Below are 57,671 nucleotides of genomic sequence, written 5' to 3' on the forward strand. Positions count from 1 at the left end.
TGTATGTGCGAATATGAGAAAGCTCATCCATATATGTTTTGGTGTAATAAAAAACCAAGAAGCGTTTAAGCTCCAAGTAAGTTAAGTACGACCTTGAAGCTTAAAATGAGAGATGGTATCTACAGATAAAATAAAGCCTAGCGTTTACAGGTAAGCTGAACAGATGTTTCGTAGACGTGCAGCTTGCTGACGTGATGAGCGCAGCTCATAATTATTTAAATCTGAAGTCCCAAAAATAAACACCTACAAAAAAAGCTCACATACTGTGAGCTTTTTAAAACTTACATAGCGCTAATTTTAACTTACTGCTGCTTTTGCGGCGGGAAGTTGCTTAAAATATTAGCGACTGTTTCTTTAATTGATGCTTCGCGTTGCTCAGGCGATTGTTTTTTCTTTAAACGACCTTCTTTTGCGCCGCGCCATACAAGTTGGTTTGATTCGCGGTCAATAATATCAATTACTAACGTACCCACTTCGTATTCGCGGGCGCTAATGTCGCGTTGAAAACCCGTACCCCAGTATCCCCAACGTGCGCCGTAGCCTACGTTAAAGCTGTCTACTTCTAGCTCTTTATCTACCGATGCATGGTAGTTAACTAGTACGTCAGCTTGGGTTGGGTCTACTAAGCTCATACCTAATGTTTGGCTAAGCTCTTTATTAACGGCAGTACGTACACGTTTTTCCATTAAGCCGTTAATTTGGTAGTTTGTGGTGTCTTTGGTTAGGCTCGCGTTTTCTACCCAAGCAAATGTTTTAAAATTACTAAAGTTGGCTGATTTGTCGTAATCCCAGTCTGGGGTTTGCGTACAGGCTGTAAGTAATGTCAGCGCTGCAACAATAAGTATATTTTTCATTACCTTTGCTCCAATAAAATGCGTTAATTTAAAATAACACACATCGTTTAAATGTGTATTAGTTTAACGTCCTATATTTTAGTTTAGTTGGTTTGCCTTAACGGCCAATTAATTGTGTTCAACTTCAATCCAGTCTTTTTCGTCTACCCAGTTTTGGGCGCCATCTTTTACTGAACGAATAGGTACAATGTAATCACAGCTTACCTGCGGCTTAACCGAGGCAAAAATTGGCACAAAGCCAAAGCTTAGTGCCGTTTCTATGATTGCTTTTTGGTTTTGGGGGTCAATGTCTGCCGCTTCATCAATATAAATAGGTATACGGTAAAGGTTTTGTTCCTGATCGCTTAATAAGTAACGAATAAACAACATGCCACATAATAACTTAATAGTAATACGGGTCCCGTTTGAGCCAGCTGAATCGATTTTTTCAAAGTGTTCTGTTTCGCCAGCGCGGTTAACCACTTCAAAACGAATATCAAATAAGTCAGTTAATGTAAGGCCCGCTTTGTCGGAGGCAAGTTTTATTAGGTGATCTTTTGCTTCGTTTACCGCGCTTTCGCTGTAAGGTTCTTGGCTTAATAAATCAAGGGTGTCGCCTTGTTCAAACTGATGCGACGTGCTGATAATGGTATCAATACTATCAACCAGCATTTTGCGCGGTATTACGTTAATTTTAAACGCTTGAAGGTTAGAAATACGGTGCTGGCTTATGCCTTTATTAAAGCTGTTCATTTCGCGGCGAAGGCGGTCTAGGTCTTCACGCAAGCCTTTAATTGTGGCGGCTACTTCGGTTAGGGCTACGCGGCCCTGGCGCTCAACGGCATCGCGTTCGTTATCAAGGTTATGAAACGCGCTAATCAACTTTTGGTATTTAGTAAATTCGTCGTTTTCGTTATCGAACTTAGTAATACCCGCGTTATATACATGCAAATAGGTATTACGTACGTTTATGTCAAAGTTGCGCAGCTCTTGGCAGTCTTTATTAAAGTGATGTACTAAGTCGCTTAAGTTATCAAAATCGACTTTTATATCAATCATATACGGGGTTACTTTACCGCTGTATAAATCAAGCGTGTGGTCAATTCGCTCGCTTTTAACTTGGCGTAGGCGCTCGGTTTGGCGATTAATTTGCTCTTGCTTAGATTTAATTAACGAGCGCCTGTCTGCAATTGAGCCACTATTTTTTTGAATGTCTTGTAGGTAGTCGTCAACTTGTTCGCGCTCTGCTAATAACTGCTCTTTTAGCATGGATTGCGCTTCTACCGATTGCTGCATTACCTCAAATTGCTCTAAGCGTTTAAGGGCGCTCTCTGCGCTCATTAGCTCATCGTAAAGTGCATCTTTTTCTTTTTGTTTATCGGCCACGTTAGCGGCTACTTCGCGCTGTTGTTTAAACTCTTTTAACGAGCGTTCCAGCGCGTCTAGCTGAGCGCTAAGCTGGGCTTTGTTTTCGCCGCTTTGCATTTGCACTGGCGAAAGTTTTTTAAGTTTAATGCTTGCCCCTGGAAGCGTTAGTACACCGCCTTTAACGTTTTCGCTTAATAGCGATAAAAATTCCCCAAAGGCGTTTTCATCATCAATGGTTATATCGCCATTGCTGGTGGTGGCAAACGAGAGTATATCGGGGTTTAATACGCGTGATATTTCTTCGACCTCTTTAAGTGATAGGTCTTCGCGCATTCGAGTAAACAAATTAAACTCAAGGTTTTTAAGCTGCAGTTTTAAGCTTTTAATTTGCTTTTGAGTTTCGCTAATGCGGTAATCAAGCGTGTGTAGGCTTTGCCCTTGTGCGCTGGTAATAGAGTGCGAAAGCGACTCGTAGTCTTGCTTAAGTTGGCCAAGGGTGGTTTTAAGGGTGGCTTTATTTACCAGTTCAAATTCGCTTTTAAGAGCGCTGTAATCTAAAAACCATTGCTCTATTTGGGTTTGCCTGCGCTCTATATCGCGCGATTGCTGTACGTATAAGCTTTGCTTTTGCTCAAACTCGTGTTTTTCGTGCTCTATGTCTTCAAGGGCAATGGCTAGTTCGCTTAGTTGCTCTTCTTGGTAGGTATCAAAGTCTATTAATGCTTGATCAATTTTAGGCGCGTAGGCTGCTAACTTACCTTTAAGCACGGTTTGGTTCTCAAGCATTGATTCAAGCGCTGTTATTGGCTCTTGCATTGATTCAAGCGCTTTTAATTCGCGTTTAGCCCGATTTACTTTATCAAACGAGCGACGCCATACCTCGTAAAAGTCCACTTTAGAGTTAGACATATGGCGTTCAAACACACGTAGCATAAAGCGTTTAACATCGCTTGCACCCAATTTGTGTAAGTTAAGAATACGCCTAAAAATTTCTTTATAAATGGCGGAGTCTTGCACGTTATTAAGCGGGATCATTTTTAAATTAATGTCGCCGTCAAAAGGGGTTGCGCCGCCGGTAAGCAGGGCGTTTAGCTCTTGTGCTTTAAGCTCTATAGGGTTGTAACCTTGCGTTTTTAAATGATTAAACAGCTTGGTAAACTTAATAATGGTATTACCTTGCGTGTACTGCGCTAAATCAAGTTTGCCCTGATAACAAAAGTACTGATGCGCGTAACCGGCTATTTTACCAAGGCCTGCTACACCAATAACCACCGAGCCATGGGGGAGGTTGGCTTCGAGCAAAATGTACGACTGATCCGATGAAAAATAAAATTTACGGGTTTCATCTAAATCGTGCCCGTCCCATTCGGTTAGGCGCAAATCGTTTATTAGCGGAAATTGTAGGGCGTTAATAACCGAGCTTTTACCGGTATTGTTTGGTGCACAAATAGAGCTGCTTTTATCAAGCGGAATAACACACTTTGCATAGCCTGCGGTATTAAGTAGGGCGAGTTTACTTAGTCCGTATAAGTTTTTCATTGCTCGTCCTCTGTAATGTAGGTTTCTTCGTTTACTTCCATAAGTGCATCTATATAGCGGTGTATAGGCGCTTGTAGCATAAAGCCGCCTTCTACTTCGCGGGCAAGGCCTAAACGTACCATGCGCAGGTATACGTCTTTACGTAAATCTGAGCCAGAAAATATCTCAAGTTGATCAAACAAGTGTTTATTAATTTGCACTAAGGTTTGCATCAGTTCTAAATCGTTTACTTCATCAAATAGGGCACGCATTGGGTCTTTACCCGTATTGGCAAAATGCTCAATTAAAATGTAAATAGTCAGTGCTATAGCACGGGATATTTTCCCCATGTTTGGCGTGCTTTCGTCGCTGGCAAAGTAGTAAAAGCCGCGGCTATCGTGTTTTAAATCGTGGCCAAGGGCGCTAAATAAGGCGCTATAAGATTCTATGTGCTGGTCAAGCTCTTGCCACATTACGTTGTCTTGTTCGCAAATATGGTAACCCGCACCTAATTTTTTATTAATGGCTTGTAGGTGCGTAAGCTCGTCTAAGTTTATATGTGTCATGTGTTACTCGTCTGCCTGTGTATCTGGCTGAGGCGCAGAATTAAATGGGTATAACGAAAAATGCTGGCCGGCAATTTTTACGCGTGTTTTTTCATCGCTTTGGCTAATGTGAATTTCACTGTCGCTGACTAGTTTTTGATATAAAAATAGCATTTCGTCGGCGTCTAATTCTGGGTAGCTTTCATCTAAAAATTGCAGTAATGGCTGGGGCTTTTTACGTTTTTTATTAAAGCGTTTTGCAAAGCTTGTTTTAACATCGTGGTAATCAGGAATGTTTGGCGTAACAAATGCCGGCACGTCTTGTTGCTCTGGGAGCTGGTATTCTTCGTGTTCAAATTCTACCAAGCTTGCCATATAGGCAACTATATGACGCTGCTGGCCAAGCGAATAACGCTGCGCATCGCTTACAAAATTTGGTTGTACCGCGCTTAGCATGTTGTCTACGCCATTTTTACGCACAAGGCCAAGCACTTTTGCTGCCTGGCGGGTAATTAGGTTATTACGGCGTAGCTCTTCGCGCAGTGGCATAAGCATATCGGCACTTTTGCGTAAGCTTTCTCGGCCAACTAAATGCATTTCGAGTATACGAGTACGCAATTGCTCAAGCATACGTTTGTCGCTGTAGGCTTTGCCTGAGCGTTCAATGTGCTCTATTTGCTTACTTATTTGTTGCTCAATAAGTGTAAAACAGGCATGAAAGTCACCGCGAATATCGACCATTTCAAGCATCGGCTCTATGTATTCATCAAAGGCTTCTATTACCGCTTTGTAGCGCTTTTGCAAAGATTGCACCGCGTGATCAGATTTAGCTTGCTCAACAATGTTTAAAATAGCGTTTTCGTTGTGCGCGTAAAGCTTCATTATTTTACGTACCCGATCATCCATAATGCGGCTGTAGCGGCGTAAATCGTCAAAGTCTTCTATTTCGCCGGCATTATCTAATCGGTTTCCTAGGCGTGCTAAATCATCAACCAAAACGCTAATTTCTTGTGCTAAACCTAGGTGTTCTTCTTGTAATAAAAAGGTCGCAAAATCGGCAATGGCGCGGTTTATTTCAAGCTGGGATGATTTAGCCAATGGAATAAGTATATCTTGATTGAGCAAACGATTTGTTTCTTTGTATATGCGCTCGTTTGTCCACGTGGGCTGTTTTTGCTTAATGGCGTTTTGCACGTCTTTGAGGCTAAAGTCGGCCATTTTAAAACGTTTAAATAATAGCTCTAAAACACCCCAGTGTTCGCTAAGGGTATTAAGCAGCTTTTTAGCTGGGATCATAATGCGGTGATACATCCTAGTAATGAGTTAACTACACTTAAAGCAGAGCGTAGTTTTTATATTTTTATAATAAAAAGTACTCGTTATTAACTGGCTTAATTTACACATTTTTTTAGCTGGCGTACAGGCGAGTTACATTAAGCGCTGTAAAAGTAGCCAGCAATGTAAACCCGGGCTAAATTATTCGCGTTATATTAACTAAAACACCTTGACAGCTAGACGTCTAAACGATAACTTTCAAAGCCCCGCTACACAGTGGGGTTTTGTTTTATTAGCCACAGGTTAATACAACATTCAGAAGAGGTGCGATACTTAGGTATTTAATGGTAGGTGACGAACGCCCATAACCATTAAAGAGGGAAGTACTCGCCGAGGAAAACAAGGTTACGTCAACCGTGTTTTTCGGTTTATGGGGCTGAATCCCCAAAACTGTCACCAACTTAGGTGGAGAGCTTCTGGCAGTGGACACATCTTATTTGCATTCCTTTGCCAAGTTCTTCTTGTTTTTTAGCGGTTTGGATACCGCGAAAGGAGACGAAATGACTACCCAATCAGTGCCACAAACAGTATCAGGCGCAAAATCAGATTACATCGTTGCCAAATTTGGCGGAACCAGTGTTGCAAACTTTGAAGCGATGAGTCGCTGCAGCGAAATTATTGTTGCAGATAAAAGCGTACGTATTGTAGCTGTGAGCGCCAGTGCCGGCGTAACTAACCACTTAGTTGCACTGTGCAAACCCGACCTTAGTAAAGAGCAGCGCCAAGCACACATAGATGGCGTATTGGCTATTCAACAGGCTATTTTAGATGAGCTGTCGCTTGATGCCGATTTAGCGGTGGGTTTTAACGAGACGTTAAAAGCGTTTCAAACGTTAGCCCTTGAAACACTCACCACTGATCAACAACACGATGAGCTGCTTAGCTTTGGCGAACGTTTATCGTCTTATTTATTTGCTCAAGTGCTGCGCTTAAAAGGCTTAAATGCAGATAGGTTTGATGTACGCAAAGTGCTTAAAACCGACAGCCAATTTGGTAAAGCAACGCCCGATGTTGCGGCCACTGCACAAGCGGCTAAAAATCTGTTAATTCCGTTATTAGATGAGCAAGTAATAGTTACACAAGGGTTTATTGGTAGTGATGAATTTGGCCAAACCACAACGCTTGGCCGTGGTGGCTCTGACTACAGCGCTGCGTTATTAGCAGAGGCTATTAACGCTAAAAGTGTACACATTTGGACCGATGTAGTGGGTATTTTTAGCACCGACCCACGTTTATGCGCTAAGGCAACGCCAATTGCTCGTTTAAGCTTTGATGAAGCCGCAGAAATGGCGACATTTGGCGCAAAAGTATTGCACCCTGCAACTATTTTACCAGCAAGCCGTAGCCATATTAATGTATTTGTAGGCTCTAGCCGCGAGCCAGAGCGCGGAGGAACGTGGATTGAGCGTGAAAAATCGCAGCAGCCAGGTATTCGTGCCGTTACGCAGCGTAAAAACCAAATATTGCTAACCCTTAAAAGCCCAGAAATGTTATTAGCAAGTGGCTTTTTGGCCCGTGTATTTACCATTTTGAGTGAATTTAATATATCGGTAGACTTAGTTACTACCTCAGAAATTAGTGTTGCCATTACGCTCGATAACGCGCCTAATGCCTCGCGACCTGAGCTTGAGCAAGCGTGTTTAGATAAATTGGCCGAATTTTGTCATGTATCGGTTGAAAACAACTTAACCTTAGTGGCGCTTATAGGCTCTGAAATACAGCTACGCCAGCACGAAATGAACCTAATGAACGTATTAAAAGAGTTTAATATTCGATTAATTTGTCATGGTGCAAGCAAGCACAACTTATGCTTTTTAGTAGAGCAAAGCGAGTCAGATACCGTGGTACAAGCAATACACAGCCGCTTATTAGAAAGCGCTGCTTAAGCTTTTAAAGCCAAGTTATTAAGTATCCAAGTTATTAAGTATAAAGCACCGCCAGTCGGTGCTTTTTTTATGCGCCACGCTTATATCAAACTCCTCATTGGCAACCGTTATGGTGTTACTCGATGCTGTAAGGTTTAACAAAGAAAATTCATCAAATACATTTGGGCTAAGCAATTGCGCTATTGGGCGGCTAGTTGCTTTAGCGAGTGCCTCTTTTAAGGTCCAAATTCTAAAAAAGCTCTGAGCTTGCTCTTTTATAGCCAAAGGGGCGGTAATTAAGGCAATTTCAGCCTTATGATAAAAATGCTTAGCGAGTTTTTCGAATGGGCGTTTTAAGTTTATTTTTTCAATATCAAAGCCAAACTCCGCCTTAGTAACATTAAGTGCAACGCCAACTAAGCCATGCGAGTGCGAAATACAGGTATTTATAACGGTGTGGTTTATATGGAGCTGCAGTTTTGAGCATTTTTCATTAAAGTGGGTGCTCATTTTATTAAGCGGTATGTGTGCGTATTGGGGCTGAGTATGCTTTGCAAGTTGCTTTAGTAATATGCGCGATGCTACATATTCTTGCTTTGCTTGCATGCGTTTACGGCGATTTATAACGCTTAGCTCAAATGGGCTTAGGTATTGGGTTAAATCAAGGTGTTCTACATTTAGTGTGTTGGCATTAAACACTAAAATAGTATTGTTGCTAGGGGATAAATCGCTATAAAAAGAGGGAGCAATACTTAGGGTGTTTTTAAAAAAGTGGTTAGTCATACGCGCTTAAAATAAGTGAGTGCTGTAATTATGAGCGGTTAACAGCGCTTATTTATGCCAAAAGCAATTTTATTACTCAGTTGGCATTAAATATGGTTTAATTCACAATAATCAAAGAATAACAGAATTTGTAGATGTATGGCACAAGTGCGTGATGGATTTCAAAGCCGTTTTGGTTTTGTTTTAGCCGCTGCAGGCGCAGCAGTGGGTTTAGGTAATATTTGGGGTTTTCCTACGCAGGCGGCCAACCATGGTGGCGGTGCATTTTTATTGGTTTACTTTGTAGTTATATTTTTACTTGCGCTACCTGCGCTTTATACCGAACTTTATTTAGGCCACCAAGCGCAAGCAAACCCAGTAAAAGCATTGGGTAATGCGTGGCAAAATACCAACAAAAAAGTAGGGGCTGCCGCAGGATATATTGGCCTTGCGGGCGCTGTGGTTATGCTTAGCTTTTATTCTATTGTAGCTGGGTGGATGCTCTCTTACGCGATAGAGCCTATTACTACATTTTTTGGTTTTACCGCAGCAAGCGAATTTTTGCACAGCGACTCTATGGTGCGTAATTTTATATTTACGCCGCTTATGCTTATTTTAACCGCCAGTATTATTTTAAAAGGGGTTAAATCTGGGATTGAAACCTGGTCACGCCGTTTAATGCCATTGTTATTGGTGCTACTAATAGGCTTAATTTTTTATATAGCCAGTTTAGAAGGCGCCAGCGAAGGGTTTGCTGCTTATTTAATTCCTAATTTTAGCCAAGTGCTTGACCCAAATTTAATTATTGCTGCAATGGGGCAGGCGTTTTTTTCGCTCTCATTAGGGGTTGGCTGCATGATGATTTATGGCTCGTACCTGCAGCCAGATGCAAATCTGCCAAAACTAACTGCAAGCGTTGCACTACTTGATACCAGTGTGGCATTTTTAGCAGGTTTACTGATAGTGCCTGCAATTTATGTAGCGCAGCATAACGGGGTAGAGGTGTTTAGCGGCGGAAAACTTATAGGTGAAGGGCAGCTTATATTTGCTATTTTGCCAGAGCTTTTTAGTACCATGGGCGAAATTGGTTTACTAATTGGGTTACTGTTTTTTGTACTTATGTCGATTGCATCGGTTACATCTACTATCTCTACCACAGAAATACCAGTAGCGTTTTTAGTAGAAAACCACCGCGTAGACCGTACTAAAGCAACGTGGGCCGTTAGCCTAGTGGTGTTAATATGCGCTAGTGCAATAATATTAAATTTTGAGTGGTTATTTGGTTTAGTAATCATGCTATTTACTCAGTACCAACTTCCACTTATGGGGCTATTTTATTTTATAACCGCAGGTTGGATGTGGAAACGCGGTAATAAGCTTCATAAAGCCAGCACCGGCACGCATTACTGGTTTGCTCAATACATTCGTTTTGTGTGCCCAGTATTAATGACTCTTGTTTTTGCAAACGTTGCGTTTGGCTAAAGTATTTTAAGCTTTACCCGTTATGTAAATAGCAAAACGGGTAAAGCTAAATTAATGGGCCGCGGCTTTATAAAACCTCATTGGTTAAAGGTCTTTGTTCATTAATTTCCATAGCGTTTTGTATGGTGGTATTGGCAATTTCGCTAAGGGCTTCTTGAGTAAAAAAGCCTTGGTGGCCAGTTATTAATACGTTTTTAAAACTAACTAAGCGCGAGAATATATCGTCTTGGTTTATCTCGTCGCTATGGTTTTTAAAAAATAGCTCCGACTCCTGCTCGTACACATCAAGCCCTAAATACCCTAGCTTTTTAGTTTTAAGCGCATTTATACACGCTTTGCTATTAAGTAGCGCACCGCGCGAAGTGTTAATTAGCATTACCCCAGGTTTCATTTTATTAAATGCATCGTCGTTTATTAAATGGTGTGTTTGCTCATTCAGTGGGCAGTGCAGTGAAACTATATCGCTTTGAGTAAGCAGCGAATCTAAATCGGTAATGGTGTAATTGCCAGGTGTTGCATAAGGGTCGCACACTAAAACATGCGCGCCAAAGCCATTTAAAATATTACAAAGGGCAAGGCCAATTTTGCCACAGCCTATAATTCCAACTGTTTTGCCGTGTAAGTTAAAGCCTAATAAACCGTTTAAATCAAAGTTGTCTTCGCGTACGCGGTTATAGGCTTTATGTGTTTTACGGCTAAGGGTAAGCATAAGTGCAACACAGTGCTCAGCTACGGCTTCTGGGCTGTATGCGGGTACTCGTAATACCTTAATGTTGTGTGCTTTGGCGGCCACTAAATCAACATTATTAAACCCTGCGCAGCGAAGTAAAATAGTATTAATTCCTTGCTCAGCAAGGTGCTCAATAACGAGGGCGTTAACTGTGTCGTTTACAAATACACACACAGCATCAAACCCTTTAGCAAGCAGTGCTGTTTGCTCGTTCAGTGCTTGCTCAAAGTAACAAATCTCTATTTGTGGGTGTTTGTTAATACTGCGCTCAAAAAAAGGCTGCTCGTATTTTTGCGTACTAAAAAAAGCAATGTTCATGTTATTTACTCCAAAGCCTAGCTGTTATACCAATGCGCATAATCAAGTGATCTATTTTGAGGATGTAAAAACGCGTTGATAGCAAGGCAAAAAATTCGCTATTTAGTTGTTCTCGGCAATTGCTCCTGCATTGCTCTACCTTCTGCATCCATGCAGTCGTAAATGAGAGTTTTTTAACACAGATAGCGACACGTTTAGCCCCTAAAAATGATTAAGTATTATTGCTGATTGGTATTATACGTAACCTTAAACTAGTTTAATAAAGCATGCTTGAGTAACCACCCGTTTATTGATTTAGAATAATTAAGCGCCTTTTAATGCATTAAAGTTGGGTATTATTTTTGCGTTATTTAAGTTATTAGCGTTTAGTGCGCTAGGTAAGTTTGCCTCAATGACCTGTTTAAGCGTTTCGGGCTTGGTGCGCGGCGCATAACGTGCAACGAGCTGACCTTGTGGGTTAATTAAAAACTTGGTGAAGTTCCACTTTACTGCGCGGTTTTGCGAAATACCACGGGTATGCGACTTTAAATAATTAAACAGCGGATGCGCCTCTGGCCCATTTACCATTACCTTACCAAACACTTTGAACGACACGTCAAATTGCCCTTGATAAAAGTCTTTAATCGCGAGGTTATCAAGCGGCTCGTTTTGGCCAAATTGATGACACGGAAACGCTAAAATAGTGAAACCGCTATTTTTATATTCCTGATAGAGCTTTTCTAGCGAACTTAATTGCACCGAAAAATTACATTTACTTGCTGTATTAACAATAAGTACTGTTTTGCCTTTTAGCTGGCTAAGCGCATAGCTTTCGCTGTTGTACAAAGGGGCACTAAATTGATAAATACTATCCATGGTTACCTACTTATTTCCTTACGTTGGAAATTTATAAAGACTTAATTCGCTTTTTAAGCAGCCGATTGACATAATCGGGCATAGTTTCTAAGTTAGCAGGAAAATAAGGCACTTTTATGTCAATCAATGTTGCATTTATAGGTTTAGGGGTAATGGGTTACCCAATGGCAGGGCATTTAGCAAAAGCGGGCTTTAATGTGTGTGTATATAACCGCACTCAAGCAAAGGCGCAAAGCTGGGTAGATGAGTATGCAGGAAGCTTTGCTACCACGCCGCGAGAAGCTGCTAATAATGCTGATATTGTATTTATGTGTGTAGGTAATGATGATGACTTACGTGCGGTTGTTTACGGCGAAAATGGTGTTTTAGCGGGGATGGCCGTTAATAGCATTTTGGTTGACCATACTACTACATCGGCCGAAGTAGCCCGTGAAGTAGCAGAAAAAGCAGCCCTGCAAAATATAGATTTTATAGACGCGCCCGTATCTGGCGGACAAGCAGGTGCTGAAAACGGCGTGCTTACAGTCATGGCTGGCGGTAACGAAGCTATTTTCACTAAAGTGCAACCCGTAATGGCAGCATATAGCCGTTTTAGCCAGTTATTAGGCGATGTGGGCGCAGGGCAGTTATGTAAAATGGTTAATCAAATTTGTATTGCCGGCGTAGTGCAAGGCTTAGCCGAGGGCTTACATTTTGCCAAACAAGCAGGGCTTGATGGTGAAAAAGTAATTGAAACCATTTCAAAAGGGGCTGCGGGTTCGTGGCAAATGGAAAACCGCTACAAAACAATGTGGGCAGGTGAGTACGAGTTTGGTTTTGCCGTAGATTGGATGCGCAAAGATTTAGGCATCGCGCTTGATGAAGCTAAAAACAACGGCGCTACGTTACCGATGACCGCAACGGTCGATCAATATTACGCCGACGTACAAGCGCTTGGTGGCGGCCGATACGATACATCAAGCTTACTAGCACGCATTGAAGCACTGCACAAAAAATAACGTTTTGACTATGCCTAGTTAAATGCGAAGCTTGCTGGCGTGATGGGCAAAGCCCATAATAATTTAAACAAAAACGCGACGCTTTAGTAATTAAAGCGTCGCGTTTTTATATGCGCTATACAAATAAACTAAAAGAAAATTACATGCTTTGCGCGTAGTTATATAAAGCTTTTAAAATGGTTAGGTTTTTTTCGCTGTCGTCGTGCTCATGGGCCAAGTTTTCAAGGGTGATCATAAAGTCTTGTGCGCTAATTGAGGGTTGATCTTCTCCGTGCATTAACTTGTTTTGGCAATACTGACGCCATTGGTCAAGCTCTTGCTGGTTTAGCGTTTCTGGCCAGTTTCGTGCACGATATCTAAACAGTAATGTATTGAATTTTTTATCTTCAAAATCTAAATTTAAGCCCGCTAGCTCGTCTGGTTTAGCATCGCGAATAATCGCAAATTTAGCTTTGTCGGCGTGGCTTGTAAAGCCATCGTAAAGTAAGTAATCAACGTTAGTGGTCGCGCTGTAATCACCTTTTTCGTTAAACACTTCAGTTACTTTATCGCGAAGCTCGGTATTGGCTTTTAAAATAGCTAAATTAGCGAGGCATTGCTCGCGGTTAATGCCTAAACGGGCTGCATTTTCAGGTAATAACGTTTTAGCAGGCGCTAAAATAGGGCACTTGTTTAAATGCACCAGTTTTAAACCAACAGGTAAATCACCCTCGGCTAAATCAACACGTTTGGTGTATAAACGTTTACGTAGTTCTTCTACGTTTAAATCAAGCAATACTTGCGGGTTTTGGGTTAAATCAAAACATATAACGGCGTTTTTATTTACCGGATGAAAGCTCATAGGCGCCACCCACGTAGTACAGCCCTGCGTTGCAGGAATGCGTGACGAGGTATGTACCAGCGGCGTCATGTTAAATACATCAACTAACTCACCAAGCGCTTTTTTATTACGCAGCCCAAAAAAGAAGTTATAAAGCTTTGGTTGTTTTTCTTTTATAAGTTTAGCCAATGCAATAGTGGCAGTTACATCGCTTAGCGCATCGTGCGCAGCGGCGTGTTCAATGCCATTAGCTACCGTTAAATGTTCAAGCTTAAAGCTCGGGCTGCCGTCTTCTTTTAACGGCCATTCAATGCCCTCAGGGCGCAGCGCATAACATGCACGTACTAAATCAATAATATCCCAGCGGCTGTTATTGTTTTTATATTCGCGCTCGTACGGGTCGTAAAAGTTACGGTAAAAGCTATAACGGCTTACTTCGTCATCAAAGCGAATACTGTTATAACCAGCAACACAGGTGTTTGGCGCACTAAATTCAGCGTGAATTTTGGCTATAAACTCAGCCTCAACCAAACCTTTTTGCATCGCCACTTGTGGCGTAATACCGGTAATTAAACATGCCTCAGGGTGAGGCAAGTAATCCGCTTGCGGCTTACAATATTCAATAAGCGGCTCGCCAATTATATTTAAATCAAGATCGGTACGAATTCCCGCAAACTGGCTCGGCTTATCTTTTTGAGGGCTCGCCCCCCAGGTCTCATAATCGTGCCAGTAGATTGTTGCTTGATTTTGCTCTTGATATGCCATGCTAAAAACCCTGAGAAGTTAACTTAAAAACGCCTAAATGCACGCCAAGTTACTAAAATAATGAATTATTTAGATTATGGCATATGGGCGAGGGAGTTTATAGGTTTGCGATTGATAAGGGAGTTAAATTAGGTGGTGTTTACTAATTATAATTAAAGCACTTGCTATGAATTGCTTACTAGTTTGGCATTAGACTAAAGTCTATAAGTTAATTTTCTTCACTTATTGGTTTTGTTTTAATCGTTTGTCGGTTTTGTGTTAATTCTCTAAAGTTGAATTGTCGGCAACAAGCACGACTAACTCAACAGGAATATAATCATGAAAAGCTCACTTATCAAAACCATCGCTCTTGGCTCTTTATTAACTTGCTCAGCTGCTGTAATGGCTGATACAAGTGACTACAAATTAATGGTTATCGAACAAGCGACTGCACCGCAGCCAATTGAGCAGTCATTTAATAGTTGCGCACTGAATGTTAAGTCAAAAAACTATGCAGAGGCTGAAGCAATTTGTACAAAAGCAATTGCACTTTTAAAAGATGCAGACGGCCCTAAATTTAAAGTACGCCAACTTACGTCATTCGCGTTAAGTAACCGAGGTGTTGCGCGCTTAAAATCAAATAATGACACCGCAGCCATTGCTGATTTGTACGAGGCAGCGCAAATGTCTAACAGTACAATGGTATCGCATAATTTAACACTTGCTAAAGAAGAGCTTGCGCTATAAAAAAGCACTAAACATGCTTTAATTAAGCCAGTGTATAAAAAGCCCATGTTAGGTTTATTCTTAACATGGGCTTTTTGCGTTGCACGGTTAAAAAGTGCAAATCATAAAAGTGGAAACTACCTATTAGGCTTTAAATTTAAGAGAGCTAGATTATGGATGTCACGAGTACGTTGAGTATATTTGAAATTAGCGCGATTTTTTTATCTATAACCGCATTACTTGCTTATATAAATCATCGGTTTATTGGCCTGCCAACCACCATTGGAGTGATGGTTATTTCGCTTTTAGTGTCTATTGCGGCCATATTTTTGGGCTTTTTAGGGTTTGATGAACTTATTGATTACGAAGTAAGCCTACTTGATCAACTCAATTTTACTCATGTATTGCTCGATGGCATGCTCTCAATGCTGCTTTTTGCTGGGGCGCTGCACGTTAATGTACGTGACTTAAGACGTTATAAATTACCCATAGGTATTTTAGCGTGTGTGGGTACGTTAATTTCAACAGTGATTATTGCTACAGCGTTATATGTAGTAGTGCCTTTATTGGGATTTAATTTATCGTTTATATGGTGTTTATTATTTGGTGCGTTGATTTCGCCAACCGATCCGATAGCGGTAATGGGTATTTTACGCTCTGCTGGCGCGCCTAAAAGTATTGAAACCGTAATAGCGGGGGAGTCGCTATTTAATGATGGTATAGGCGTGGTGGTATTTGCGCTTTTATTAGGAATTTTAACCAGTGGTGATATGCCAACTACATACTCAGTGGCTCATACACTCGCTGTTGAAGCGGGGGGCGGTATAATATTTGGTTTAATATTGGGTGGTGCTTTAAATTATTTATTAAAGGCAATAGATAGCTACCAAGAAGAAGTATTACTTACGCTAGCGGGTGTTATAGGCGGTTATGCATTGGCGAGTCACTGGCACTTATCGGGGCCACTTGCGATGGTTATGGTGGGATTAATGGTGGGTAATCATGGCCGTAATTTAGCCATGAGTGATAAAACACGCCACTATGTTGATTTGTTTTGGGAGCTAATTGATGAAATTTTAAATGCCATTTTATTTGTGCTAATTGGCCTTGAAGTGGTAATGATTGTGTACTCAGCTAATTTGCTGGTGGCGGGCGTTTTAACCATTTTAATTGCGCTATGCGCACGTCTTATTGTGGTTGGCCTAACAACAACTATTTTTAATAAACAGCTCGAGCTGCCCAGCGGTGCATGGAAAGTGTTAACCTGGGGAGGGTTACGTGGCGGTATTTCGGTGGCCCTGGTGTTGCAGCTACCTGATGGATCGCAGCGTAATATATTATTGGCTTTAACTTATGCGGTGGTGGTTTTTTCAATTTTAGTGCAGGGCTTGAGCGTAGGAAAAGTCGCCAAAAGCATAAAAACAAAATAAATTTTAAAGACTGATTTTTGTACAGCTCATAGGCTTGTTTGCGTAGCTACAGCATAAGATTCGTTTTAAAACCTTTTTCAAAACAAGCAGTAATTACGCTGGTTTACACGCTGTTAAACATTTAAATTTGTACGTATATTAGACTAAAGTCTATAGGTTAATTTTCTTCACTTATTGAGTTTGTTTTTCTCGTTTGTCGGCGCTGAGCTATTACTCTAAAGTTCAGTTGTCGGCAACAAGCGCGACTAACTTAATTAGGAAAGACAAACCATGAAACGTACACTTTTAAAAACCATCGCTCTTGGCTCATTACTAACTTGCTCAGCAGCTGTAATGGCTGATTCAAGTGACTACAAACTAATGGTTATCAAAACCGCTACTGCACCATTGCCACTTGAAGAGTCATTCAATAGCTGTGCACTTAACGTTAAATCTAAAAATTACGCTCAAGCTGAAGAAATTTGTACTAAAGCCATTGCACTATTAAAAGATGCACAAGGCCCTAAATTTAAAGTACGCCAGCTTACATCGTACGCTTTAAGCAACCGTGGCGTTGCACGTTTAAAAGCGCATAACGATACAGCAGCATTAGCTGATTTATACGAAGCAGTACAAATCTCTGAAAACACATTAGTGTCTCATAACTTAACTCGCGCTAAAGAAGAGCTTGCCTTATAAAGCAATTTAATTAGCGAGAGTCACAAAAAAGTCCCTACCGATTTATATTTGGTAGGGGCTTTTTTGTGCGTGTAATAAAATTTTTTTATAAAACTCACATGTAAATTTAAAAGCGAGAAAGCCCGTTTTAGAGAGCTTTATTTTTGGAACTATTACTTTTACCTGTTTTTTATACGAGGTTTCTGTAAAATTAATGAGTTAACATTTGTTATTGATTTATAACACCTGTTATTGACGTAATCATTCAACTAAATATAAGCAGGTTATATGATTTTCTATATTGTTGGGTTGAGTACATTGGTTATTATTTTGTGTTTAGCTATTTATGTTATTTATAGCAATATACGCAAAAATCGAGTAAGAAAAACTAAGGAATACAATGTGCTGTTTGATAAAGACACCATTGTAGATGAGCTTATTACTCAACTTACGGATAAAAACCAAGCCCAAGCAGATAAACATAAAAAAATAAAAGGCAAAGAAGAGATCCTTGCAACATTTATAGAATTGCATCGCTCAGGTAGTTTTTGTGCGCATTTAAGCGAGCAAGAAATTATTTACTTTGTTAAGAAAAAACTAAACATGGAGAGTAATGAAAATGGATAGCGATAAAAAAGCGGTTCCAGAAGAAAAGTCACAATCATTTATAGGTCGTTTTGGCCGCCGAAATGTCATTTTAGTAACATCAATAGTGGTTGTGTTGGCTGTTATAGCAACGCTTACTTCACAAGTTATTTCTTGGAACGAAGCTGACGAGCGTTTAGTTCATCAATCGGCGTTTACAGGAAAGTTAACGGTTATTAACCAAGCTGGCCCATACTTAAAAGCATTTGGCACTACATCTGCTTATAAAAAGGTTATATCGATTAACTTTACGGGTGACGAAAACGCGACTGCGAGTGCAATTGTACCTCTTATTCCAATACGCTTTTTGGATACAACAACCGGTGGTGCACGTGGTGTATCGCGCTTTAGGTTGCCAGGCAATGTACCAGCCACTGAAAAAGGTGAATTACGTGGATTACTAAAAATACACGAAGAGTTTGGTTCGCAAGATACGCTTATATCTAATTTACTTATGCGTGCTACTACAGAAAACGTTAAAGCGTCGGCGCGTATGATGTCGGTTGAGCAGCATTATTCTGGTGGAAACGGGCAACTTAGCCAAGACTTCTCTGATCAGCTTACTAATGGTATTTTTGTTACTGAGCAAATAATCAGCAGCGGTGAGCGGGATAAAAGCGATGAACTAGGTAGCTTAAGTAAACAGCAGCGTGTAACGGTAAATATTAAATCTGATAAAGAGGGTAAACCGCTGCGTAATGCGCCGATTTTAGGTGCGTATGGTATTACTGTTGTAGATGCAAGTATTATTGATATTGACTACGAAAGTAAAGTAAACGCGCGCTTAGAAGCGCAAAAGCAAGCGGCTGCAGATGAAGCCTTGGCACGTCAAAATCTTAAAAAAGCAGAGCAACAAGCGCGTACAGAAGTTGCCTTAGGCGAACAAGCAATAGCAAAGCAGCGGGCAGAGTCTGAAAAGCTTAAAATTAAAGAGCAAATCGATGCCGAGCGTATTAAAGCGAATGCTATTATTTCTGCGCAGCAACGTGTAGCTGTAAAAGCTGAGTTGGCTAAAGAGCAAGAAGAGATATTAAAGCAACAGCGTTTAGAAGCACTAGGCATGGATGTGTTAGCTGAGGCACGCTTACGTGCTAAATCAGCAGCGCTTGATCCTAAATATGTGTTTGATGAAACATTAAAAGCTGAGGTGAAAATTCAAACTGCTTTATTCAATAGTTTAGGAAAAAGCCGTTTAGTGCCTGAAATTGTAATAGGTGCAGGGCAGGGCGAACAAAGCAATGGTTCTGAATTTATGCGATTATTAGCGGCAGATGCGGCTTTAAGTCTTAAAAAACGTTTAGAAAAAGACCAAAAATAAACAATTAAATATACAAGCAATAGTGAGTTTTTAGTTATAAAGACTCTACACCAATAAAAACGCTGGCTGATATATCAGGCAGCGTTTTTTATTGTGTGTTTTTTGCTATTGTATTATGCAGATAAGCCTATACCAATTCGCAATAATACTTAATTAAGCGAATTGGTATTAGATGCTAGTGAAAACAGTTTTTTTAATTACACAGTAAAAAGAGTGAGTAGTATTGATGGGCTCCAGCAAAAATCAGCTTAATTTAGACTTAGGACAAGAGCATATTACTATCCAACGCCGTTATGAAGCATTAGGCGCAGTTAATGATTTTTTAATTGCGGTGTGGTTTTTAATTGGTAGCTTTTTCTTTTTAAATGAGTCATTAGTTGAAAGCGGTACCTGGCTTTTTATAGCTGGCAGTGCGCAATTAATAATAAAACCTGTATTAAAATTAATGAGTTTAGTTCACGTTAAAAAAGTGTTTCGTTCTAACAATACTCACTAGGCGTTCAGGTATTGTAATTAATAATTTAATGAATATTCACAGCAAAGGTAATGCATTGAAACTACTAAAGTGGACTTTGGGCGCAGTTATAATTTTATTAATAGTGGGTTTACTCATTCCTGAGAAGCTAGTAGTTCCTGTGCAAGGCGCTACAAGTAAGGATTGGAACCACAATACGTTTTGGTATGAGCCGTGGGGGCGCTCGGGTGTGCATAAAGGAATTGATATTTTTGGCGCTAAAAACACCCCTGTGGTTGCTGCAACAAGCGGTATTGTTATTTTTTCAGGTGAACTAAACCGAGGTGGCAAAGTGGTTGCGGTATTAGGTGCAAAATGGCGAGTGCATTATTTTGCACATTTAAATGACTACAATGTAAGTGCAGGGGATGTAGTTAGCATAAACAGCCAAATTGGCTTACTGGGTGATACCGGTAATGCTGCAGGAAAGCAACCTCATGTGCATTATTCTATATTATCGCTTATGCCTATGCCGTGGCTTTTTACAACACAAAGACAAGGGTGGAAAAAGATGTTTTTTTTAAACCCACATAAAAAGTTAACTGCTAACTAACTCAGTTTTATGTATGGATGGGCCTTTACTGATTAGCTGCCAACGTTGTTAACTTACTTGTTTTTGCTGTATTTTTTTGAGAGTGAAAGAAACGCTATTTAAAGCAGGCATTAGACTAAAATCTATAAGTTAGATTTTCTCACTTATTAGGTTTGTTTTTATCGTTTGTCGGGGGGAGAGGATTTATCTAAAGTTAAGTTGTCGGCAACAAGCACGACTAACCAAACAGGAAGATAATCATGAAACGTACACTTTTAAAAACCATCGCTCTTGGCTCATTATTAACTTGCTCAGCTGCTGCAATGGCTGATCAAAGTGACTACAAATTAATGGTTATTGAAGATTCTGTAACAGCCGCACCAGAGTTTGAACAGCCATTTAATAGCTGTGCACTTAATGTAGAATCTAAAAACTACACAGAAGCTGAAGCCATTTGTACACAAGCAATTGCCTTATTAAAAGAAAGTCGTGGCCCACGTTTAAAAGTACGCGAACTTACATCGTTTGCATTAAGTAACCGTGGTGTAGCCCGCATGATGGCCAAAAAAGACACAGCAGGCCTTTCAGATTTATACGAAGCGTATCAAATCTCTAAAAACTCACTGGTATCTCATAATTTAACGCGTGCTAAAGAAGAGCTTTCTTTATAAGCGAAAATTATTAAAGCCCCAGTTTGGTAGCTACTTAACTGGGGTTTTTTGTATTATAAGTGAAAATATTGACCATGCTTTTAAATTGTTTATTTGGCAGTAATCTTCACTTTATATGTTAATTAGTTGCGTTCCTTTATCTACCCGTTCTTACGGCCTCTTTGTAACCCATTGAATAATAATACTTTAAGTCACTCATTAATATTGTTAGTTCCCCATCATTTTTTTAAAAATATCCAATCGCAATTTTGAACTGTCGTTTATATCTAAAAACGGGACTATGCCATTTATAAGCTCTTGTAAAATAAACCTTATTATCATCATAAAGCTTTATGTTTAGGCCTTTTTTATTTAAAGTTGTAAGGATATTTCTGATTCAGTTAGTATTAATGTTTATTTAATCTACTCTTGATTAATTTGAGCAGGTTGTTTTTACGCGTTAGTTACTATTTCTAATTAAAAAATTATATAAGTAACAGCGCTTTTAGGGAGCTACGCAATTTTTGCGTAGGTAAAAGGATTTAAAATGAAATTCAAATTCAATAGCGTAGTTGCGTCTTTTATTGCTGCAACTATTAGCCTTTCTGTTACCGCCGAAGATATAGAGCTTTACGTAAACCACAATGTAGAAACCGATGAAAAGCCTCGAGTTTTAATTGTATTTGATACATCTGGGAGTATGGGAAGTAAACTTCCTAATAATGGGCCAAGAAAAATTGATGCTGCTAAAGATGCAATGACCGACTTGGTTAATAATAATGAGTCTATTGATTTTGGTCTTATGCGCTTTCAAAATAACTACGGCGGTTATGTTATGGCTGAAATTGGCTCTTCAAGAGCTACGGTTAAAAATCAGATAAAGAGCCTACCTGCTAGTGGCAGTACACCAGTTACTGAAACATTATGGGAAGCTTATTTATACTTAACTGGGCAACAAGTTTTATATGGGTATGAAGAATATTCAGGAGATGAAGATTTTTTAAGTAAGGCTGTTACTTATGAAAAAAATTATCATAACAAAAATAAAAAAGTAACTACTCTTACATATATTTCGCCATTCGAAACTGATTTAGATAGCGATGAGCGCTGTGATAATTCTATTAACCTTATTTTAATGACGGATGGCGATCCGCAAAGTGACACTGAAAGTAATAATGAAATATACCATCTTTATAAATCTAAGTTTGGTTCATACCCAGGTACAACAAGTGGGAGTTATTTGGCTGCACTAGCACAAATAATTCATGGAACAAGTGACGTAGAAATTGATTTGTACGATAGCACACCTGAAATTGCCGATACTGGACGAGTATTTACCATAGGTTTTGGCAGTGGAATGAGTCTTAACGGTAAGAATCTACTAGAACAAACAGCTCAAGTAGGTGGTGGAGAGTATTTACATGCAAATACTTCTGCGGAGCTTTCAGAGAAATTAAATAGCACCATTTCTAAAATAAGAGAAGTAAACGATACTTTTTCCTCCCCAACTGTTGCCAGTAATAACGTTGATCAAACTCGTAGCCGTGAAGCTATTTACTTTACAATGTTTTACCCAGAAAGCGGTGCACGCTGGAAAGGGAACTTAAAAAAATTAGCTATGTCTGGTTCTTCCATAGTTGATTCTGATGGCAATCAAGCTATAGGTGCTGACGGTTTAATTAAAGAAGAGGCTCGCACGTTTTGGCTACCTTCAGATAAATCGGCGGACGGTAATTTAGTAGCACAAGGTGGAGTGAACTCTTTTCTTTCTACTTTAGATGGACAAGGTCGTAAACTATATATAGATTCAGGCGGTAAAATTGTTGATTTTACCTTCGATAAAGTAAAAGAAACTTTAAATATAGTGTCAGATACTATGGGTGGTTTGATCCCTGGTTCAGATGTGTCGATTTCGCTTAAAGATATTAATTGGGCAAGAGGCATAGACGTTGACGATGAGGATTCAGATGGCTCATATGTTGATCAGCGTTCTGATATTTTTGGAGACCCACTTCATTCTAAGCCGGTATCTATTGATTATGGTGATGGCAACATACGTATTTTAGTGGGCACTAATGCTGGCTTTTTGCACATGTTTAACGATAAAGGTGACAGCATTGAAGAGGAGTGGGCATTTATGCCTGCTGAGCTGTTACAAAACATACCTGCGCTTCGTACAAATCAAGCCAATACTAAAGTGTATGGTATGGATGGGCCTATTAGTGTGTTTTTTAACAATAAAAGTTTAAACAGTGACGGCTTAAATGACGGAGTAGTAGATGCCACTAAAGGTGATGAAGTATGGGCATTTGCTGGTATGCGCCGTGGGGGTAAAAACTATTACGCAATTGATATTAGCTCACCAGATAAGCCAAAACAGTTATGGAGTAAGCCTATTGTAGGCGGCTCGGATGGGTTTGAATACCTAGCTCAAACCTGGTCAAAACCACAAATAGCCTATATTAAAGCGTTTGGAGATGAGCCTTTACTGGTATTTGGTGGCGGATACGATACAAACAAAGACAACGCGATTCGTAGCGAGGATGAATCAGGCACGGGAATTTACATTGTTAAGGCTAAAACTGGCGAAAGAGTATGGGCGTTAACGCCTGATGATAATAATTTCCAAGGTAAGCACAGTATAGCTGCTGATATAGCAACGCTTGACTCAGATTATGATGGTTACATTGACCGTTTATATGCCACCGATACGGGGGGTAATATTTGGCGTGTGGATATGCCAGGCTCTGACAAAAATAGTTTTTCTCATTACAAATTAGCAGAGCTTGGCAGTTCATTAGCAACGCAAGACAGACGCTTTTTTTACAAGCCACTAGTGGCACGTACTATGTTTAGTAAAGTGAGCAAAACGAGCTATGGCGGTGAAGAAATAACCACACGATTAGATACGCCTTACGATGCCATCGTGATAGGCAGTGGTAATCGCTCAAATCCGCTTGCAACCAATGAGCAAGATCACCTTTACATGATTCGCGATGAACAAACCGTAACTAAAACCTTCGATTCACAAAATACGCCAGAGCCCATAGTGCCAAGTGATTTAATGCTTATGAATGATGACCCATTCGGCAATGCACTAGATAATGTAGATGAGTTTGTAGAACTTGAAGCTGATTTAGCAGGCTTTAAAGGGTGGCGATATGAGCTAAGTAATGGTGAAAAATCATTGGCTGCAGCCACCGTGGTAGGAGGCGTAGCTTATTATACATCGTTTACACCTGCACTAGAGTCTGATAAAAATCAGTGCTCTTTAACAGGGGGCGGTGGTGCAATGTATGCTTTTCATTTGCACTATGGCACAAAAGTGTACGACCAACTTAAATTTACTACCAGCTACGATGTACCCGACACCGCTCAGTTGTATTTTGGTGAAGGCGACTCATGTATAGATGCTAATAATAATGGGTTATGTGATGTGCCAACACCTGATGATGGTACCCCTGGTGATGGCTACGAGTACGAAGAAACAATACCTGTTAGCCAAGTAAGCCAGTTTTATTTAATCGGCCCGAGCCTTACTGGTGAAGGCGCAGTAAACCCAATCAAACCGGCTGAAATTAACGGACCAGGGCTAACTGTTGTTGATGGTAAAGTTAAACTTGTAAATGACAGTGATACATTAGGCTTTGGCTTTAAAACGCAGCAAACCTACATATATAAGCGTGAAGAAAACGATTCTTCATCTGATTAGGTTAGCCTTAGCTCAGGCGTCACAACGCTTTATTATTTACCGCGCATGCCTTTAAAAGGCATGCGCTAACTTTTCTAGCTAATACTAAAGAGCCCAAAGCAAACCTTGCTACGTTAAAGTGTTCTGCTTAAGAAAGCTCAACAATGAAATTTTTGCCTAAAATTCAACACGCCTCCTATCTAAAATAGATTACCTAACCAAGCGAATTTGTATTAATAAAAGCCAACATTGTTTTACGCTAAGCCAACATTTATTCGCAATTTCTGTGTTTAAGTATTATAAAAAGAGGGCTTATTGTCCCTATATTGAAAATAGACATACGGGTATTAATTGGTTTATGAATTGTTCGTAAATAAACCAATTAATGTGTAAATAAATATTAAATAAGTCACTAAATAGTAAAGCAATATTTGCATAACATGGTTAAAAAAAAGATTTATAAAACTTACCATTTTTAATGGTTGCTAGTGCTTAATTTTGCCGCTATTTTAAGGTTAAGTTGTATTAGATGGAATTAGTATGAGTTTCAAATTGATCTCTTTTTGCTATTGTATTCCCGTACTCTTTTTAAATGGTTGCGATGAGGAAGTGAGTTTATTTAGTAGCAGTAAAACGCCGTTAGTGGCTAAAAACGAAAACGCTAATTTACCGGCTACTGCTATTAAGCAAAAGCACCTTGTTGTTGAAGGCCTAATAGAGGGAATTGTACCAAGTCACTGTAAACGTGGTGAAACAGCGTATATAAATGCAAAAATGAAAAAGGTTATACGCAACCCAACCGCAAAAGTGACTTATACACTAAAACCCACTGATAATATTTTGTCTGTGTGTGTGGCCAATGATAACTCAGCTATTACTTATCGTTATGGCACTGAGCAAAAAATTGGCCTAGAGTATACGGCCACTGCCGCGCAGCCATTTGGTAGCTACTATCGTCAAATAGGGAAAGTAGGCGAAAGTATTTTGTTTTTTAACAAAGGCGATTACTATTACTACATTATTAATGCTGGTGGTATGGGCAGTGGTGTTTCAGTGAACGTATATAAAAATAAAACGCTTATTGCGGAGTTTTTCTCTGGTAATGAGGCGTATAACGACTTTGTTATTGCCAGTAATTTAGACTTGCCTAAGTCGTTGGCGATAGAGCTTCAACCACATATAAACACAATGCAATGAATGGATTAAGTAAAGCACATTGTAACATTATTGAACAAGGGCAGTGGTTTTCTAAGCGTGATGCACACTTAAAACAGTTTTTACTAAGCCACGCAAAAACTTTAAGCCTTAGCGCGCACCAATCTCTTTTTTTACGAGGTGATAAACACGACGGTATTTATGCTGTATTAAGTGGTGTGGTGCGTATTAGTGGGGTAAGTAATAATGGTAAAGAAGCTGTTTTAAGCTTTGTTGACGCCTCGCTGTGGTTTGGCGAAGTCACTTTATTTGACCGCGGAATGCGCACCCACGATGTTTATGCGCAAACCGATGTAACACTGTGTTTTATTGGGCAACATACACTTGAGCAATTGTTAAAACAATACCCGCATTATTGGCAAGACTTTGGGTTACTCCTTGCCCAAAAATTGCGAGTTATGTTTACTAGCATGGAAGATCACGCACTATTAAGTGCCGAGCAGCGCGTTGCAAAACGCTTACTTATATTGTGCGCGCATTTAGCGCATAGTAATGGCCATACGTTTACTTTGTCTCAGCAACAATTGGCTGATATGACTTACCTTACACGGCAAACCGCCAATCAAATTCTAAAAAAATTAGCAAAGCAGCAACTCATTGAGGTCGGCTATAACAAAGTGACCATTTTAAACCAATCTGCTTTAGAGCTACTTTGTAATCAGTAAATGTCGGTTACCCGACAGAGTGATATTTTAAAAGCCTGATATAGTGTAAAAAATCACAATAAAAGGCACACACATGAAAACTCTACAGCAACAGCTTGGTACATACGGTTTGTACCATCGCTCTAAACGCAATGTTTTAACTCATTTTTTTGGCATTCCGCTTATTGTATTTGCGGTGCTGTGCTTGTTAGCGCGTATTCAAATACCCATTGGTAGCCTGCTTATTGATGGCGCGCAGCTTTTTGTTTTTGCAAGCGTGGTGTATTACTTAATGCTGAGCGTGTCACTTGGCTTAATAATGGGTGTACTGTTTACCTTATTGCTTTTAGCAGCCCAGCCAATCGCTGCTATGGCTTTTTGGCCTTGGTTAAGTATTGGTGTGGGCGTGTTTGTATTTGGATGGGTGCTGCAGTTTATTGGCCATTACTATGAGGGTAAAAAGCCTGCGTTTGTAGATGATTTAATTGGCTTAATTATTGGCCCGTTGTATGTAACCGTTGAGTTTTTATTTTTAATGGGGCTTTATAAATCGCTAGAGCATGAAGTTAACGCCATAGCAGGCCCTACCAAAGCATAACGCTAAGCGGCTTAAATATTTAGTTATTCGAGTGTACTAAATAAAGCGTTAACCGCGTTATAAATCATATATATGTCGTTATAAACGTATAAAAATTAACACGATTGCTATTAGCAGCGGATAAAATAATAAAGGCAAATAACCCATGCAATACAACAATAAAACCGTATGGATCACCGGCGCATCATCAGGTATTGGAAAAGAGCTCGCAATACAGTTTGCAGCACTGGGTGCCAAGGTTATTTTATCAGCCAGAAGCGTTGATAAACTTAACGAACTAAAACAAAGCTTACATGGGGATGGCCACGTAATTGTGCCTCTTGATTTGTCAGCGCCTGAAGCTGTTTTAGCTCAGGTTACTGATTTAATGAGTACATTACCTGCTATCGATATTTTAATTAATAACGGTGGGGTATCGCAGCGCAGCTTATTTTTAGAAAACGAATTTAATGTTTACCGCCAGTTGATGGAAGTTAACTATTTTGGCCTCATTGCACTTACCAAAGCGGTAGCGCCTACTATGGTTGCTAGGCGCAGAGGCTCAATAGTCTCAATTAGTAGCGTTGCGGGTAAAGTAGGCTCTAAATTTAGAACGGGCTATTCAGGCTCTAAATATGCAGTAGTGGGTTTTATGGATTGCCTGCGTGCAGAGCTTGCAGAGCATAATATTCATTGCTTAACTATTTGCCCCGGCTCTATTAAAACCGCCATTGCACATAATTCGTTAAACGAGCAAGGCATAGCACAAAACAAGCCAGAGCACTCAATAGAAAATGGCATGGATGTAAGCCTAGCTGCTAAAAAAATGATCCTCGCAATTTATAATCAAAAAGACGAAGTGATTGTTGGCAAAGGCCTAAGTGGCTGGGCACCGACCATTAAACGGTTTTTTCCTCGCGTATTTAATCGATTAACCGCTAAAACAAACTATCGGTAGCATCGGGCGATTTAGAGATATAAAATGCTGTAAATTCAATCAATTTAGACAAGGATTCTAAATGAAGTATTTATGGCTTGGCCTGTTTTTTATTGTATTAACTTGGTCCGGAATTAACCCAAAAGATCAGTTTACTTGGCTGCTTGAAGTTATCCCCGCAATAATTGGTTTAGTGCTTATGGCAAGCAGCTATAAGCATTTTAAACTCACCCCCATTTTATATGGCTTTATATTAGCGCATTGTATTGTGCTAATGGTTGGCGGGCATTACACCTACGCCGAAGTCCCTTGGTTTGATAACTTATTTGGCAGTGAGCGTAACAACTACGACAAAGTAGGGCACTTTTTTCAAGGGTTTGTGCCTGCATTATTAGCGCGTGAAATATTACTACGTAAAAACGTAGTCAATGGTAAAGGCTGGCTAAATGTGTTTGTTGTATCGATATGTTTAGCGTTTAGTGCTTTTTACGAACTAATAGAGTGGTGGGTTGCAGTGTTAAGCGGTGAAAACGCAGAAGCATTTTTAGGTACGCAAGGGTACGTATGGGATACTCAATCTGATATGGGAATTGCATTACTTGGGGCTATTTGCTCGATATTGCTGCTTTCAAAAGTACATGATAAACAGTTAAAAAATGTTAAAGATTATTGATTCAAATTTTGTTACTAAAAGACAATAAATTATGACTGTAAATACCCATAATTTCACGATAAGCACAGATAAAAGCAAGCTTAACTTTAACGTTATTTATAACTTTATTGTTAATAGCTATTGGGCTAAAGGAATACCTAAAAGCGTTATGCAAAAAGCGATTGATAACTCAATGTGCTTTGGTGTTTACAGCGCTGATAACGAGCAAGTGGGTTTTGCCCGCGTAGTAACCGACAACGCCACTTTTGCCTATTTGGCTGATGTATTTGTTACCCCAGATTTGCGAGGTAATGGTCTGAGCAAGTTACTTATTAAAACGATAGTAGAGCACCCTGAGCTGCAAGGGCTCAGGCGCTTTTTATTAGCCACTTCTGATGCCCATGGCCTTTATGCGCAATACGGGTTTAAACCGATAGATCCAGCACTGCTAATGCAAATAAATCCTGCAAATGTGTATGAGGAAAGTAATCGAGAGGTATAGTAAACGAGGGAAGAGCAATGCCTATGTAAGCAACTTTTTAGCCATTTTATGGACCCCAGTAATCAAAATAATAAGTAGTGCCTTTTTGGATGCTAATTCCCCTCCATCCGCCACACTCAATTCTATGCTCCCCAGGTTTCACTTCTCCTTTAGCGTTCAGACCATATGGCCACTCTTTTTTATCTACGAGTAAAGGCCCACAATTGCCACCATTATTATCTTCAATTACCAAATAGGTTTTACCGTCTAGTGAAGTTTTATATCGGCCTCTAAGCTCGTAGGTAGCGTCATCATCACCGTTTAAAATATGTATGGTAAAAAGAGTTATAACTGCAAGAAGCATTATAAGAAATATTATTAGCAGATACTTTATTAATTTAATCATCCTTGGTGCCTAACGCTTTAATCAGCCGACACGTTAGCGGTCGGCTGGATTGACTTTTTAGCATCTTTCTCTATCAATATTGATGAAGTAACTATGTTTTTGTATTCATAAATGGCTTTTGCTCTTTTCACTAGTCTCTTATCCTCTGACAAGATTGCAGAGCAGTATGCTCCCATTCCAATATGACCAGCATCACTTCTCACATTTTGGATTTTACTAATTTTTCTGCACTTCTTTTCCGCTTGGAATCCCAAAATATCCATAACTGCATTGCATCCAACTATGCCAAGATACACTGGCCATAACTCATAACCTTGATTATCAATGGGATCAAACCCAAAGAATTGATCGCAGTTCATGCCAGAGTCTTCCATTGTTGGAGATATTATCTCCCAAATTTGGGCAATCTGATGTTCTTCAGAGACAGTGCCAAGAGTGCCTTTTTTATCACCAAGTGCAGCTCTAGTCTTTTTTATGTCATTTCCGTTCGAAATCATATCGTCAACCATCGAATCAAGTTCAGGTTTGATGGCGCCGATTTTGTTAGGCATTCCTGTTGTGTTATATGGTAAATCTGATGTTAGTTGCAAAACTTGATTCGCTAAATTATCTGAAAGTTCTTTTAAGGGACCCTCATCTCCACCACCGTTCATCCACACTTGAAATGGATCAAAAATGGTTTCATCGAATTCTACGTTCCCTATTGCTTCAATATAGTTCTGATAATTCTCAAATGGAGTAAGATCTTCGATCAATCTTGCTTCACCGGTAATTTTCCAGTTTTCGTCAAGTATAAGGTCCAACATTTTTGCGCCAATCTCATTTAGCACATTTAAATATTTTTCTGGGTCATCAGCTCGCTTGATTTCCGCATAATGTTCCTTCGAATAAACCCATTTCATGTCATCTCTTTTGCTAAGATTTATATGTCCTAACAACTGGAGGCCAATGATATTTTGATCAATGTAGACTAAGGGAATGCTCATAAATCTCCAGGCGGGCTAACGTCCATTTAAGAGGCTAAATTCAGATGGCTAAAATACATGACGTAGTGAATAAAAAGCCCACTGTATTTTGTTCCACTTGAAACTCTTGTTAGCATAAAGTTACTGTAATCTAATAGGTTTATCAACTGCTACTATAGATGCCACAATAAAAGCAGGAATAAACTGATACAGCCAATCAGCGAAATGCTCTGCGAATAAAAAGCTGAGGGATGCGCTAGCTAAAGATGTAATTAAAACAGCTGAAACGGATTGGAACTTATATATTTTTCCGTCACATTGTGCGCGTATTTCATGCCTTGAAGCAAAACGAATTAGCAACGCATAAATGATCAAAATAAAATAGAGGAAAAATAATGCTTCCAAACGCTGACTCCTTTCATGCTAATGCCCCTGTCCATTGGCTAAGCTTGTTTTGGTCCGATGCAACGGCTTTTTTAAAACAGTACAGACACGTTTAATACGAATTTACTTAGCTTTTTTTGCTTCAAGCGCTTCTATTTCACTCCAGATTTTTTCGGCTTCTGCGCTTAACATGGCGTAGCTTTTAATGTCGCCTTTACGCTGTGCTTGCATGCCTTGCTCAAGCTTTGCGTCGTACTCTTTGCGTAGTTTTTTTGTCGGGTCTGATTTAAATAGTGAAAACATGGGGCTCCTTAGTTTTATAAAAGTATTAGGGCGTGTTGATCTTTGCGGATTGAAACTTGTTCAATCTAGGGGCGATTAAATCGCGGCGCGAGGTTTGTAACCTAGTGGGCTAAGTAAAAACCGAGTAAAGCTTCCGCGTCCTGCTCACGCCCCTTACCTACATCCATGTAGGCAACAAAGAGTTTATCGCCCCTAGGCAGAACCCGAAGGGCAGCGCATGTTTGGCATTTATGCTGCGTTATCGCCTATTTATAGGGAGTAACCACACTTCATAGGCTTTGCCTTGCCTAAAAACCAAACATACTGCTGCAAATTCAACCATCAAAGATCAACACGCCCTAGCATTACCATACGCTACAAAGAGCTAAATAGTTCTTTTAGCTGAAGGGCGTTTACCTTGTTATATAAAAACAAGGTAAACGCATTATTTGCTATGCTGCGGTTACTAACGGTTTTATTGCTCAGGCTCAAGGCGTTTAATTCCTTGTCCGTCAATGCCTAAGTAAATATAGCCATCACTGCCTTGTGCTAAGCTGCGGACGCGGCCTATTCCTTCTAAAATTTTATATTGCTTTGAAACACCTTTGTTAGATATTTCCAGTGCACTTAAAAACGAAAACTTCATAGACGATAGCAAAAGCTTGCCTTTTAAATGCGGGTACTTATCGCTGCTAACCAATAACATGTCAGAAGGGGCTATGGAGGGGGTCCAATGCAGTACGGGCGATTGCATGCCGTCTTTTTCTTGTATGTCGGTAAACGAAGTACCGCTGTAATTAATCCCATAACTAACCACAGGCCAGCCATAATTAGCGCCCGCTTTAATTATGTTTAGCTCATCGCCGCCACGTGGGCCGTGCTCATGAGACCATAACGTTTGTGTTGTTTTATCAAACCACATGCCTTGAGGGTTACGGTGTCCGTATGACCATATAGCGTGTTTAGCGCTTTTTTGATTTACAAACGGGTTATCTTTAGGAATACGGCCATCAGTGTGTAAGCGATAAATTTTACCGCCATCACGGGTTAAGTCTTGCGGGTTTTTATCGCGCGAGCCGCGATCGCCAATCGAAAAGTAAACATACCCTTGGTTATCAAACACAATACGGCTTCCGTAGTGCTGGCCTTTTGTGCTGTTATGCTCACCTTTGTATAGTAATTGTGTGTTTAAAAGCTCAGTGCGATCGTCACTAAGCTTGGCGCGCATTAGGGCTGTATTACTGCCACTTTTAGCGCCTTGGGTACTTGAGTAAGTTATGTAAAGCCATTGGCTATCGTCTGGTCCGCTATGTAGGGCTAAATCTAGTAAACCGCCTTGCCCATTAGCATCAATTTGTGGCAAACCCGAGAGCTTAGTTAAGTTAGCTGAGTTTTTAGGCAGTAAATAAAGTGTGCCGCTTCGCTCGGTTATAAGTAAATCACCGTTACTTAACGGCCCAATAGCCCAGGGGATAGTTACCCCTTTAGCCACACTGACGGCCTTTACATTGAGCGGTAACACATCAAGGGTTTTGTAATCTACAGCTGCCACTGGCGTTGAAACGAGTACAGCTATAAACGCCGTTGATAATGTTTTAGCAATCGTTTTTGTAGGTATAAACGCAGTCATATCCCTGTCCAATAAATAAGCAAGTAATACCTACATTAGCATGCTGCTGCAGATTTTGCTAAATGTAGCGCTTTAATAAAAACTATATATATTTCAATCATAAAGAGTTTACCCGCAGTGTTGTATGGCTGGTTTTAATATTTTAAACAGCTATTTATTACACCTTAATTGAGGCTTTAGTACAGCACTTTAAATTAGTGAGCTGCGTAAAAACTGTGCTAAAAAACTGAATATTTACTCTAATACTATTGAAATTAATTTTTTTGGGCGTACACTTGTGCGCTGAAGTTTGAGCGTACACATGTAAGTTCAAATTCAATATTTAATATCCAAGAGATTAATAGTGATGATTACTAAAGTATTAGACCAATTTTCGAAGTGGTTTTTACACCATCAAAGCTTTGCAGGCTACATTGAGCCCATTATGCAAATGGTTAAGCCTGCGTGGCGTGCTGGTCTTTATAGAGCAAAAATAGAAGAGCTGACGCAGCACAATGGTGATTTTTTAAGTATTACCTTAAAGCCTACTCAGCACTGGCAGGCACACATTGCTGGCCAACATATTAGTTTAACGGTAGAAATAAACGGGCGTTTATTAACTCGTGTTTTTACGGTTGCCTCAAGCCCTGAGCAATTTAAAACTACGGGCTTGGTGCGTTTATTAATTAAAACTAATGAGCAAGGGCGTTTTACAAGCCTTTTAAGCAGTGCTTTACGAGTCGGTGAGTGGTGCAATATTTCAGCGCCTAGTGGCGACTTTGTTTATAAAAACACCCAAAACAATGCAACGTTTATAGCTGGCGGCTCAGGTATTACACCTATGCTTGCCATGATTAGTGAGCATTTAAAACATACCACACAAAAAGTATCGCTGATTTATTATGCCAAAGCCGCAGCGCACCAATGTGTAGACGAGCTAAGCGCATTAGCAAACCAGTTTTCGCATTTTTCGTTTTTACTGCTCACACGCGAGCAATCAGATGATATTACTCGCCATGTAAATGTATGGGAAAACCCTGACATATACTGCTGTGGGCCTGCAAACTTTATGAAAACGGTGTGTGACTTTGCTAAAAAACATCATTTAAATTACTACCAAGAGGCATTTGGTTTAACGCTGCCAAGCCAAAATGACGACAGCCTGTTTAACGTACAGATTAATAGCAGCGCTCATGTCGTAAATGCTAACAATGCATTGTTAGCACAGTTTGAGGAAAAACAATTACCGGTTAAACGCGGGTGTGGCATTGGTATTTGCCACCAGTGCCAGTGCATTAAAAAGTCTGGCGTGGTGCGTAATTTAAAAACTGGTGAGTTGAGTGATAACGGCGAGCAGTTAATTCAACTGTGTGTAAGTCAACCTGTTAGCGACTTGGAGTTACAACTATGAAAAACATAAACTTTGATCAGTTAGCCCACGATTTAGATAGCATAAAATTGGATACGCTAGGCAAAGTAGGGCAACAAGATGCAAACTACATTCGCTCGGTTGTTAAAAAGCAGCGGCTATGTGAGTGGAGTGGCCGTTTTTTACTTATGCTGGGCTTTATTCAGCCACTTTTATGGGTTGCGGGTGTACTGTTATTAGCGCTGGCAAAAATTTTAGACAACATGGAAATTGGCCACAATGTTATGCACGGCCAATACGATTGGATGAACGACAAGCAGCTTAACTCGCAACATTTTGAGTGGGATATTGCTTGCGATGGGCAAAGCTGGCATCGCGTTCATAACTTTGAGCACCACACCTACACTAATATTATTGGTAAAGACCGCGACTTTGGTTATGGTTTATTACGTTTAAGCAATGATTTTAAATGGCGCTTAAAAAATGTGTGGCAGTTTATTACATATATAAATTTAAGTGTGCTGTTTCAGTGGGGTGTGTCGTATCACGAGCTGGCAGCGGAACGTGTGTTTATAGGTAAAAAGAAAGAAAACCGCGAAGGGGGTGTATCGCATTCTACCCTAAAACAGCGCTTTTTTAGTAAAGGTGCGCGCCAATTAATAAAAGATTATGTGATATTTCCTTTACTGGCAGGCCCTTTGTTTTTATGGGTATTAGCAGGCAACTTACTGGCAAATTTAATCCGTAATTTATGGACCTCAACCATTATTTTTTGTGGCCACTTTACCGAGGACACCGAAACCTTTAAACAAGAAGACTGCATAAACGAAACGCAAGGGAAGTGGTACTATCGCCAAGTTTTAGGCTCATCAAATATTAAAGGCCCGCACTGGTTTCATGTTTTAACTGGGCATTTAAGTTGCCAAATTGAGCATCACTTATTTCCAGATATGCCGTCCTCTCGCTATCAAGAAGTGGCCCCGCAAGTGCAAGCCGTTATGCAAAAACACGGTATTGATTATCATACAGGTGGTTTTTTTAAACAGTATAGCTCGGTATTAAAACGTATTATCCGGTACTCGTTTAAATAAATAATGTGCCTTGAAAAAGCCGATTACTGAAGATGCATTAATCGGCTTTTGTGTATGTGCTTAGCAATATGGACAATTTATAAACAGCAGTTGCAAAAAATTCTTTTTGATAATTAAAAAAGCCTCAGTTTTGCTATGGTTAAATGATGCATGAATGTCATACAATGGAGAAAAATAGACCACACAAGAGAGATTAAAATGGCCGCATTCGGTACCGTGTTTATGCCGCAGATGATTCAAGCTCGTTTTTCTGATAACCAATGGAGCGAAAGCTCAATCGTCCCTTCCGATAAACTTGAACTTCATGCGGGCGCGCACGTCCTTCATTATTCAAGCACGTGTTTTGAAGGCTTGAAAGCTTTTCGCCACGAAGATGGCTCTATTTATATTTTTAGAATAGATGCAAACATTGCGCGTATGCAGCAAAGCTCTGCGTTATTAAGCTTACCAAGCTTTGACGGTCAAATGCTAAAAGACATGATTATCGAGATTGTTAAAGAGTATGCTGATGAAACGCCCTTACCACCAGGCTCTATGTACATTCGCCCAACTCATATAGGGACAGAGGCTGCGATTGGTAAAGCGGCTGCGCCGTCAATGAGCTCGTTGTTATATACACTTTTATCGCCAGTTGGCGATTACTTTACCGGCGGCGCTACTGCACTGCGTGTATTACTTGAAGAAGATGGCATGCGCTGTGCCCCGCACATGGGCATGGTAAAAAGTGGCGGTAACTACGCCAGTGCACTTGCACCAATTAGCGCAGCGCGCGAAAAATACCAAGCCGATCAAATCTTGTTTTGCCCAGGTGGAGACGTACAAGAAACAGGTGCTGCTAACTTTATTCTTATTGATGGTAACGAAATTATTACCAAAGCGCTTGATAGCACGTTTTTACATGGCGTAACCCGTAATAGCATTTTAACCATTGCAAAAGATTTAGGCATGACGGTAAGCGAGCGTAACTTTAGCGTTACTGAGCTTTTAGAGCGTGCTGCAAAGCCAGGCACAGAAGCTGCACTTTCAGGCACTGCTGCGGTATTAACACCGGTAGGCACGTTTATTCATAACGATAAAGAATACAAAGTAGGCAGTGGCGAGCCAGGCCCTACAACAGCGCGATTACGCCAAGCATTGAACGATATTCAATGGGGTAAAAGTGAAGACAAACACGGCTGGTTAACTAAAATCTAATTGATTTGAGCAGTTCGCAGTAAAAAGCCACCGACTAGGTGGCTTTTGTGTTTTTGAGTACTTTTTGAAATGTTTAGCGCTTAAAACTTCATTTCTATTTTGCCGTACACGTAACGGCCATTAAATCCGTAGGGCGAAAAGCTCGAATAAGCAAACAAGCGAGAAAAAGTAGAAACTTCTTCTACATTTTCGCGGGTAGGATCTGGGTATACATCAAAAATGTCATTGGCACCTAAACTAAGCGTTAGGTTATCGGTAGCGGCATAGGCTACATCTAAATCAGTGATCCACTTAGGCTTTAATATCTCGTTTAGTTCAGGCGTTGATGAAGGGTCTTGGGTTTCACCATAACGCGTAGTTCTTAGTGTGGTACGCAGCGCATCATGGGTCCATGTAGCACTTAAATTATATTTATTGCGCGGGGTGCTTACTTCAAAGCGGCGCAGCTCTGTACCTGAGAACAAGTTGTCTTGATCAAACCCAGCACCTTGTAGTTCAGCGGGCGGGTCAATAATATCAGTGACTTCATTTTTGCCGTAGTTATACCCTAAGTTAAAGGCAATATCGCCATAGCCATCGGTAATTAAGTTGTACGAGGCAACCACATCAACACCACGCGTTTTACTATCTATAGCGTTTAAGAAAAAGCGGCCTTGGTTAGCGCCTGTGCCTGCTAGTAGCTCTTCTATTGCTGCGCCCGATAAATTGTTAGATAAAACAATACGGTCATCAATTAGTATTTGATAGTAATCAACCGATAAGCTGAAATTAAAGTCGGTAGACCAAGTAAAGCCAACCCCGTAGTTAGTGGCTTCTTCGGCATCAAGGCCCGGTGAGCCAAGCGCTTTGGCTACATCGCTGCTTGGTGCAAAGGTGCCGGTTTCGGTCGGAACGCTATCAACAAATACGGTAGCAACCGAGGTAAAATATTGCTGTTGTAATGAAGGCGCTCTAAACCCTGTTGAGGCTGAAGCGCGTATGGCTAAATCTTCAGTTAACGAATAGCGCGTTGCAATTTTGCCGTTAAGTGTATCGCCAAAATCTGAGTAATCCTCGTAACGGGCTGCCACAGCTATATTCCAATCATCTGTCAGGTAGGTTTCTAAGTCTATGTAAAAGCTTACATTATGGCGGCTGTTGTCACCTTCTGATTCGGGGGTAAAGCCTGGAAATACTTGCGCACCTGCTGCACCAAATGGGCCATCTTCGCCTGTGACTACGCCACCTGGGCCAAATGAGCCTTGTGCGTATGAGGCTTCTTCGCCAGCTTCTATTTGATAGCCTTCTGTGCGGTACTCAGCCCCAATGGCAACACTTACTGCGCTTTCTAAAAAGCTGACATCCACTTCGCGGCTTAAATCAACATTTAAAGTAAGTTGATCGTATGTCAGCGTACCTGCATCAAAGCGTGTTTGGCTTGTTGGGCCGTATGAGGTATTTAAACTATTGGTTACACCAAATTCAAATGCATCTTCACCATACACAGCCGATACATCGTAGTTCCAATCACTTATAAAGCCTTTAACACCTAACGCGAGTGAGTAGTCGTTTATATCTGAGGTGATCACAGGTAAAAAACCGTCGGGGTATATTTCTTCTATATTACGGCTATCGCTTGCGCGTCTATAAAAACCAGCGCCTTCACCTTCACGTTTGCTGTAAGAGCCAAACGAATATAAATCGATATCGTTTGTTAATTGATAACCTGCATTATAAAAAACCGATAGGTCTTCTACATCCCCATTACCAAAGTTATGGTTATAACGGTTAACTGTAAACTCGCGGGGGTCGAGCGAGCCATCTTCTAATCGGTCGTAGTTTTCGCGTTGATCGTAATCGGCACGGTTAGTTGAGTGGCGGTCGCGGTATTCAGTCGAAATGTTTAAAAAGCCATTATCACCAAGCTCTAAACCAATATTACCTTGCAAAGTGAGCGTTTGCCCATCGGTTAAAGAGCGATCGCCGCCTTCGGTAAATGCTAGGTTGCCATCGCTACCCTCAGATACCGATTCAAGCTGAGGCACACCATCCATCTCGGTGATATTAGCCCCATAAATAGCTGCAAGGGAGCCGCCGCTGCTTGCGCTTTTAAGTACAATATTAATCACACCCGCTATAGCATCAGAGCCGTATTGCGCCGCAGCGCCATCACGTAAAACTTCAATGCGTTCAATAGCATTAGCTGGTATTGCATTTAAATCTACAGAAGATGAGCCACGGCCCGTTGAACCATTTAAATTAAGCAGTGCGCTACTATGACGACGCTTCCCATTAACCAGCACTAAGGTATGATCGGGTGCTAAACCACGTAGTTGTGCAGGGCGTACATGGTCGCTGCCATCGGTAAGCGATGCCTGTGGAAAGTTAAAACTTGGTAACAAATTGCTCAGTAGCGCGTTTGTTTCCGTAAGGCCTGAGCTGGTAAGCGCCTCAGCGCCAATAATATCAATAGGTACGGCGCTGTCTTCAACTGTGCGCCCTAAACGGCGTGAGCCAATTACGCTAATTTGCTCTATATCTTCTTGTACTTGAGGTGTTTGCTGTGCCGCGTGTGCAGAAAACGCACCAAATAGCGAAAGCGATGCACCCACAGCCACTGCTGTACTCACTTTTAAGTTATTTAACCTAAGCGGTAGGCTTTGATTCATGTTGTTAATCCTCATCTGATCACCCATTGATTTAAAAATTTTTGTTTTTATAGCCGCTACTTTTTAATGGAGCTGCTTTGAGAACATAAACCGCATTAACAAAATGAGTCAATTGAATAACATTCAATTAAAATTAAGGGATATATAGTTACAAGGTTTAATTAATAAAACTAAATGAGGTAAAAGCTATAAATAGGCTAGGGTTTGTAAGTAACTGATGGAGCTTAAAATAATTGGCAACCATTAAGTTTACTTTTAGTTAACAGGTAAGAGCAGTGTGTACGCCTTTAATAATGGCTGTTACTCAGTGTTTTGTTAAATTAAATGTATAACCCACCTTTATATGTTAAATGAATTAACATATAAAGAGCAGATTATTTAAGCTGAAATTTGTATAGCGTTTAAAAAGGTTATGAGTGATTTTTATAATAAAATAATATAAAAATTAAAATTTTATTTTACCGATAAGTGTATCTTTAAACATGACCCAATCTCCCCATAAGCTATAAAGGGGGTGCTTAAAAGTGGCGGGGCGGTTTTTTTCAAAAAAGAAATGCCCAATCCAAGCAAATCCGTAGCCAATAACCGGTAATAACCACAGCAAGCTATATTGCTGCTTGATTAATGCAATAAAGATGACTGCAAGTACTAGCGTGCTGCCAATAAAGTGAAGCCTTCTGCAGGTTACATTGCGGTGCTCTTTTAAGTAATACGGGTAAAACGCTTTAAAGGAGTTAAAAGTGTGTGGTGTGTTCATAGTCAATGCTCTTATTTTTATAGTTTATTAAATATACAAGGGCCTGCTAGATTTTGCAGGAAAAATTTTTGCAAACAAGAGGTTATTTAATCGCGGCGCTAAGTTTGTAACCGAGTGGGCTCGATAACGCCTCCTGCGCACGCCTATTTATTTGCTATAACCCCTTACACAGGCTCTTAGTTTAACCAAACGCTTAACATGGTGTGCTCTTGGCTTTTTATTGTACTGGTGAGAATAACCGCTGATAGGTTTTATAGGCGTACTCATCGCTCATGCCGCTTAGGTAGTCGCATATTATGCGCATCCCTTGGTTTTGTTTTTCAGCGTCTAGATAAAGCGCTTGCGTTGTTTCGGGTAATAAACGCAGTGGGTCACTGGCAAAAGCGGTAAATAATTCAATCAGTAAGTTTTGACCTTTAAACTCTATTTGCTGCATTTCTGGGTCGCGTATTAAGCGATTAAATACAAAATGCTTAAGTATTTGTAAAACGTGCTCGTACTGTGGGTCTAGCTTTGCAGTGTACTTTAAAATAGGGCACTCAAAATCACCATGCTGAACATCTAAATGAATATGAATAATAAACATATTTACCAGCTCGCCTATGGCATCTTTACGCTCAAAATCGTTTTTTGAAAATAAGCGTTGGGTAAGCGAGTCTAATTTAGTGTTTAACCAATCGTAATTAAGCGCGTTTAAGTGGGGTAATGCGTGTGTTTGCCAATCATCTAGTGTCAGCACTTTAGTGGCTATGGCATCTTCTAGGTCGTGCACTGCATATGCTATATCATCGGCATGTTCCATTATGGCGCTATCTAACGATTTATAACGGGTTTTTGCACGGAACTGATCTATTGGCGTATGGCTTGTTAATAGGGCTTTGTCGTTGTCGCTTAAAGGGGCAATGATCCATTCAAATATTTGTGCATCGTCTTTGTATAAGCCTTTAGCGGGGCGCCAATCATCTGCTTTTATAAATGAACGTGTATTATTTACCTTCGGAATGGTGTGCCATAAATCGTCTATAAATGCGGGATATTTAATAAAGCCAAGCAATGTGCGGCGCGTTAGGTTCATGCCGTGGCCGTTAGAGTAAGGCTCAAGTTTAGCGACTATACGTAATGTTTGTGCGTTGCCTTCAAATCCACCGTGCTCACGCATCATATAATTTAAGGCAATTTCGCCGCCATGGCCAAACGGGGGATGGCCTATATCGTGGGCTAAACATAAGGTTTCTAATAAACCGGTAGAGGGGAAGTGTTCAAAATCGCTGTGCTGTGCTTTTAAATGCCGCAATATGCCGGTACCAATTTGCGATACCTCCAAAGAATGCGTTAAGCGTGTGCGATAAAAGTCGTTTAAGCCTATCCCCATAATTTGGGTTTTTGCTTGTAAGCGCCTAAAAGCTGCAGCATGAATTATACGAGAGCGGTCTACCTGCCAGGGGGAGCGATTATCATTAGGGCGATTTTTATACTGTTCTATTATTCGGCTTTGCCATTGCTTATCCATACTGCTTACTCACAAAACGTTGTTATACACGGTATAAGCTCAGTATACCCATGCCCTAATAAATTGCGAATGAACAAGTACATAACCTTAGCTGGTGGATAATATATTTATCGCAAGCAGCCACTTTAGCATTTTTTAGCAAAGCGTGGCCCTTAAAGGGTTACACACAGGGTGTTATTCGCGTTTATATAGTGGCTTAGGTATAATGGGGTTTCGTATGTGTGTGTATTACCCATGCATAATTGTTGTTTGAAAGAGAGACTACATGCTAAAAACCATTTTAAAGCTGTTACTAAGCGTATTTTTTTTATGGGCGCTTGCATATCCGTTTATGCAAAGTAATGAGCAAGAGGTTGAAGAACAAACCACAGGTGAACAACCTAAAAAAGTAAAGAAAAAAGAAAAACCCCTGCACAATGTTACCTTGCCTAAATTTTCTGAATTTACTGATGTAAAAGAGAAAAAACAGGCATTTTTTGATTTTATTCGCCCACATGTTGAGGCTGAAAATAAAAAAATATTACAGCAACGCGCTAAGTTAGAAATTGCGCGTATGATGCTTGAATACAACGAACCGCTCGAGCAAAAACAACAGCGCGACATCGTTAATATTTTAAAAGCCTATGGCTTACCTGAAACAGTAAACACCCTAATTTTAAGCCAAGCGCTGCGCCGTGTTGATATTATTCCTAAAGAACTTGCGCTAATGCAAGCGGCGAATGAGTCGGCGTGGGGTACATCGCGCTTTGCACGCATAGGGCTTAACTTTTTTGGCCAATGGTGTTATTCAAAAGGCTGCGGTATGGTGCCAAGACGCCGCAATAGTGGAGCGGCGCACGAAGTTGCTGCATTTAAGTCGGTACGCGCGGCAGTAAGCTCGTATTTTAGAAATATAAACACGCATAATGCCTACAAAGATTTACGCCTGATACGCGAAGATTTACGACAACAGCAAAAGCCCATTGCGGCAACGGCACTAACGCATGGTTTAATGTCGTACTCAGAGCGCGGCGAGGCCTACATAGAAGAGCTAAACACCATGATTAACCAAAACAGAGCTTACTTTGATGAATAAAAAACGACTCATAAATATTAACGCCATACTCATTTTATTAAGTTTGGCGGCAAGTACCGTCAATGCCAAAGAGTTTGTTATGTCGTACGATGGCTTTTACGATAGATTAAAAGTGGTTAACAAGGGCGACTTTCAGTATGCACGAGTTAACTTTTACATTAGCGATATTGCCACAAACGAGGCATGCGCTATTAAAAGCGGCACAATTTTAACTGAAAATAACGAATACCCGCTTAATTTTACCGATAAAGCACAGTTACTTTTACCGTTTGATAAGCAGCTCGATACGGATAAAGCCGTTATTGTTGTAGAGCCACAAAACCCTGATCACGATTGTCAGTTAAAATTGCAAATTGAGGCCAGCGAATTTGAAGGGCTTAGCTTAACTAAAGATTCGTTGTACACAATTAATAACGAGTTAGATGAACTTTTAACAGATTTATCGGGCTTTTTTGTTAGTAAGCTTATGTGGTTTTTATTGCCAGAGCAAAAAGGCGTTGCTGTAACATTTAAAGAGCCTGTAACCTTTAATAACCCACATATACAGTGCGAAAAATTAATCTGCTACTTTGCAGTACAGGATAACTGGGAAGATGACGTAAATCTGCTCGGTGGTATAGAAAACGTAGTTAAAGTAACTCCCTGGATAGCAAAATAAGTTGCAGGGTTTAATAAAAACGGCGCTTAATATAGCGCCGTTTTTTTATGCGTTATTTTGGCAGTGCTTGTGTTGAGTCACGTTTTATAAGGGTGGGTTCAAACACGCGGTTTATGTGTAAGTTTTTATACTGATACACATCTTGTAGCACCATTTTTGCAGCCATTTCACCCATTTCTTCTACTGGGTTATCTATGGTGGTAAGTGTAGGGTAAAGATAATTGGCAAATATAACGTTATCAAAGCCAATAACCGACAAATCGTTTGGTAAATTAAAGCCATGCTCTCGGGCGTATTTCATAGCACCTGATGCCATTTCATCGTTGGCACACACTAAAGCACTAAACGGAATACGCGTGTTGAGTAGTTTTTCAAGGCCTTTGCTGCCGCCAATTTCGTTAAAATCACCTTCGTAAAACAGCGCCTCATTAAAGGGAATGTTTTTTTCGTGCAGCGCTTTTTTATGCCCTTTTAAACGGTTTCTGGCATCGGCTTTAACTTGCGGCCCCGCGATATAAGCTATATTTGTGTGGCCTTGTTCAACAATAGATTTACTGGCTAAGTAGCCGCCGAGTTCGTTATCTAGGCTAATGCAGTTACTTTCAAGTGAATGTACGTATCGGTTAATAAGGTAAATAGGGGTTTTACCTTTACTTAGCTCAATTAAGTAGTCATCACTGACTGACTCTACATGTAAAATTAGCGCATCGCATTTGCGGCTAATTAAAAATTCAATGCCGTCTTTTTCTTTATCGTCTTCACTGTGACCGGTGGTAATAATAACGTGCTTACCCGCGGCGCGCAGGGCTGACTCTATGCCTGCCATCATTTGAGCAAAGAAAGGACCATGAAGCTCTGATACCAAAATACCCACGCTGTTGGTTCTGTTTGAGGCAAGCGATTGCGCAATAGAATTGGGCTTATAGCCCAGCTGCTGCATTGCATCGAGTACTTTTTTAGTGGTTTTTTCACTTACGCGGGTGTTTTTATTCATTACCCGTGACACTGTAGCTAACGATACGCCAGCAAGCTCCGACACTTCATAAATTGTGGCCATGTTATTGTTAACTCACTTATATCCTTTATTTTGGCGGGCAAATAATACCGTACCCACCAAATGTTAACTAGCACTAGTTTTTAGCGATGCCTGTATAGAGGCTAACTGTACGTTATTGAGCGTGTATTTACGCATAATAAATGCAACAAACAAAGAACCAAACGCCGGTATAATAGTAAACGATAATAAAATACCCTGCTGCGTATCAAGGCTCTGCGTTGTTTGCGCCTGGTAATTATAAAAAGAGAGAAGCCAGCCTGCAATTGCACCGCCTAACGCCACACCCATTTTTATAAAAAATATAACGCCCGAATACACAAGGCCAGTAATTCTTACCCCAGTTTTGTGGTGTCCGTAGTCTATGGTGTCGGCCATTTTTGCCCATAGTAGCGGGGTGGCCATATCTAAAAAAAACTTCCACAGAATAAAGGCGGCAAATGCCAAGGTAATGTTATCAGGGGAGATAAAATAGCTCGCAATACATATGCCCGCAGCGATTAACTGCAAACTAATATAGGCTTTTATTTTACAAAATCGCTTAGCCAACGGCTGAGCACACGCACACCCAACCATACTGGCAACCACTCCTAGGGTCATAAAGGAGGTAATTAAATCTTCTTGCCCTAAATAGTATTTAACGTAATAAACCCCTAAGGTTAAACGTAATACTTGGCCAGTGAGTAAAAATAGCGCGGCAGCGCACAGGACTCGCCATTGATCGTTTTTAATCAAGGTTTTTAAACTTTTAAACAACGACAGGTTTTGCTCAGGCGGTTGCTCTACGCGCTCTTTGGTACCAAAAAAACACAGTAAAAATAACACTAAGCCAAGCAAGCTCATTGCCGTCATGGTGTATTGGTAGCCTTTGGCGTTATCGCCTTGGCCAAAGTATTCAACCATTGGCATTGTACAGCCCGCAACAATAACGCCGCCTAACATACCAAACACAAAACGATACGATTGCACGCTAACACGCTCTTTTACATCGTTAGTGAGCACGCCACCTAATGCGCAATAAGGAATATTTATGGCGGTATACGCCACCATAAGCAAGGTGTAGGTAGTAAAGGCGTAAATAATTTTATCAGTGCCTTCAAGCTCTGGCGTGGTAAAAGCTAAAATACTAATAAGCGCAAAGGGCAGGGCAAGCCACAACAAATAGGGCCTAAAATGGCCAAAGCGCGACTGGGTTTTATCGGCTAAGTTGCCCATCACTGGGTCGGTGATGGCATCAAACAACCTAACCACTAAAAACATGGTGCCTACCACCGCTGGAGAAAGCCCTACTACATCTGTGTAGTAAAGCATTAAAAACATCATAACTGTTTGAAAAATAATATTACTTGCCGTATCGCCAAGGCCATAGGCTATTTTTTCTTTTACACTTATCATGATGTTAGGTTCTCGCTTTTTGATTTTTATTTATGCGATTAATCGAATAGCTTTTATTGACTATTTACGGCTTTGTATCAAGCTTTTATAAGCTTGGCCACTGGCTTTTATAGTACGTTGCTGAGTTTTATAATCAACGTAAACAATACCAAAGCGTTTTAAGTAGCCCTCAGCCCATTCAAAATTATCCATTAAGCTCCACGCAAAGTAACCAATAATATTAACCCCTTGCGCTGTGGCATCGTGCACGGCATTTAAGTGGCTATGATAATAGTTTAGGCGATCTACATCGTTTACCTCGCCATTTTTAATGGTGTCGGGCATAGCCGCGCCGTTCTCGGTAATATAAATAGGCGGTAAGGTGTAGGTGTTATTAAGCGTTACAAGTAAGTCGGTAAACGACTGCGGGTAAATTTCCCAGCCCATGTCGGTTAAAGGCCCTTGTGGTGCAAGTGGCTCGTATATATCGCTAGGGTGCGCTTTGTATACTTGGCGCGTATAAAAATTAATGCCTAAGTAATCAATAGATTGTGAAATTATGTCCATATCGCCAGGGTGGATTTCAGGCTGCTGATTGCTAGGAAGCTGTTTTATAATTTCGGGGTATTGGCCATCCATTATTGGTTTCATATACCATTGATTTAAGTAATCATCGGCGTAGCGAGCTGCATTTATATCCTCTGCTGACTGCGTTAATGGGTAGCAAGGTGTAAAATTAAGCACAATACCATTTTGAGTATTAGGCGAGGTGTGTTTTAACACATCCATTGCCAAACCATGGGCAAGCAATAAATGGTGCGCTGCTTTTTTACCGTACTCTTTGCCCACTAAACCTGGGGCATGTATGCCTACTTCGTAGCCTAAAAAGGCACTGCAAAATGGCTCATTTAGGGTCGCGTACGAAAATACCCGCTCGCCAAATGCTTGGCTAATAAGCTTTACATACCGAGCAAATTCATAAGCTGTATCGCGATTTAACCAGCCGCCTTTATCTTCTAAATGTTGAGGTAAATCCCAGTGATATAGCGTTACAAACGCTTTAATGTTGCGCTTATTAAGCTCATCAAGAATATTAGTATAAAACTTTACGCCCTCAGGGTTTAGCTCGCCCGATAAGGTAATAACGCGCGGCCAAGAGATAGAAAGTCTATATGCATCTACGCCAAGCGAGTCTATTAATTCAATATCGTTTTGCCACTGATTGTAATGATCGCAGGCAACATGCCCATTTGAGCTGTCGGCTATTTTGTTGGGTGTATCGCAAAAGGTATCCCATATACAGGGCAGGCGATGCTCATACCCGCCTTCAATTTGAAATGATGCCGTAGCCACACCATAAACAAAGTTTTTTGTTAATAGAGGTGAATGAGATGGTAACGATAATTTTGTCATTAGTAACAAACCTTTTTAAACCTTAAATGCATAAATAGCCACTGTATTTACTGCGATGAAGCGTAAGGGCGCGTTTATAAAAAAATAAAACTTGTTGAAATATGTTACATGTTCGTATTTAATTACACGTGAAAGCGCTTACATTTTTAGATTAGTGTTAATTGATACGAAGGTCAACTCTTTAATGTTGCTGGGTTACACGGCAATTTTTAATAACGACTTTTGCATTAATTTATAATAATAAATTGCGGAGAGCCCATGGCCAGTTCAGCACCACTGACGACACACACACAGTCGCAAAACTACCAAGATAAAAACTATGGTTTTGCATTAACTTCTTTAACTACTTTATTTTTTATGTGGGGATTTATTACCTGCTTAAACGATATTTTAATCCCGCATTTAAAAGCGGTGTTTAACCTAACTTATGTTCAGGCAATGCTGGTTCAGTTTTGTTTTTTTGGGGCTTATTTTTTAATGTCACTGCCAAGTGGCTATATAGTTAAAAAATTAGGGTATAAAAAAGGCATTGTAGTGGGGTTACTTATAGCGGCATGTGGTTGTGTACTTTTTTACCCAGCCGCGGCGCTACACAATTACCCGGTATTTCTGTTTGCTTTATTTGTACTGGCAAGCGGTATTACCTTGTTGCAGGTTTCTGCAAACCCTTATGTAAGCTTATTGGGCGCCCCTAAAACAGCGTCTTCTCGCCTTACCTTAACGCAAGCATTTAATGCGCTAGGCACGACGGTTGCCCCTACATTTGGTGCATTTTTGATTCTTGACTCTGCCTCTGAAGCGTTTTTAACACCGGCACAAAATGCAGAATCGGTACAACTTCCTTATTTACTATTAGCAGGCATGCTTATTTTATTAGCCGGTATTTTTGCGTGGCTTAAATTGCCAGACATAATGAATGAGCAAAAAGAAGCCGCTGAAAAGTCAGAGACAATTGAAGGTAGTGCATGGCAATACCGCCACCTAACACTCGGTGCTGTGGGTATATTTATGTATGTAGGTGCAGAGGTTGCGATTGGCAGTTTTTTAGTTAGCTTTTTAGCCCAAGAAAATATTGCCGGTTTAAAAGAGCATGTTGCCGCTCACTACATCACATATTATTTTGGTGGAGCTATGGTGGGGCGTTTTATTGGTGCAGCGGTAATGCAAAAACTACCCGCTGGTAAAGTACTTGGCTTTAACGCAAGTATGGCTATTATTTTGGTGGTTACTGCCATGAGCACGTCGGGTCAATTAGCAATGTGGTCAATACTACTGGTTGGTTTATTCAATTCTATTATGTTCCCAACTATTTTTAGTTTAGCGTTAAATGGCCTTGGTAAGCATACCGCACAAGGCTCTGGTATTTTGTGCTTGGCGATTGTAGGGGGGGCAATAGTGCCTCTTTTACAAGGTGCACTTGCTGATAGCGTGGGTGTTCAACTTTCGTATGTTTTACCTATTTTTTGTTACTTATTTATCGCGTTTTATGGTTTAAGCGGAAGCAAACCAGTTCAAGCTCAGGAGACTCTATAATGAAAACCCCTTTTTCACTTAATAAAATAGCACGTGCCTCATTAATTGCATCAGTAGGCATTTTAGCGGCTTGTTCAAATGACGCGACAACCACTCCTGAAGCTAATAATGCGTTGTCTAAAACAGAGAAAATTTGGCCAAAACTTAATATTGCCGTAAAACAAGACCCAGAAATTGAAGCTAAAATAGCCGATTATTTAAAAACGATGACACTTGAGCAAAAAGTAGCTCAAATGATTCAACCAGAAATTCGTGATATTACCGTTGAAGACATGCGCAAATATGGCTTTGGCTCATACCTAAACGGGGGCGGTGCGTTTCCTAATGGTGATAAACACGCAACACCAATGGATTGGGTAAAATTGGCTGAAGATTTTTATCAGGCGTCGGTAGATGACTCTATCGATGGCAGTAAAATACCCACAATGTGGGGCACCGATGCGGTGCATGGTCACAATAATGTAATTGGCGCGACCTTATTTCCGCATAATATTGGTTTAGGAGCGGCAAACAACCCTGCATTGATTGAGCAAATAGCAGCTATCACTGCGGTTGAAGTAATGGCAACGGGTATTGATTGGGTATTTGCACCTACAGTGGCAGTTGTGCGCGATGACCGCTGGGGCAGAACCTATGAAGGTTATTCAGAAGACCCTCGCATTGTACGCGATTATTCTGCCGCAATTGTAAATGGTTTACAGGGCAAGGCCGATGGCGACTTTTTAAGTGATAAACGTGTTATTAGTACCGTTAAGCACTTTTTAGGTGATGGCGGCACAGTCGATGGCGATGACCAAGGTAATAATATCGACAGTGAGCAAGATTTGTTTGATATACATGCCCAAGGTTATGTAGGCGGCTTATCGGCGGGAAGTCAGTCGGTTATGGCATCGTTTAATAGCTGGCATGGGGTTAAAAACCACGGCAATAAATACCTGTTAACCGATGTGCTTAAAACCCGCATGGGCTTTGATGGCTTTGTTGTAGGTGATTGGAACGGCCACGGCCAAATTGAAGGCTGTACAAACGAAAGCTGTGCACAGGCTGTTAACGCGGGACTTGATATTTTTATGGTGCCAACGGGCGCTTGGAAGCCGCTGTACGAAAACACCATAGCGCAAGTGAAAGCTGGCGAAGTCAGCATGTCGCGCATTGATGATGCAGTAAGTAGAATTTTACGCGTTAAATTGCGTGCCGGTTTATTTGATAAACCAAGCCCAGCTAAGCGTCAGTTTTCGGGTAAAACTGAGCTAATTGGTGCGCAGCAGCACCGCGAAGTTGCGCGTCAAGCAGTACGCGAATCACTTGTTTTACTTAAAAACAAAAACAATATTTTGCCTCTTGATGCAAACCAAACTGTACTTATTGCCGGCGATGGAGCCGATAACATAGGTAAGCAGTCGGGTGGCTGGAGTATTACTTGGCAAGGGACGAATAACAAAAATGCTGATTTTCCTGGTGCCACGTCTATTTACGCGGGTCTTGAAAAACACATTACTGAGGCGGGTGGTCGTGCCATTTTAAGCGTGGATGGCTCATATGATCAGCGCCCAGATGTAGCCGTTGTGGTATTTGGTGAAGAGCCTTATGCAGAAGGCCATGGCGATAGAGATAACCTTGAATTTGAGCGTGGTAATAAAAAATCGCTCGCGTTATTAAAGTCGTTAAAAGAGCAGGGTATTACGGTTGTATCGGTATTTATTTCGGGTCGCCCTATGTGGGTTAACAGTGAATTAAATGCCTCAGATGCATTTGTTGCAGCATGGCTGCCAGGTACAGAGGGCGGCGGTATTGCCGATGTTATTTTAAAAGCCAAAGATGGCAGTATTCAACATGACTTTAGCGGCAAGCTTTCGTTTTCATGGCCTAAAACAGCAGTACAAGCAACGGTTAATAAAGGCGATGACGATTACAGCCCATTATTACCGTACGGCTTTGGTTTAACTTATGGCGATAAAAATGTATTGGCTGATAATTTAGACGAAGACTCTAAATTAGATAACTCAGCACTCACTAGTATGGATATTTTAGTTGGCGCACCGGTTGCTCCGTGGCGTTTATTACTTAAATCTGGCGATGAGCTATTAGATGTATCAAGCAGTACTCATCAACTAGGTGCACTTAAATACCGTACTGAGGATAAAACAGTTCAAGAAGACGCGCGCCAATTTAATTTTAGTGGCGAGCAAAAGGCAAGTGCTGAAATAGTCACAAGCTTTGCAGAAGATACCATTACGTATTTAGAGGCTAATGGCGTTATTAGTTTTGATATTAAACTCAATGAGCCACTAACCGATGACGTAAACCTTGCTATGACTTGTTCAGGTGAGTGTGGTGGTGCGATTGCCTTGAGTAAAATGGTTGATCAATCAATCAAAAATAAATGGCAGTCGGTGTCGGTAGACTTACGTTGTTTTGCTAACCAAGGCGTAGACTTTGCTAGCCTTACAAGCCCGTTTAGTTTACATGCAAGCAGTAAAACCTCAGTGTCGGTAGCAAACATTCAGTTTGTGCCTAATAAGGCAGACTCTGCTGGGCTTAAATGTCAGTAATCATTTTGTTTTAGTGTGTATGTCAAAGCCCTTCAATTGAAGGGCTTTTTTATGTGCAAAGCTGTTTGTTACTTATAAAAGGGTTTTGTGCAGATTCATATATAACTTTGTCGCGTCCTGTAGTTTTAGCAATATACAAGCGCTTATCTGCCGCACTAAGTAGCGATTTAAAAGAGCTTGTTTGAGTATCGCTGCATGCCACTCCTGCGCTTATTCTTAAATAAATGGTGTTGCCGTAATAGCTAAAGGGATTGTTTTTAATGTTTTTTCTGAGGGTGTTTGCCGCGCACTGTGCCTCATTTAAAGTGCAGTGGTTAAGTAAAATTGCAAACTCTTCGCCGCCAACACGCGCGGTTACTGCGCTGTTAGAAAAAAGCGCGGCAATATGTTGCGAAACCCATTTAATTGCCTCATCACCTGCATCGTGTCCGTATTCATCGTTAACGCGCTTAAAAAAGTCTATATCGACCATAATAATGCTAAGGGGATGCTCGGCATTATTTTTATTAAATAACGTATTGGCCACTGCATTTAAACCGCGTTTATTTAATAGCTGGGTTAATGGGTCGCGATTAGCAAGGGAGTTGAGCGTATGCTCTGTATTGGCAAACACTAAAAAAGGCAGCAATAGGGCGGCGCTAGTGGCAAGTATTAAGTGTACAGCCAAAGTAAATTGCAAAACAGAGGCAAAATTAAAGTTGAGCGCAGTAAAAAATGGCAACAGTAATAAAACTCCTTGTATTAGCATAACGAGTGCATGCAGTAATAGGCAAAGCAGTAGCATACGTTGCTGTAATTTTGCTATAAAGCGGGTGCTTAAAACAATATACGAGGCATACAAAAATAACCCTGCCACAGTTAAACTAACCAATACTTGCTCTACAGCGGTGTTGTAAACTACGAGCAAAAAAACCGCAGCCACGATGAGTAAATAGCTAACTTGCTTGCATATGCTTTTATTTAAAGGGCTGAGTGCTTTTAATCCCATAATTAAAAAAAGTGGGCAAGCAATAATAAATAAACTGGCAAAGTAATGGGTAATAAACGGCCATGCAATGATCACGCGTAAGCTTGCGCATAGTATGGCGAATGTAAAGGTGGTACAAGCTAGGCCAAAATATAAAAAACTAGTTTGTTTTTTATATTGATAAATAGAGATAAAATACAGCCCAATTATAAGGTTTAAAATAAAAGAAAGGCTAATAACGGTTGGTAAGTGCAGCATAGAAAGGTTCTTTTATTATAAAACGACTATTTTAATGGAGACTAGATACTAAAGCTTATATTAATTACAGTAACCTAGCTTAAAGTAGTATTTTTATAACCTTTAGTAGGTGTATCTATGCTGAATACACCTACTTTATTAAACTTCTCAGAGCCGAATCTATATCCGTAAAATGAAAACGGTAATTATGCGCTAACGCTTTTTTGGGTATTACATATTGCCCAGTAGTGAGCAAATCAGACATTTCACCCATTAACACCTTTAACACAGGGCTTGGCATGGTTAGGGCCGCAGGGCGAGACAATGCTTTACCTAAACTTTTGCTAAATACTTTATTACTAACAGGGGTGGGTGCAGTGGCGTTAATTGGCCCGCAAAGCGACGTGTGTTTTATAATAAATAAAATCAGTTGAATCATGTCATCAATATGAATCCACGACATACCTTGCTCCCCATCACCAATGGGGCCACCTGCAAAAAATTTAAACGCAGGTAGCATTTTACTTAAAGCGCCGCCGTTTTTGCTAAGTACAATTCCCGTGCGTAATAAGCACACTCGTGTTTTATCACTTTGCGCTTTTAGTGCCGCATGCTCCCACTCTTTGCATAGCTGATGGCTAAATTCATCATTTACATCGTCGGTGTCTTCATCTACAGGAGTATCGCCTTGGCGGCCATAATAGCCAATGGCACTGCCAGATATAAATGTAGCAGGGGGCGTGCTGCAATTTAAAATAGCATCGCTGATTTGCGTGGTAAGGTTTATTCTGCTGTTTTTAATTGTTTGTTTTTGTGCTTGCGTCCAGCGTTTGTTGACGATAGGTTCGCCGGCTAAATTAATCACGGTATCAACATGGTTAAAATTAACCTCATCAACCGTGCTTACTACATCAATATTATGACCAAGCAATATATGGGCTTTGGTTTTATTTCGGCTCAGTACGGTTACTTTATGATGATGTAGCAAAAAAGGCGTTAAGTGTTTACCTATTAGGCCTGTAGCGCCTGTAAAAAAAATATGCATAAAAATCTTACCAATTTTAAGTGTACGATTTGTTTAAAATGTATACTATTTAAACTATCTTAATGCAAATTATTACGTTAACTAAAAAACAACGATCACTTTGTAAATATTTCATTTAATTAGTTTTTGCCTTACACTAAAGCGAATTTCATAAGAAAAGGATTGGCGCGTTGGCAAGTTTAACTGGCGTAAATAAAAGCTTAATAATATTTGCAGCCCTGGTGGTTGTATTAGCCGGTATTAAGGCCGCAAGTGTTATTATTATTCCCTTTATTTTGGCGGCGTTTATTGCCATTGTATGCAACCCGCTGATCACATTTTTTGGTCGCTATCGGATCCCTAAAGGGGTTTCTATTGTTATTGTGGTGCTTATCATTGTGGGCTTAGGTGTAAGCTTAGGCGGCCTTGTAGGACAATCAGTTAACGACTTTTCTCAGCAACTTCCTGAATATAAAGCCCAGTTACAAGAAGAGTTTGTTTGGCTGGTCGATCTTGCATCGCAATACAATATCTTAATCGATAGAGATCAAATTCTCTCTATGTTTGACCCAGGTAAAATGGTCGATGTAGCCACGAATATGCTTACCGGCTTAGGTGGCGTAATGGCAAACATGTTTTTAATAATTTTAACTGTGGTGTTTATGCTTTTTGAAGGGCCAGCATTAAGCAAAAAAATTCATATGGCACTTGCCGACCCAGATAGAAAAATGGAGCAAATTGACCGCTTTTTGGTTTCTATTAATTCGTATTTGGCAATTAAAACATTAGTGAGTTTAGCCACCGGTATTATTGCAGCATTTTATTTATGGATTTTAGATGTTGACTACTTTGTGCTGTGGGGCGTGTTGGCCTTTATGTTTAATTATATTCCTAATATAGGTTCTATTATTGCTGCAGTACCGGCTGTATTGTTAGCACTGATCACACAAGGACCATTAACAGCCGGGCTTGTAGGTGCAGGGTATTTAATTATTAATACGGTAATGGGTAACATTGTAGAGCCTAAATTTATGGGTAAAGGGCTTGGGCTTTCTACCTTGGTGGTGTTTTTGTCGTTAATATTTTGGGGTTGGTTATTAGGCACTGTAGGCATGTTGCTATCGGTACCGCTTACCATGATTGTTAAAATAGCCCTAGAGGCAAGTGATGAAGGGCGCTGGGTTGCCACGCTACTTGGTACGGGTGAGTCGATAGACGATAAATAATATCAATTGGTTTTCATAGCTTAAAATTGCGTATTTGATTAAATAATTGATACAAAAAAAGCGATTAATACACAGTATTAATCGCTTTTTTTATGGGTGTTAATCCCCGTTTAAAGTGGCTTTTTAAGCACTTGAGTAAACTGTTCAATAAGTGCAAGTTCACATAATTTGTAATCAATAGCAGCTTGGCTGGCATTTGGCAGTTTTAATATATAGCGCCATTGGCAGCTTGCTTCAATATACTTTTGGTGGTTGTCGACGCTGCGCTTAAACAACATCAGTATTTGCGTATTTCCGCTTTGCTCTTCTAATTTAGTGAGTTCATATTTACGTTTTTGAACCCAAGTACCCTGATTGTATTTAGCCTGATTTATTTGGGTGTCTAAACACTGCGTATAGCGTTTAGTTTGGCTTGGCGTTGCGTTTTGCTCAAGCGTACACTGTGCTTGCGCACTGACATTAGCACTGAGTGCTAATAGGCTCGCAAGTGTAATTAAAAGGCTATTTTTTATCATTGTAATTAAACTCTAAAATAAATTGTGCGCCGCCCAAGGTGTCCGACTTATTAATCGTTAAGTGACCGTTATAAGATTTAACTAAGTCAGAGACTATCGCCATGCCAACACCGTGGCCGCTTTCGTAAGTATCAAGGCGGGTACCACGGGTTAATAAAGACTCGCGTTTATCCTCGGGTACACCGGGTCCATCGTCACTAATGCCTATGCACAGTGTTTTACTTTGAATGACCTGTATTTCTACTTGCGAGCGACACGCTTTACAAGCGTTATCAATTAAATTACCCAGTAACTCCATTAAATCTGTTTGGTCACCTAAAAAGTAATCTTTATCGGTCACGGTGCAATTAAATATAATGTCTTTATCGCGGTATACCTTGGCCATTGCACTTAAAATAGAATCAACCACAGGTTTAACTGGGGTTTGTTTTTTCCATGTGTCTGAGGCGCCAGTAGCTGCGCGCTTTAACTGATGCTCGATCATCACATTTATTCTATCAAGTTGCTCTTGGGCATCGGCATCATTAGCAAGCGGGCTTGATTTTAATACCGCAAGGGGCGTTTTTAATGCATGTGCTAGGTCACTTAAAGAGGCTCTGTAGCGCTCTTTTTGACGTTGCTGCGACTCTAGTAATAAGTTTAGGTCTGATTTAATTGTTTGTAGCTCTACAGGGTATAAGCCTTTAATTTCTTGAATATCGCCCGACTCAATGGCTTTTATTTCTTTATCAAGACGTTGTAACGGCCGGCCGCTCCAAATAAATCCAATTGCCATTAAACCGGCAATCGCAATACCCATTATAAACATCCAATCGACTAAGGTTTGTTTAAAGCCATCCATTAACCTCAGCAATGCATCGTTTCGTTTGAGTAATATAAAACGTGCCTGCTCAGATTGGTCAATATTATTTAAAATGACCGTTAGGCTTAATTGCCAGTAAACCGCATTGTTGTAAACCACACGTCTAAAGTCGGCCGCACCTGCTTTAGGCTCTATGTACTCGGGTTTAAAGTTTACGTTTACAGCCGACTCTGAGTGCCACACAGGTACATCATCGCGGTAAATCATTGCGTAGGTATCTGAATTTAAGTTATTAAGCTCAGGCGTTAAAATTGTGCTGGGCATAATAATGCCGCGCTCAGTAAAGTCGACTTCAGAAATAAGGGAGTATAAGTGGGCTTCTAGATTTTTTTCGGTGGTTTCGACTAATGAGGCGTAATACGCTTTACCAATCGAGTAAAACAAAATAGGCAGTGCCACCAATAAAACAAAGACAAGGATAAATCCTTGCCTTATTTTAAGCGATATTTGCGATGCTACCACTGACTTTTAAGCCTGTAACCACGCCCACGTAGTGTTTCTACTGGGTTTAATGTGCCTTCAGGGTCTAATTTTTTACGCAGACGAAGTACAAATACTTCGATAACGTTAGAATCAAGATCGAAATCTTGGTCGTAAATGTGCTCAGTAAGTTCTGATTTAGAAATTACTTTTTGCGGGTTAACCATTAAATACTCAAGTACTTTGTACTCATAAGCCGTAAGGCTAAGTTCTTTGTCGTTAACCCAAACTTGTTGTGAGCGAGTATGAATTTTAATTGGACCCGCTGTCATTTCAGGGTTTGCTTTACCAGCACTGCGGCGAATAAGTGCGTTACAACGCGCAATTAATTCTTCAACATGAAACGGCTTGGTTAAGTAGTCGTCGGCACCTGCATCTAGGCCTTCAACTTTGTCTTGCCAGCGGTCGCGCGCCGTTAAGATTAAAATAGGGATCGTCACGCCTTGTGCACGTGCTTTATTGATTAGCTCAATACCGTCAATTTTTGGTAAGCCTAAATCAACCACCGCCATATCTAGCGGGTATTCTGTAATATGGAATAGGCCAGCTTCGCCATCGTGACATAAATCAACACTGTAACGTTCTTTCTCTAAAGCATTACGTAGGTTGTCTGCTAAGTGTAAATCATCTTCTATAACTAAAATTCGCATTTGCTAATCCTTTTTCACTTCGCCGGTTTTTTTATTTATATGTAAATCAACGACGTGGCCGTCAGATTTGAGTATACGTACAGTATAAAATTTTGCTTGTTCTGTAATTTTTAAGGTTTTACCGTCAGTTTCTTCTTTTGCAAGTATTACGGCTTTCTTTTTGCTGATCTCAGTTTTTTTAACTGCTTTGGTAACAGTCGTACTTGCGTGTACGGCGCCACTGACGCTAATACAGGCAATTAAACCAAGGGTTAATAATACACGCATGACGGGAACTCCTAGATCAAACCCAGCTATTCTAATTAACTAAGCTACTAAAACTCAAGTAAAAACGTCCAATATGCGCTTTTACGTTCGCCAGCTTAATTAATTAGCAGTGAACCAACCCTGAATTAAATAACGTTTTAAATTCAGGGTGTTCGTTACGCTGGTAATACTTTTTTATATGGTTTTACAACGGTGTTTGCGTAAACGCCGGCTGCAACGTATGGATCAGCTGCTGCCCATTCACGTGCTTTTTCAAGTGAATCAAATTCGGCAATGACTAATGAGCCTGTAAATCCAGCATCTTGCGGATCTTCACTGTCGATTGCTGGCAGTGGGCCGGCAACAAATAAACGGTTTTGAGAGTCAAGTTCGCTTAAACGTGCTAAGTGGGCGGGACGGGCTTCTTTTCTAAGCGGTAAGCTGTTTTCAACGTCGGTTGAATAAATCATGTACAACATAGTAATTCTCAAAAAAATGTTAAGTTTAATAACGCAAATACTAGCACAACGTTGATAGTTGGTGAACAAATTACCGTTAAAGCTAGGTTTACAGTTATTAATTATTTTTAGTGTGTAATTGCTTGAAAAGCGCGGCACAACACTGGTAGAGTCGCTTGAATAACTTAAAAATAACAAGGTTAATACATGAGCAATAATAGAGAGCATTTTAGCTCCCGTCTTGGCTTTATACTGGCTGCAGCAGGTTCGGCAGTGGGTATTGGCAACTT

The 57,671-nt window shown here is 40.4% G+C and carries 53 protein-coding genes and 1 riboswitch (1 of these 54 running past the window's edge); of the genes, 27 read left to right on the forward strand and 26 right to left on the reverse strand.

Translation table 11 applies throughout. The features are described 5' to 3' along the window. Positions 1–302: 302 nt before the first annotated feature. From OIZ54_RS00005 to OIZ54_RS00020, 4 genes are all read right to left on the reverse strand, one after another. Positions 303–854: a DUF4136 domain-containing protein gene (locus OIZ54_RS00005; protein ID WP_064384948.1), complete on the reverse strand. Its 552-nt coding sequence runs from the start codon at positions 852–854 to the stop codon at positions 303–305. 108 nt (positions 855–962) lie between these two features. Continuing rightward, positions 963–3,740: an ATPase gene (locus tag OIZ54_RS00010; protein ID WP_264389320.1), complete on the reverse strand. Its 2,778-nt coding sequence runs from the start codon at positions 3,738–3,740 to the stop codon at positions 963–965. Next, complete coding sequence (locus OIZ54_RS00015; RefSeq protein ID WP_024033404.1) at positions 3,737–4,285, reverse strand: condensin complex protein MksE; 549 nt, start codon at positions 4,283–4,285, stop codon at positions 3,737–3,739. The genes OIZ54_RS00010 and OIZ54_RS00015 overlap by 4 nt, the downstream gene beginning before the upstream one ends. Positions 4,286–4,288: 3 nt before the next feature. Next, positions 4,289–5,560, reverse strand: coding sequence for a hypothetical protein (locus tag OIZ54_RS00020; protein WP_004587702.1), 1,272 nt, complete (start codon positions 5,558–5,560; stop codon positions 4,289–4,291). Between the two features lie 290 nt (positions 5,561–5,850). After that, positions 5,851–6,023, forward strand: a riboswitch (Lysine riboswitch). A gap of 76 nt (positions 6,024–6,099) precedes the next feature. On the opposite strand from OIZ54_RS00020, the gene lysC reads away from it, so the two are divergent. Then, positions 6,100–7,485 carry a lysine-sensitive aspartokinase 3 gene (gene lysC / locus OIZ54_RS00025; RefSeq protein WP_264389321.1) on the forward strand — a complete coding sequence of 462 codons (1,386 nt, stop codon included), beginning with the start codon at positions 6,100–6,102 and terminating at the stop codon, positions 7,483–7,485. Positions 7,486–7,503: 18 nt separating this feature from the next. On the opposite strand, the gene OIZ54_RS00030 is transcribed toward lysC, so the two are convergent. Next, entirely contained in the window at positions 7,504–8,247 is a 744-nt protein-coding gene (locus OIZ54_RS00030) for a 4'-phosphopantetheinyl transferase family protein (protein WP_264389322.1), read from the reverse strand. 138 nt (positions 8,248–8,385) lie between these two features. On the opposite strand from OIZ54_RS00030, the gene OIZ54_RS00035 reads away from it, so the two are divergent. Next, positions 8,386–9,708, forward strand: a complete 1,323-nt coding sequence (locus tag OIZ54_RS00035) for a sodium-dependent transporter (protein WP_004587706.1) — start codon at positions 8,386–8,388, stop codon at positions 9,706–9,708. Positions 9,709–9,775: 67 nt separating this feature from the next. Here OIZ54_RS00035 and OIZ54_RS00040 read toward each other — a convergent pair whose 3' ends face one another. After that, positions 9,776–10,756, reverse strand: a complete 981-nt coding sequence (locus OIZ54_RS00040; protein WP_264389323.1) for a 2-hydroxyacid dehydrogenase — start codon at positions 10,754–10,756, stop codon at positions 9,776–9,778. A gap of 303 nt (positions 10,757–11,059) precedes the next feature. Beyond that, on the reverse strand, positions 11,060–11,611 hold the full coding sequence (locus tag OIZ54_RS00045) for a glutathione peroxidase (RefSeq protein ID WP_248531719.1): 552 nt from the start codon (positions 11,609–11,611) through the stop codon (positions 11,060–11,062). Between the two features lie 116 nt (positions 11,612–11,727). Between OIZ54_RS00045 and OIZ54_RS00050 the strand changes: the two genes are divergently transcribed. Next, positions 11,728–12,609 (forward strand): NAD(P)-dependent oxidoreductase, encoded by an 882-nt coding sequence (locus tag OIZ54_RS00050; RefSeq protein ID WP_054983140.1) that lies wholly within the window; start codon positions 11,728–11,730, stop codon positions 12,607–12,609. Between the two features lie 139 nt (positions 12,610–12,748). Here OIZ54_RS00050 and sbcB read toward each other — a convergent pair whose 3' ends face one another. Further along, on the reverse strand, positions 12,749–14,194 hold the full coding sequence (sbcB, locus tag OIZ54_RS00055; protein WP_264389324.1) for an exodeoxyribonuclease I: 1,446 nt from the start codon (positions 14,192–14,194) through the stop codon (positions 12,749–12,751). 318 nt (positions 14,195–14,512) lie between these two features. Between sbcB and OIZ54_RS00060 the strand changes: the two genes are divergently transcribed. The 15 genes from OIZ54_RS00060 to OIZ54_RS00130 all read left to right on the forward strand — a co-directional run bounded on the left by OIZ54_RS00060 (position 14,513) and on the right by OIZ54_RS00130 (position 28,863). Beyond that, a complete protein-coding gene (locus OIZ54_RS00060; RefSeq protein WP_004587201.1) occupies positions 14,513–14,920 on the forward strand; it encodes a hypothetical protein in 408 nt (135 codons plus the stop codon). A gap of 152 nt (positions 14,921–15,072) precedes the next feature. After that, positions 15,073–16,329 carry a cation:proton antiporter gene (locus OIZ54_RS00065; RefSeq protein ID WP_264389326.1) on the forward strand — a complete coding sequence of 419 codons (1,257 nt, stop codon included), beginning with the start codon at positions 15,073–15,075 and terminating at the stop codon, positions 16,327–16,329. 270 nt (positions 16,330–16,599) lie between these two features. Continuing rightward, complete coding sequence (locus OIZ54_RS00070; RefSeq protein ID WP_004587203.1) at positions 16,600–17,007, forward strand: hypothetical protein; 408 nt, start codon at positions 16,600–16,602, stop codon at positions 17,005–17,007. Between the two features lie 267 nt (positions 17,008–17,274). Beyond that, the gene (locus OIZ54_RS00075; RefSeq protein WP_039972209.1) at positions 17,275–17,613 is read left to right on the forward strand and encodes a hypothetical protein; all 339 of its coding nucleotides are present in this window, start codon (positions 17,275–17,277) and stop codon (positions 17,611–17,613) included. Next, positions 17,606–18,949: an SPFH domain-containing protein gene (locus tag OIZ54_RS00080; protein WP_004587205.1), complete on the forward strand. Its 1,344-nt coding sequence runs from the start codon at positions 17,606–17,608 to the stop codon at positions 18,947–18,949. Before OIZ54_RS00075 ends, OIZ54_RS00080 begins: the two co-directional genes overlap by 8 nt. Positions 18,950–19,175: 226 nt before the next feature. Then, the gene (locus OIZ54_RS00085; RefSeq protein ID WP_004587206.1) at positions 19,176–19,445 is read left to right on the forward strand and encodes a YrhK family protein; all 270 of its coding nucleotides are present in this window, start codon (positions 19,176–19,178) and stop codon (positions 19,443–19,445) included. 55 nt (positions 19,446–19,500) lie between these two features. Beyond that, positions 19,501–20,016 (forward strand): M23 family metallopeptidase, encoded by a 516-nt coding sequence (locus OIZ54_RS00090; RefSeq protein WP_413680418.1) that lies wholly within the window; start codon positions 19,501–19,503, stop codon positions 20,014–20,016. Between the two features lie 239 nt (positions 20,017–20,255). Next, a complete protein-coding gene (locus OIZ54_RS00095) occupies positions 20,256–20,666 on the forward strand; it encodes a hypothetical protein (RefSeq protein ID WP_096041541.1) in 411 nt (136 codons plus the stop codon). A 526-nt stretch (positions 20,667–21,192) separates the two neighbouring features. Next, a complete protein-coding gene (locus tag OIZ54_RS00100; RefSeq protein ID WP_264389329.1) occupies positions 21,193–24,357 on the forward strand; it encodes a pilus assembly protein in 3,165 nt (1,054 codons plus the stop codon). Between the two features lie 519 nt (positions 24,358–24,876). Continuing rightward, positions 24,877–25,533, forward strand: coding sequence for a hypothetical protein (locus tag OIZ54_RS00105; RefSeq protein ID WP_264389330.1), 657 nt, complete (start codon positions 24,877–24,879; stop codon positions 25,531–25,533). After that, on the forward strand, positions 25,530–26,216 hold the full coding sequence (locus tag OIZ54_RS00110) for a Crp/Fnr family transcriptional regulator (protein WP_264389331.1): 687 nt from the start codon (positions 25,530–25,532) through the stop codon (positions 26,214–26,216). Before OIZ54_RS00105 ends, OIZ54_RS00110 begins: the two co-directional genes overlap by 4 nt. A 73-nt stretch (positions 26,217–26,289) precedes the next feature. Beyond that, a complete protein-coding gene (locus tag OIZ54_RS00115) occupies positions 26,290–26,793 on the forward strand; it encodes a DUF962 domain-containing protein (protein WP_096739468.1) in 504 nt (167 codons plus the stop codon). A gap of 145 nt (positions 26,794–26,938) precedes the next feature. After that, on the forward strand, positions 26,939–27,730 hold the full coding sequence (locus OIZ54_RS00120; RefSeq protein WP_264389332.1) for an SDR family oxidoreductase: 792 nt from the start codon (positions 26,939–26,941) through the stop codon (positions 27,728–27,730). Between the two features lie 61 nt (positions 27,731–27,791). Further along, a complete protein-coding gene (locus tag OIZ54_RS00125; protein ID WP_004587214.1) occupies positions 27,792–28,382 on the forward strand; it encodes a DUF2238 domain-containing protein in 591 nt (196 codons plus the stop codon). A gap of 31 nt (positions 28,383–28,413) precedes the next feature. Continuing rightward, a complete protein-coding gene (locus OIZ54_RS00130) occupies positions 28,414–28,863 on the forward strand; it encodes a GNAT family N-acetyltransferase (RefSeq protein ID WP_264389333.1) in 450 nt (149 codons plus the stop codon). A gap of 46 nt (positions 28,864–28,909) precedes the next feature. On the opposite strand, the gene OIZ54_RS00135 is transcribed toward OIZ54_RS00130, so the two are convergent. The 5 genes from OIZ54_RS00135 to OIZ54_RS00155 all read right to left on the reverse strand — a co-directional run bounded on the left by OIZ54_RS00135 (position 28,910) and on the right by OIZ54_RS00155 (position 32,509). Next, positions 28,910–29,248: a hypothetical protein gene (locus OIZ54_RS00135; protein ID WP_264389334.1), complete on the reverse strand. Its 339-nt coding sequence runs from the start codon at positions 29,246–29,248 to the stop codon at positions 28,910–28,912. Between the two features lie 17 nt (positions 29,249–29,265). Next, a complete protein-coding gene (locus OIZ54_RS00140; protein WP_264389335.1) occupies positions 29,266–30,234 on the reverse strand; it encodes a hypothetical protein in 969 nt (322 codons plus the stop codon). A gap of 120 nt (positions 30,235–30,354) precedes the next feature. Beyond that, complete coding sequence (locus OIZ54_RS00145) at positions 30,355–30,618, reverse strand: hypothetical protein (RefSeq protein ID WP_264389336.1); 264 nt, start codon at positions 30,616–30,618, stop codon at positions 30,355–30,357. A gap of 102 nt (positions 30,619–30,720) precedes the next feature. Further along, positions 30,721–30,900, reverse strand: a complete 180-nt coding sequence (locus tag OIZ54_RS00150; RefSeq protein ID WP_055255833.1) for a DUF6435 family protein — start codon at positions 30,898–30,900, stop codon at positions 30,721–30,723. Positions 30,901–31,354: 454 nt separating this feature from the next. Continuing rightward, positions 31,355–32,509 carry a PQQ-dependent sugar dehydrogenase gene (locus OIZ54_RS00155; protein WP_264389337.1) on the reverse strand — a complete coding sequence of 385 codons (1,155 nt, stop codon included), beginning with the start codon at positions 32,507–32,509 and terminating at the stop codon, positions 31,355–31,357. 346 nt (positions 32,510–32,855) lie between these two features. Here OIZ54_RS00155 and OIZ54_RS00160 point away from each other — a divergent pair, with 346 nt between their 5' ends. From OIZ54_RS00160 to OIZ54_RS00170, 3 genes are all read left to right on the forward strand, one after another. After that, positions 32,856–33,899, forward strand: a complete 1,044-nt coding sequence (locus OIZ54_RS00160) for a flavin reductase family protein (RefSeq protein WP_264389681.1) — start codon at positions 32,856–32,858, stop codon at positions 33,897–33,899. Next, positions 33,896–34,948, forward strand: a complete 1,053-nt coding sequence (locus OIZ54_RS00165) for a fatty acid desaturase family protein (RefSeq protein ID WP_264389338.1) — start codon at positions 33,896–33,898, stop codon at positions 34,946–34,948. Before OIZ54_RS00160 ends, OIZ54_RS00165 begins: the two co-directional genes overlap by 4 nt. 150 nt (positions 34,949–35,098) lie before the next feature. Next, the gene (locus OIZ54_RS00170; protein ID WP_083901793.1) at positions 35,099–36,142 is read left to right on the forward strand and encodes a branched-chain amino acid aminotransferase; all 1,044 of its coding nucleotides are present in this window, start codon (positions 35,099–35,101) and stop codon (positions 36,140–36,142) included. Between the two features lie 80 nt (positions 36,143–36,222). On the opposite strand, the gene OIZ54_RS00175 is transcribed toward OIZ54_RS00170, so the two are convergent. From OIZ54_RS00175 to OIZ54_RS00185, 3 genes are all read right to left on the reverse strand, one after another. Next, a complete protein-coding gene (locus OIZ54_RS00175) occupies positions 36,223–38,790 on the reverse strand; it encodes a TonB-dependent receptor plug domain-containing protein (protein WP_264389339.1) in 2,568 nt (855 codons plus the stop codon). Positions 38,791–39,235: 445 nt separating this feature from the next. Beyond that, the gene (locus OIZ54_RS00180) at positions 39,236–39,547 is read right to left on the reverse strand and encodes an Mpo1-like protein (protein ID WP_264389340.1); all 312 of its coding nucleotides are present in this window, start codon (positions 39,545–39,547) and stop codon (positions 39,236–39,238) included. 217 nt (positions 39,548–39,764) lie between these two features. Continuing rightward, positions 39,765–41,057 carry an anti-phage deoxyguanosine triphosphatase gene (locus OIZ54_RS00185; RefSeq protein ID WP_096739480.1) on the reverse strand — a complete coding sequence of 431 codons (1,293 nt, stop codon included), beginning with the start codon at positions 41,055–41,057 and terminating at the stop codon, positions 39,765–39,767. Between the two features lie 265 nt (positions 41,058–41,322). Here OIZ54_RS00185 and OIZ54_RS00190 point away from each other — a divergent pair, with 265 nt between their 5' ends. Both OIZ54_RS00190 and OIZ54_RS00195 read left to right on the forward strand, forming a co-directional pair. Continuing rightward, positions 41,323–42,132 (forward strand): glucosaminidase domain-containing protein, encoded by an 810-nt coding sequence (locus OIZ54_RS00190; RefSeq protein WP_264389341.1) that lies wholly within the window; start codon positions 41,323–41,325, stop codon positions 42,130–42,132. Beyond that, positions 42,125–42,790, forward strand: a complete 666-nt coding sequence (locus OIZ54_RS00195) for a DUF2987 domain-containing protein (RefSeq protein WP_264389342.1) — start codon at positions 42,125–42,127, stop codon at positions 42,788–42,790. Before OIZ54_RS00190 ends, OIZ54_RS00195 begins: the two co-directional genes overlap by 8 nt. A 52-nt stretch (positions 42,791–42,842) precedes the next feature. Here the strand turns inward: OIZ54_RS00195 and OIZ54_RS00200 are convergent, their stop codons facing one another. From OIZ54_RS00200 to OIZ54_RS00210, 3 genes are all read right to left on the reverse strand, one after another. After that, positions 42,843–43,847 carry a LacI family DNA-binding transcriptional regulator gene (locus OIZ54_RS00200; protein WP_096739481.1) on the reverse strand — a complete coding sequence of 335 codons (1,005 nt, stop codon included), beginning with the start codon at positions 43,845–43,847 and terminating at the stop codon, positions 42,843–42,845. A 63-nt stretch (positions 43,848–43,910) separates the two neighbouring features. Then, the gene (locus OIZ54_RS00205; protein ID WP_264389343.1) at positions 43,911–45,239 is read right to left on the reverse strand and encodes a glycoside-pentoside-hexuronide (GPH):cation symporter; all 1,329 of its coding nucleotides are present in this window, start codon (positions 45,237–45,239) and stop codon (positions 43,911–43,913) included. Between the two features lie 60 nt (positions 45,240–45,299). Then, entirely contained in the window at positions 45,300–46,631 is a 1,332-nt protein-coding gene (locus tag OIZ54_RS00210) for a GH1 family beta-glucosidase (RefSeq protein ID WP_096041555.1), read from the reverse strand. A 258-nt stretch (positions 46,632–46,889) separates the two neighbouring features. On the opposite strand from OIZ54_RS00210, the gene OIZ54_RS00215 reads away from it, so the two are divergent. Both OIZ54_RS00215 and OIZ54_RS00220 read left to right on the forward strand, forming a co-directional pair. Beyond that, positions 46,890–48,164 (forward strand): sugar MFS transporter, encoded by a 1,275-nt coding sequence (locus tag OIZ54_RS00215; RefSeq protein WP_264389344.1) that lies wholly within the window; start codon positions 46,890–46,892, stop codon positions 48,162–48,164. Next, positions 48,164–50,716, forward strand: coding sequence for a glycoside hydrolase family 3 protein (locus OIZ54_RS00220; protein WP_264389345.1), 2,553 nt, complete (start codon positions 48,164–48,166; stop codon positions 50,714–50,716). Before OIZ54_RS00215 ends, OIZ54_RS00220 begins: the two co-directional genes overlap by 1 nt. A 49-nt stretch (positions 50,717–50,765) precedes the next feature. Here the strand turns inward: OIZ54_RS00220 and OIZ54_RS00225 are convergent, their stop codons facing one another. Both OIZ54_RS00225 and OIZ54_RS00230 read right to left on the reverse strand, forming a co-directional pair. Then, positions 50,766–51,941, reverse strand: a complete 1,176-nt coding sequence (locus OIZ54_RS00225) for a GGDEF domain-containing protein (RefSeq protein ID WP_264389346.1) — start codon at positions 51,939–51,941, stop codon at positions 50,766–50,768. A 130-nt stretch (positions 51,942–52,071) separates the two neighbouring features. Further along, a complete protein-coding gene (locus tag OIZ54_RS00230) occupies positions 52,072–52,965 on the reverse strand; it encodes a TIGR01777 family oxidoreductase (protein WP_264389347.1) in 894 nt (297 codons plus the stop codon). A gap of 170 nt (positions 52,966–53,135) precedes the next feature. On the opposite strand from OIZ54_RS00230, the gene OIZ54_RS00235 reads away from it, so the two are divergent. Continuing rightward, the gene (locus OIZ54_RS00235) at positions 53,136–54,170 is read left to right on the forward strand and encodes an AI-2E family transporter (RefSeq protein WP_264389348.1); all 1,035 of its coding nucleotides are present in this window, start codon (positions 53,136–53,138) and stop codon (positions 54,168–54,170) included. Positions 54,171–54,280: 110 nt separating this feature from the next. Here the strand turns inward: OIZ54_RS00235 and OIZ54_RS00240 are convergent, their stop codons facing one another. The 5 genes from OIZ54_RS00240 to OIZ54_RS00260 form a co-directional block, all read right to left on the reverse strand. Further along, a complete protein-coding gene (locus tag OIZ54_RS00240; protein ID WP_029772701.1) occupies positions 54,281–54,685 on the reverse strand; it encodes a hypothetical protein in 405 nt (134 codons plus the stop codon). After that, complete coding sequence (locus tag OIZ54_RS00245; RefSeq protein ID WP_004586805.1) at positions 54,672–56,009, reverse strand: ATP-binding protein; 1,338 nt, start codon at positions 56,007–56,009, stop codon at positions 54,672–54,674. Before OIZ54_RS00245 ends, OIZ54_RS00240 begins: the two co-directional genes overlap by 14 nt. Further along, positions 56,003–56,677, reverse strand: coding sequence for a response regulator transcription factor (locus OIZ54_RS00250; RefSeq protein WP_004586804.1), 675 nt, complete (start codon positions 56,675–56,677; stop codon positions 56,003–56,005). Before OIZ54_RS00250 ends, OIZ54_RS00245 begins: the two co-directional genes overlap by 7 nt. 3 nt (positions 56,678–56,680) lie before the next feature. Next, the gene (locus OIZ54_RS00255) at positions 56,681–56,944 is read right to left on the reverse strand and encodes a PepSY domain-containing protein (protein ID WP_121637587.1); all 264 of its coding nucleotides are present in this window, start codon (positions 56,942–56,944) and stop codon (positions 56,681–56,683) included. 155 nt (positions 56,945–57,099) lie between these two features. Continuing rightward, positions 57,100–57,402 carry a YciI family protein gene (locus OIZ54_RS00260; protein ID WP_248442117.1) on the reverse strand — a complete coding sequence of 101 codons (303 nt, stop codon included), beginning with the start codon at positions 57,400–57,402 and terminating at the stop codon, positions 57,100–57,102. Positions 57,403–57,588: 186 nt separating this feature from the next. Here OIZ54_RS00260 and OIZ54_RS00265 point away from each other — a divergent pair, with 186 nt between their 5' ends. Next, a protein-coding gene (locus OIZ54_RS00265; RefSeq protein WP_054982639.1) for a sodium-dependent transporter crosses the window boundary here: on the forward strand, positions 57,589–57,671 show its 5' portion. 1,342 nt of this gene lie beyond the right edge of the window; the window shows 83 of its 1,425 coding nt (coding positions 1–83); its start codon is at positions 57,589–57,591; its stop codon lies beyond the right edge, outside the window.

The organism is Pseudoalteromonas sp. A3 (genome assembly GCF_025942345.1).
In the GTDB taxonomy this organism is placed as follows: Bacteria; Pseudomonadota; Gammaproteobacteria; order Enterobacterales; family Alteromonadaceae; genus Pseudoalteromonas; species Pseudoalteromonas atlantica.

Excerpts from the sequence above, each read along its gene's own strand:
- OIZ54_RS00190 (WP_264389341.1), top strand. The coding sequence starts at position 41,323 with ATGCTAAAAACCATTTTAAAGCTGTTACTAAGCGTATTTTTTTTATGG.
- OIZ54_RS00105 (WP_264389330.1), top strand. The coding sequence starts at position 24,877 with ATGAGTTTCAAATTGATCTCTTTTTGCTATTGTATTCCCGTACTCTTT.
- OIZ54_RS00115 (WP_096739468.1), top strand. The coding sequence starts at position 26,290 with ATGAAAACTCTACAGCAACAGCTTGGTACATACGGTTTGTACCATCGC.
- OIZ54_RS00160 (WP_264389681.1), top strand. The coding sequence starts at position 32,856 with ATGATTACTAAAGTATTAGACCAATTTTCGAAGTGGTTTTTACACCAT.
- OIZ54_RS00060 (WP_004587201.1), top strand. The coding sequence starts at position 14,513 with ATGAAAAGCTCACTTATCAAAACCATCGCTCTTGGCTCTTTATTAACT.
- OIZ54_RS00230 (WP_264389347.1), bottom strand. The coding sequence starts at position 52,965 with ATGCATATTTTTTTTACAGGCGCTACAGGCCTAATAGGTAAACACTTA.
- OIZ54_RS00065 (WP_264389326.1), top strand. The coding sequence starts at position 15,073 with ATGGATGTCACGAGTACGTTGAGTATATTTGAAATTAGCGCGATTTTT.
- OIZ54_RS00255 (WP_121637587.1), bottom strand. The coding sequence starts at position 56,944 with ATGCGTGTATTATTAACCCTTGGTTTAATTGCCTGTATTAGCGTCAGT.
- OIZ54_RS00175 (WP_264389339.1), bottom strand. The coding sequence starts at position 38,790 with ATGAATCAAAGCCTACCGCTTAGGTTAAATAACTTAAAAGTGAGTACA.
- OIZ54_RS00095 (WP_096041541.1), top strand. The coding sequence starts at position 20,256 with ATGAAACGTACACTTTTAAAAACCATCGCTCTTGGCTCATTATTAACT.
- OIZ54_RS00075 (WP_039972209.1), top strand. The coding sequence starts at position 17,275 with ATGATTTTCTATATTGTTGGGTTGAGTACATTGGTTATTATTTTGTGT.
- OIZ54_RS00210 (WP_096041555.1), bottom strand. The coding sequence starts at position 46,631 with ATGACAAAATTATCGTTACCATCTCATTCACCTCTATTAACAAAAAAC.
- OIZ54_RS00050 (WP_054983140.1), top strand. The coding sequence starts at position 11,728 with ATGTCAATCAATGTTGCATTTATAGGTTTAGGGGTAATGGGTTACCCA.
- OIZ54_RS00170 (WP_083901793.1), top strand. The coding sequence starts at position 35,099 with ATGAATGTCATACAATGGAGAAAAATAGACCACACAAGAGAGATTAAA.
- OIZ54_RS00250 (WP_004586804.1), bottom strand. The coding sequence starts at position 56,677 with ATGCGAATTTTAGTTATAGAAGATGATTTACACTTAGCAGACAACCTA.
- OIZ54_RS00030 (WP_264389322.1), bottom strand. The coding sequence starts at position 8,247 with ATGACTAACCACTTTTTTAAAAACACCCTAAGTATTGCTCCCTCTTTT.
- OIZ54_RS00195 (WP_264389342.1), top strand. The coding sequence starts at position 42,125 with ATGAATAAAAAACGACTCATAAATATTAACGCCATACTCATTTTATTA.
- OIZ54_RS00130 (WP_264389333.1), top strand. The coding sequence starts at position 28,414 with ATGACTGTAAATACCCATAATTTCACGATAAGCACAGATAAAAGCAAG.
- OIZ54_RS00205 (WP_264389343.1), bottom strand. The coding sequence starts at position 45,239 with ATGATAAGTGTAAAAGAAAAAATAGCCTATGGCCTTGGCGATACGGCA.
- OIZ54_RS00240 (WP_029772701.1), bottom strand. The coding sequence starts at position 54,685 with ATGATAAAAAATAGCCTTTTAATTACACTTGCGAGCCTATTAGCACTC.
- OIZ54_RS00045 (WP_248531719.1), bottom strand. The coding sequence starts at position 11,611 with ATGGATAGTATTTATCAATTTAGTGCCCCTTTGTACAACAGCGAAAGC.
- OIZ54_RS00155 (WP_264389337.1), bottom strand. The coding sequence starts at position 32,509 with ATGACTGCGTTTATACCTACAAAAACGATTGCTAAAACATTATCAACG.
- OIZ54_RS00085 (WP_004587206.1), top strand. The coding sequence starts at position 19,176 with ATGGGCTCCAGCAAAAATCAGCTTAATTTAGACTTAGGACAAGAGCAT.
- OIZ54_RS00150 (WP_055255833.1), bottom strand. The coding sequence starts at position 30,900 with ATGTTTTCACTATTTAAATCAGACCCGACAAAAAAACTACGCAAAGAG.
- OIZ54_RS00080 (WP_004587205.1), top strand. The coding sequence starts at position 17,606 with ATGGATAGCGATAAAAAAGCGGTTCCAGAAGAAAAGTCACAATCATTT.
- OIZ54_RS00010 (WP_264389320.1), bottom strand. The coding sequence starts at position 3,740 with ATGAAAAACTTATACGGACTAAGTAAACTCGCCCTACTTAATACCGCA.
- OIZ54_RS00185 (WP_096739480.1), bottom strand. The coding sequence starts at position 41,057 with ATGGATAAGCAATGGCAAAGCCGAATAATAGAACAGTATAAAAATCGC.
- sbcB (WP_264389324.1), bottom strand. The coding sequence starts at position 14,194 with ATGGCATATCAAGAGCAAAATCAAGCAACAATCTACTGGCACGATTAT.
- OIZ54_RS00005 (WP_064384948.1), bottom strand. The coding sequence starts at position 854 with ATGAAAAATATACTTATTGTTGCAGCGCTGACATTACTTACAGCCTGT.
- OIZ54_RS00015 (WP_024033404.1), bottom strand. The coding sequence starts at position 4,285 with ATGACACATATAAACTTAGACGAGCTTACGCACCTACAAGCCATTAAT.
- OIZ54_RS00220 (WP_264389345.1), top strand. The coding sequence starts at position 48,164 with ATGAAAACCCCTTTTTCACTTAATAAAATAGCACGTGCCTCATTAATT.
- OIZ54_RS00165 (WP_264389338.1), top strand. The coding sequence starts at position 33,896 with ATGAAAAACATAAACTTTGATCAGTTAGCCCACGATTTAGATAGCATA.
- OIZ54_RS00215 (WP_264389344.1), top strand. The coding sequence starts at position 46,890 with ATGGCCAGTTCAGCACCACTGACGACACACACACAGTCGCAAAACTAC.
- lysC (WP_264389321.1), top strand. The coding sequence starts at position 6,100 with ATGACTACCCAATCAGTGCCACAAACAGTATCAGGCGCAAAATCAGAT.
- OIZ54_RS00100 (WP_264389329.1), top strand. The coding sequence starts at position 21,193 with ATGAAATTCAAATTCAATAGCGTAGTTGCGTCTTTTATTGCTGCAACT.
- OIZ54_RS00040 (WP_264389323.1), bottom strand. The coding sequence starts at position 10,756 with ATGAACATTGCTTTTTTTAGTACGCAAAAATACGAGCAGCCTTTTTTT.
- OIZ54_RS00035 (WP_004587706.1), top strand. The coding sequence starts at position 8,386 with ATGGCACAAGTGCGTGATGGATTTCAAAGCCGTTTTGGTTTTGTTTTA.
- OIZ54_RS00125 (WP_004587214.1), top strand. The coding sequence starts at position 27,792 with ATGAAGTATTTATGGCTTGGCCTGTTTTTTATTGTATTAACTTGGTCC.
- OIZ54_RS00180 (WP_264389340.1), bottom strand. The coding sequence starts at position 39,547 with ATGAACACACCACACACTTTTAACTCCTTTAAAGCGTTTTACCCGTAT.
- OIZ54_RS00260 (WP_248442117.1), bottom strand. The coding sequence starts at position 57,402 with ATGTTGTACATGATTTATTCAACCGACGTTGAAAACAGCTTACCGCTT.
- OIZ54_RS00070 (WP_004587203.1), top strand. The coding sequence starts at position 16,600 with ATGAAACGTACACTTTTAAAAACCATCGCTCTTGGCTCATTACTAACT.
- OIZ54_RS00120 (WP_264389332.1), top strand. The coding sequence starts at position 26,939 with ATGCAATACAACAATAAAACCGTATGGATCACCGGCGCATCATCAGGT.
- OIZ54_RS00110 (WP_264389331.1), top strand. The coding sequence starts at position 25,530 with ATGAATGGATTAAGTAAAGCACATTGTAACATTATTGAACAAGGGCAG.
- OIZ54_RS00135 (WP_264389334.1), bottom strand. The coding sequence starts at position 29,248 with ATGATTAAATTAATAAAGTATCTGCTAATAATATTTCTTATAATGCTT.
- OIZ54_RS00020 (WP_004587702.1), bottom strand. The coding sequence starts at position 5,560 with ATGATCCCAGCTAAAAAGCTGCTTAATACCCTTAGCGAACACTGGGGT.
- OIZ54_RS00140 (WP_264389335.1), bottom strand. The coding sequence starts at position 30,234 with ATGAGCATTCCCTTAGTCTACATTGATCAAAATATCATTGGCCTCCAG.
- OIZ54_RS00200 (WP_096739481.1), bottom strand. The coding sequence starts at position 43,847 with ATGGCCACAATTTATGAAGTGTCGGAGCTTGCTGGCGTATCGTTAGCT.
- OIZ54_RS00225 (WP_264389346.1), bottom strand. The coding sequence starts at position 51,941 with ATGCTGCACTTACCAACCGTTATTAGCCTTTCTTTTATTTTAAACCTT.